The following is a 47,975-nucleotide window of genomic DNA, read 5'->3' as shown; positions in this document are numbered from 1 at the left end:
AGAGCCGTGGAAGGAGCCAAACGTATTGGTCCGAAATTCGGCCCGTTGCACGACCTGACCATTGACGTCGTGAAGCTCCACAGTTTCCTTGAAATTGGCGGTAGAGATGCTTCGGCAAGCTCAGCATGATGTTCTATTAGATTTGCGCGACTTTCTAAATAACTTCATTGGCTATGCCCCCTGTTCCGTCTTTTTCGTCTCTTCTCCTTTTCTGCTAAGTTTTTCTGCTGCCATGCGCTCTGCTGCCCGGTTACGTTTTTTTATTCCCCTCCTGAGCCTGTTGCTGGCGGCTGGGCTATGGTCGTTTCAGGGCAAGCCCGTGCCGTTTAACCGGTTGAAATCGGGCCTCGAATACCGTATTTACCGCCCTGATGCCAAGGGCCGCTACGTGTTGCGGCCGGCCCTGCCGCCCACCGGCGACCCCACCTACGCCGCCCGTCTCGGCCGCATCATGAGCCTGCACCTGCAGTTCCGAACGGCCCAGGATTCGGTGCTCATGCACTCGCGCCAGCAAAACCAGAACCAGCCCGTGCGCGTGCCCCTCGACACCATCCGGCCCCAGCAGCGCGGCGCGGTAGAGGAGGCTATGGCCCTGCTCCAGCCCGGCGATTCGGGCGTGTTCCGCCTCAATCTCGACACCGTATTCCGCAAATCGTTTCAGCAGCCCGTACCCGGTTTTATCCGCAAAGCAGGGCCCACGTTACTGGTGCTGGCCAAGGTGGACAAAATCCAGACCCCGGCCGAAGTAGAGGCTCAGATGCGGCAGGACGCCGCTCGCCAGCAGGCCCTGGCCCAGGAGCGGGAAGCCCGGCAAGCCAAACAGGATGAGGCGCTTATTCTGGCCTACGCCAAAGACCACCAGCTCAGCGCCCTGAAAACGCCTAAAGGTGTGTATTACGTGATTACCAGCCCCGGCTCCGGGGCCAAAGCCCAGCGGGGCCAGACGGTGGCCGTGCGCTACCGGGGCCAGCTGCTCAGCGGCCAGGAGTTCGACTCCTCGGCCAGCCACGGCAACGTGCCCATCGAGTTTCCGCTCGGCCAGGGCCGCGTTATTGCCGGCTGGGATGAGGGCATCGCCCAACTTTCCAAAGGGGCCAAAGCCACCCTGCTCATCCCCTCGGCCCTAGCCTACGGCCCCCGTAGCCCCGGCGAATCCATCCCCGCCAACAGCGTCCTGCTATTCGACGTGGAGTTGGTGGATGTGAAGTGAGAAACGGTACGCGGGTCGGACGCAAAAAGGACGTCCTTTTTCTTCCTTCTGACTTCTCACCTCTCCTTCCTACAGTTCCGCCAGCACTTCCGATAGCACGGCCAGGGAGCGGATATCACCGAGGCGCTCGACGTGGAGTTGGTAGTAGCGGATGAGCACGCCCAGTAGTTCGCGGCGGACGCGGCCGTTGGGCAGCACAGCCGTGTCCGGCGTACGCATCAGGGCATCGAAGTATGCATCGAACTCGCGGAAGCGCAGGACCGTGGGAGCCGAGGCGGCCCCGGGCACATCGGTAGCGAAGGCCACCTGCGAGGTAACCTCCGAGCCTTTTTCGGGTCCGAAACCCAGGTAGTGGCTTAGTTGGAGCAGAAACACCAGCGCGAAGTTCTCGAAGCCCGCGGCCTGCCGGTCGAAGGCCAGGATGGAGTCGTGCAGGAACGTGAACAGCGGCTCATTTTCCTCCTCCTCCAGCAGCACCCGACTCACAATTTCCGACAGCAGCAGCCCGATGCTGCTTTTGCGCACGTCGTAGGGCAGGGTGCGGAACGGTTCGGCGCAGCGGAACTCCGAGAGGCGGGTGAGCCCCCCGTTGCGGGAAGTGTAGGCCACCAGTTCGAGCAGCGTGAGGGGCTGAAACAGGGCAATCCGGCCGGGCGGCTTAGCCTTGCGCACCCCATTCACGAGGTAGCTCTGCAGACCCAGCCGCTCGGTGTACACCCGCGCGATAATGCTGGTTTCGCGGTAGCGGATGTGGCTGAGCACGATGCCCCGAGTTTTGATGAGCATGGGTGAGCGGTGAAGGGTGAGCGGTTAAACGGCTGTCATCCTGAGCCTGCAAAGGATCTGGCAGGAAGCTAACATCATGACTCTTTCTCAGTTTCCCATTACGGCAATCTTACTCACGCAGCCATTTTTGCCATCGGCGTCGGAGGAGAGGACCAGGTACACGCCTGAGCTGACCCGGCGGCCGTCGTAGTCGCGCAGGTTCCAAGTAACGGTGCCACCGTTGGCGCGGGTCTGATACACGAGCCGACCGGCGGCATCGGTGATTTTGACGTTGGCATTGTTAACAAGGCCGCCGATGCCCACCGGACCCGCGAAGTCGGGGCGCACGGGATTCGGGAACACCTTGGCGCAGCTGGGCTTAGCCTCCGTTACGGTGGCGTCGCCGCGGTAGCTCACTACGCCAGCATCGGTCACGACGAATACCTCGCCGGTTTTGTCGTTCACATCGATGTCCACGATGCGGTTGGAGGGTAGCGGGCTGTTGTCGGTGGTGAAGTGCAGCAGCTCCTCCGAGGCATCCTCGTTGAACAGCCACAGGCCCCGGTCGGTACCGAACCACTTGCGGTTGCCGCCGTCAATGGCAATGGCGCTTACCTTCTCGTCGCGGAGCGTAGCGAAACCCATACCGGCACCCCGGCGCACGTAGGGCACCCGGAAACTGAGGTCGAGGGTGGGTTCGAAGGCCCCGCTGGGGTCGGAGAAATAGGCCGGCCCCTTGATGGAAGCCACCCAGATGTCGCCCAGCCGGTCGCGCACCACGTCGTAAATCTCCCCGATATCGACCACAAGACCCTCGGCCCCGAGGGCCTGGGTGTAGTAGCGGGTCTGGCGGGTTTCGGGGTTGTGGGCCACCATGCCCCGGCCGCCCAGCCGGGCCTGCGACACCCACACGCCCCCGGCGTTATCGAGGGCGATGCGGTCGAGGTTTTCACTGCCCGCGAAATAATCGATAATACGCCAGCTGTTGTTGGTCGGGTCGAATACAAACAGGCCCGACTGCCCGGTAATCTGGTGGCGGTTCACGACCCAGACATGGCCCTCGGCGTCGGTGGCCAAGTCGGTTACGCGCACGAAGTCGGGGTTGTTGGGGGCACCGTTGGCGATGCGCAACGGGTTAGGCTGGTTGCTGGTGGCATTGAAGAGGCGGAACTCGCCGGGGCCCTTCCATTCCAGCAGCCCGTTGCCGTAGCTGCCCACGTAGAGCGTGCCATCGGGCGTACGCACGCCGTGGGTAAGATCTTTCGGGTTTGGGTACTGGGTGCGGTTGGGCACCGTAGTGGGCGTGATGTTGGTCCACTGGCCCTGGTCGTACTCGTAAAAGCCCCGGTAAAATTCGCGCTGGTTGTAGCGGTCAGAGTAACCACCGGTGAAAACATCTACTTTGTTGGTGCGGGCATCGGCCAGTACGCTAAAAGCCGGCGCCCCGGCGGGGGCGTTGGTCAGGAACTGCTCGGCCTGCTGGCCGTCGGCCGAAATCCGCAGCAGCCCGTTCGTAAAATCGGCCACGTAAAAAACGCCTTCCCGGCCCCGCAGCGCGGCGCGGGAATCGCGCAGCAGCGCCGGGCGTAACGTCTGGCGAACCGCCCCGGTACTCACATTGAGCACCGTTACCTGGGTGGGCGTGGTCACGAGCAGCCCCACCCGCGAAGTCGCCAGCTGGCGAAACTCGACGCCCGTGGGGGAGCCGGCCAGCGGCTGCCAACCACTGCCAGCCGCGTAGACGTAGAGCCGGTCGCCGTTGCGGCCAGCCACTACCCGGCCATCCTGCACGGCCAGCGTGCGGTAGGGGTCGTTGGACAGCGCGGGCAAGTCGGTAATCCAGTTGCGGTAGTCGAGGGGGTTGCCGGCCAGGGCCGTACGCATCAGGCCGTTGGAAGTCGCAGCGAAGAGCGTACCGTTGGCTACGGCCGTGGCATACACCTGCAATACCGAACCCCCGGGGCCGATGTTAATGTACGAATCGCGGATCTCCAGCTTGTCGAGGTCGAGGACCACGATGCCGAAGCTGGCGGCCAGGTAGGCCCGCCGCCCGCTGATCTGAATCTGATTAACGGTTTTGGTGCCGTTGATTTCCTTGCGGGCAATATCGTTGAGGTTGACAATGCGGCCGTCGCGGCCGCGCAGTACGTCGAGATTGGCGTTTTGGTAAACCACCACCAACTGCTGGCCCACCGAGTCGTAGGCCAGCGTGCTTACGCCCACATCGTTCAGGCCGTCGCGGCGGGAGAGCAGGCGCGTGGTACTGAGCTGCTTATCGAAGTAGAAGAAAGCATCCTGGGTAGCCACGTACACCCGGTCGCTGGTTTCAGCCAGGGCCTTGGCTTGGTTGGTGGGCAGGTGCAACTGCCAGTCGCCGTAGCCAACCGCCGATTGGGCCTGAACAGTGGCAGTAGTCGCCAAGAACAGTAAAAAAGTCAGCAGCGCAACCGTGGGCAGGCGTAATACTTGAATCATCGGCGAGGAATAAGGGCGCGGCGAATAGACTGGCAAGATAACGCCCCCGGCCGGGCTTTAGTGCTAACGGTGAATGAGTGAATGAGTGACTCGGTGAACCAATGAATGAGCCCCCTTTCCCTGATTCACGAAGTCACTCATTCACTCATTCCGCCCCGCTCCTTCTTGCCCTTTAGCCCTTCCTGGAAACAGACCCGGCAGCGGGCTTCGTAGGCATCGGTTTCGCCGAGCAGAATTTTGTCTTCGGCGGCCGTGACGCGGAACGAGTAGGAAGCCAGCTCGCCGCAACGCACGCAGATGGCGTGCACTTTGGTCACGAATTCGGCCACGGCCATCAGGGCGGGCATGGGGCCGAAGGGCTGGCCCAGGAAATCCATGTCGAGACCAGCCACGATAACGCGGGTGCCCCGGTTGGCGAGCTGCACGCACACCTCCACCAGCGACTCATCGAAGAACTGGGCCTCGTCGATGCCCACCACGTCGCAGTTGGTGGCCAGCAGCAGGATTTCCTGGGCCACCGGCACGGGCGTCGAGCGGATGCTGTTCTGGTTGTGCGATACCACGTCTTCGGCGTGGTAGCGGGTATCGAGGGCGGGCTTGAAAATTTCGACCCGCTGGCGGGCAATTTCGGCCCGCTTCAGCCGCCGGATCAGTTCCTCGGTCTTGCCCGAAAACATCGAGCCGCAGACGACTTCAATCCAGCCCCGGCGGGCAATGCCCGAAGGACCCGTACCAACGCGGGGTTCAATAAACACAAGCAGCGAATGAGGGAATGAGTGACTCGGTGAATGAGGGAGCCGGTAGGCTCAAAGATAACGGCTATCCCGACGTCTGTCATCCTGAGCTTGCGAAGGACCTGGTAAGAAGTGCATTTGCCGTCGAGTACCTCTTCCCAGGTCCTTCGCAAGCTCAGGATGACAGATGTTCCAATTCATTCACTGTAAGCCACGTGGGGGAGTTGGGTGGCGCGGGGGATGCGGGCGGTTACCTGGCCGGTGGGCAGGCGGGTCTGGCAGGTCAGGCGCTCGTCGGGGCGGAGGCGGCCGGCGGCGCGGTAGCGCAGTTCAGGGGCAGTAGGCGGCGAGAGGTGCTCGGGGCCGGCGCACACCCGCACCCGGCACGTTACGCACCGGCCCCGGCCCCCGCAGGCGTGGGGCCAGTCGTGGCCCGCGGCCTGGATGGCGGCCAGCAATGTGGCTCCGGCGGGTACTGTTATGGCCGTGCTGGCCAAATTTTCGATAATCAGAGTGGGCATCTTTCCTTAAATTGCTCCCTGAACCCAGGCTTTCGATGAATACCAAATATAGCCACGCCCAGCGTGAACAATACGGCCGCCTACTGGCGGCGCTGCTCTGCGACCAGCATTTCGGGGCCCGCCCCACGGCCACGCTCGACGGCCCGGCGGTGCTCCGCTTCACCCCCATCAGGCAGGTAAACCTGTTTGTGGTGCAGGCGCTGCTGGGCAAATGGACCGCCGAAATGGCCCAGTTGCGTAGTGCCTACTTCGATTTCGAAGATGCCGACGTGCGCCAAGCCCTCACGCAATTCATGAACGTGCTGTCGCGGCGCATCAAGCTCAGTAGGCCCACCTACGAACCCCTGCTGGCCCAGGCCATCACCGATACGCTGGCCGGCGCCCTCGACCCGACCGCCACCCTCACCGGCAAGCTCTTGGGCGAGGCCACCGTCCGTACGCCCGCCCAGCTGCGCGAGGGCCTGCGCTACCTCGACACCAATAAGGCCCTGTTCGAGAGTTTCGTTGACGCATTGCCCGCCGACCAGGAGCAAACCCGCGACTACCTGCTAAGCCGCTTCCGCCAGCACCAGGAAGCCGCTACCGTAGAACCCGTGGCTGCGCTGGTCGGGCAATTCGATGAGCTACTGGCTTTAAGCGAGGACGACCTCCGCGAGTCCGGTCCGGCTGCTGCTGCTGCTGCGCCCGCTCTGGCCCAGGCTCCAACCCCGCCGCCGGCTCCTCAGCCGGCCCCGGCCCCGCCAGCCGAAGCCCCGCAGCCAGTTGCTCAGCCAACTCCAACCGCGCCGGCCGAAGCTCCGCACCCGGCCCCCGTAACGGTAGCCAAGCAAGCCCCGGAGCCGGCCGCAGCTACTGCGCCGGCTGCCAGTGTGCCGCTATACGCCAAGCTGAAGGCCGAGCACGCCGGCACGCCGTCGCTGAGCGAAACCCTACGCCCCGACCGCGCCGCCACGCTGGGCGATAAGGCGCCGCAAGTAGAGTCGTTGCGAGAGGCCATTTCCATAAATCAGCGTTTCAGCTTCATCAACGAGCTGTTCGCGGGCGAAAACATGCAGTACCACGCCGCTATCCAGCACCTGGACGCGCTGCCCGACGCAGATACTGCCAAGCGCTACGTAACCGAAAACCTGGCCGCCGAGCAGCAGTGGGTCCGTAAAGACGAGCACGTGAGCAAGCTGCTCAAGCTCATCGACCGGAAATTCAGCGCCTGATTCTTCTGCTGGGCTACGGTACAGCCCAACGGCCCCAGTCCAGATTGAGCTTCTTACATGCCCGATACTTACGCCGTTTCGTTGCATTGGCCCCAATGGCTGCTGGTATACCTGCTGGCCCTGGGGCTGGTGGCGGGCCCGGCCTACCCGATGTACCGGCACTACGATTTCTCGCACTCCCGCGATACGCTCAGCTACCTGAGCGTAGCCAGGGGCGAGTTTGATGGCGTGAGCATCACGCGGCGCTACCGGGTGCTGGTGCCGGCCGCCGCCGCTGCTGTAGCCTGGCCCCTGGAGCAGGTGTACGCCCGCATCTGGCCCCAGCGGCCGGGAAGTGAGTGGCCGTTGCGGCTGGGCTTTTACGTGGTGAACTGCCTACTGCTGGCGGGCGCGGGCCTGGTTATGTTCCAGACCTGCCGCCTGTGCGGGGCCTCTCCGCTGGCGGCGGCGCTAGCTCTGGCGGCCGTGCTCACGAGCCGCTGGACCGTGTACCTGGCTGGCCTGCCCCTTGTCGATAGCCTATATCTGCTGGTATTCGCGCTGGCCTTCTACGCCGTGCGCGCGGGCTCGGCGGGGGCAGTGGTGGCGGTGCTACTGCTGGCGCTGCCAGCCAAAGAATCGGGGCTGCTGCTGGTGCCCTGGCTGCTCTGGTTCGGGCGGCGGGCGTTGGCCTGGCCGTATCAACTCGCTTGGCTGGCCCTGGGCGGAGCCGCTTGGCTGGCTTTGCGCCTCTGGATTGACCAGCGCGCGGGAGCTGCCCCGGCCGATAGCATGAACAACGCGCTGGGCCATCTCGAAAACATAAGCTACTCGCTTGGGCGGCTGTTTTCGGTGAAGGGCGCGGGCGAAATCTTCAGCATCTTCGGCTTCTTCAGCCTCGCCGTGTTAGTGGGTTTGCGCAACCAGATGGCCCGCTTAGTTTGGCTGCCCGCTGTGGGCTGGTCGGGCGCGTGGCTGCTGGTTATCATAGCCGGCCATATGCTACTCTCCGGCGACCTGGGCCGCATGGGCTACTTGTCGGCCCCGGTTTTCGCGGTGGCTTTTGCATTGATTATCAGCCGTAATCTTTTATTCAAATCAAGCGCTAGAATCCGACCGATATAAAACAGATATTTTCTTCTTTATATCAGCTTAAAAATAGCATATTCATGAAGTTTTTCTGGGCAGCAATCGCAATTTTTTCGTTTTCTATTGTGTATTCCAATATAATTGTTTTTTATATTTATAGTGACGAAAATTTAGGACCATTTAATCTGCCATATTTAAATAGATATTTACTTGCTTTTGCTTATATAAATTTTCCATGGATATTATTATTCGTGTTTTCTCTTCCCACTCGTTTAAGATATTCTACTTCTAAATACGTTCTTTTATTTATTGAATTGATATTGCTTCTAACACCATTATTCTCATTATTGTATCGCAACAATATGAACAGAAATATCTTGATCCTTAATATCATTCAAATAGGCTTTATGACACCTATCACTATATTGACTTATACGAGACTCATCAGAAAAAATAATAATAATATTAATTACCTAAAAATCACAAAATTAACCTGCATCATATCTATAGTATATATAGTGATTGGATTTTTATTATAAACAACGAATTACTATATATTTTTATCATGAATTCACAGATTAATCTATATACTTAATACCGCTCCAAATCCTGCTTGCGGGCGGCATCAATGGCCAGCAGAATGAAGAGCAGCGTGGTGAACGACCAGAGCGAGGAGCCGCCATAGCTGAAGAAGGGCAGCGGGATGCCTACGACCGGGGCTAGCCCGATGGTCATGCCGATGTTGACGCAGAAGTGGAAGAAGATGATACTGGCTACGCAGTAGCCGTAAGTGCGGCCGAACACCGATTTCTGCCGCTCGGCCACGTATACCACCCGCATCAGCAGCACCATAAACAGCACGATGGTAGCCAGGGTGCCGACCCAGCCCCACTCTTCGCCCACGGTGCAGAAAATGAAGTCGGTGCTCTGCTCCGGCACGAAATCGAACTTGGTTTGGGTGCCCTGCAAAAAGCCCTTGCCCGCCAACCCGCCCGAGCCAATGGCAATTTTCGACTGCGTAACGTTCCAGCCCACGCCCAGGGGGTCGGAAGAGGGATTGAGCAGGATTTCGATGCGCTTGCGCTGGTGATCCTGCAACACGCTGTTAAAGAAAAAATCCACCCCGAACACCATTCCAATCACCACCACCCACGTGCCAATGGCCAGCGGCAGGTGGTGCAGCAGCGCCCGGCGGTTAGCGAACAGCACGATGAGCAGGATAACCGTAAACGCGGCCACCAGCCACAGCTTGGGCACGAGCAGCGCCAGTAGCAGAATAACGCCACCGGCGGCCAGCAGCAGCAAAATCAGGGGCGACATGCCCTCCCGGAAGTAGGCCAGCAGAAATGCCCCGAACACCAGCGCCTGCCCCGTTTCGTTGGCCGCGATGATGAGCAGCGGGGGCAGCAGCGTAAGGCCGGCCAGCACCAGCTGGTCGCGGAAGCTCTGCTGACGCAGGTTGATAGAGGCCAAGTAGCGCGAGGCAGCCAGCGCGGTAATGAACTTGGCAAATTCGGCGGGCTGTAAGCGCACTGGCCCCAGCTCCAGCCAGGAGCGTGAGCCCGCAATAGGCCGGGCGATAAAGGGCGTGACAATCAGCAGCACGATCATCACCCCATAAAGCCCAAACGCAAACGTATCGTAGGCTTTTGGGTCGATGACGAGCAGCACCATGATAAGGATCAGGGCTGTGCCGATCCAGACAATTTGCTTGAACCAGTTGAAGTCCATGAGCTGGCCGAAGCTCAGCGTGCTCAGCGGATTTGCGGGCGCATCGGGCGAGTAGCTGGCCGCGTACACGTTCAGCCAGCCCACCCCCACCAGTAGCAGGTAGAGCAGGACCGTGACCCAGTCGATGCTGCGGTTATAGCGGGCGGGCGTGTTCAATTAAGAATTAAGAATTAAGAATTAAGAATTTTTGGCTGACATGCTCTAGCATCAAATCAGTTGTCTTAATTCGCGTGTACAGTTTTCAGGGCTTCCAAAGGATGTTCTTAATTCTTAATTCTTAATTCTTAATTCTTAATTCTTAATTCTTAATTCTTAATTCTTAATTCTTAATTCTTAATTCTTAATTCTTTTAATGTCTCCGGCGGACAATAAACCGGTCGGCGGAGCCGGGAAGCCACTCCTCCCAATGGTGGCGCCAGGGGGCTACCTGGCCGCGTAGGTATTTCTCCATGACGAGGGACGCCAGCGGAGCGGCCGAGCTGCCGCCAAAACCGCCATTTTCGATGAACACGACGATGGCGATTTTAGGGTCCTGGGCCGGGGCGAAAGCGGCGAAGGTAGCATGGTCTTCGCCGTGGGGGTTTTGCACGGTACCGGTTTTACCGGCTACCGAAATACCCATATCGAGCAGACTGGCGTTGGAGCCGGTGCCGCCTCTGCCATCCACCACGCTCTGCATGCCGGGAATAATCTCCTCGAAATGAATGGGGTCGACGCCCACCGTGTGCTGAATTTTGTACTCCGGCAGTGGCCCGCTCTGGCCCACGCTACGCACGAAATGGGGCGTGTAGTACCACCCGCGGTTGGCAATGGTGGCCATCACGTTGGCCATTTGCAGGCCCGTAATCCCGATTTCGCCCTGGCCAATGCTCAGCGAGTATACCGTGCGGAAGGTCCAGCGGTGGTGGCCGTTGCGCTTGTCGTAGAATTCGGGCGACGGAATCAGACCTTTTTTTTCCTGGCCCATATCCACGCCCAGCTTCTCGCCCAGCCCGAAATCCATCACCTTGCGCCGCCACTCGCCCAGGCCCAGGCGGGCATCCTCGAAGCGGTTGCTGGAGCGGCCCCGCAACACGGTGGCGCGCATCACCTGGTAAAAGTACGGGTTGCAGCTTTGCTTGATGGCAATGCCCACGTTGGTCGGGTTCTCGTGGCGGTGGGTGCAGCGCACCAGCTTCCAGTTACACGGAAATCCGGTCTGGGGTGTTACTACGCCCGCCTGTAAGGCCACCAGCTCGTTTATCAGCTTGAAGGTGGAGCCCGGCGGATACGTGGCCATCAGGGGACGGTTGAACAGCGGCTGCTCGGGGTTGTTGAGCAGTTCCATGTAGCGGTTGCCCATGCCATTGCCCGACAGCATTTCGGGGTCGAACATGGGGGCCGACACGAAGACCAGAATTTCGCCCGTTTTGGGGTCGAGGGCCACCACCGAGCCCCGCTTGCCGGCCATGAGCTTTTCGGCGTAGGCCTGCAGGTCCGAGTCGAGGCTCAGGTGCAGATCCTGGCCAGCCACCGAGAGCGTATCGTACTCGCCGCCCCGGAAGGCGCCCTTCTCGATGCCGCGGACGTTCACCATGCGGTACTGCACCCCGCGGCGGCCCATGAGCTGCTTTTCGTAGAACGACTCCAGGCCCGTAATACCCAGGAACTCGCCTGGCTGGTACTTGCTGTACTGGGGCCGTTCGAGCAGCTTGGGCGTAATCGAACCCACGTAGCCCAGGGCGTGGGCCATGTTATGGGTGCTATAGGAACGGGCCATGCGCGCCTTCACGCTGAAGCCCGGAAAGTCAATCAGGTTGTCTTGGATGGCGGCCAGCTCCCGGGTGCTCAGGTTTTGCACCAGCGGCGAGGCTTTCACGCGGCTGAAATTGCGGGCCGTCTGCAGGGCCTCGCGCACGTCGGCTAGGGGCAGCTGCAGCAGCTCACTGAAACGCAGCGTGTCGAGCTGCTTCACCTCGCGGGGCACCACCATCAGGTCGTACACCGGCGTATTCTGCACCAGAATCTGGCCCTTGCGGTCGTAAATCAGGCCCCGGTAGGGCGGCTGCACAATGCGCTGGAGCGTGTTGCGGTCGGCGGCCAGCTTGTAGCTGCCGTCCAGAACCTGGATGTAGAAGAGGCGCGTCGCAAAAACCAACGCCACGGCCAGGAAAATCGCCTGGACGATGTACTTGCGGCCTTCGAGGTATTGCAAAGCAGAAGAATCTGAAAGGAAAGAGGTTCCGCCGCAACCGGCGGAAGCGCAAAGATAACCCCGACAGTGGGGAAAAAGTGCATTTGAGTTTGAAGGAGTGTGGCGACCAGAGGAAAAGAGACGTCACCTCACCAACTTACCGCTTCCGCCGTTTCGTAGGGAAGAACACCAACTGAACGATGAGCAAAGCCAGCGCCGTATAAAGCGTACTGAGCACGATTTTGACCAGCGTGAGGCCCACGAAACGCAGGGAACCCAGCTCCAGCAGGAAAAAGGCGACATGGTGAACGGCCACCAGCAGCGTCAGATACACCACCATCCACTGCCAGCCCATCTGGTGGATGTTGACCGAATCCTGGGCGTCGTAGCCATCGCGGGGCGTGAGCAGGCGCAACACCCAGGGCCGCACGTACATGAGCAACACGGCGGCCACGGCGTACACGCCGCCGGTATCGAACACCAGATCCAGCGAAATGCCCGTAACGAAGCCCAGAATCAGCTGCACCACAATGGGCGTCCCGATGGGCAAAAACAGCAGAAAGCCCAGATAAATAAAGCACCAGGCCAGATCAAACAGTACGAAATCGGTGCCGCTGATCAGCAGCACGTACAGGGCCAGGTAAAACACCCCGCGCACCCCCTGCAAAAGGATTTCGAGTATGCCGCCCCTCATGGTCGTTTGGTTTCGGGTTTGATGCCGGCCTGCCGCTCCAGCGTGTCGCGCTCGGCCTGGGGCCGGCTCGTGACGAGGTACACGTAGGTAAGGCGCGAAAAATCGGTGGCCAATCGCACCCGCACGGTCCAGAAGTTCTTGTCGGGTTCCTTCACGAACGAATCGACGGTGCCCACCAGCACCCCTTCCGGGAACACGGCGTTGTAGCCCGACGTCACCACCGTGTCGCCCCTTACCAGCTGGTTCTGGCGCGGAATATTATCGAGCAGCACATGGCGGGGGTCGTCGCCGAGCCAGCGCACGGTGCCAATGGTACCGTCGCGCTGGATGCGGGCCGACACGCGGCTCTGCGAGTGTAGTACCGACGTGATGGTGGCGTAGTGCTCCGAAAATACCTTTACCCGGCCTACTACCCCGGCCGCCGATACCACGCCCATGCCGTCGCGCACGCCGTCGACGCGGCCCACGTTCAGGGTCAGGTAGTTATCCACGAGGCGCTGGGTGCTGCTCACGACCCGAGCCGGGATGAGCGGATAGTCGGGGTCGTGGGCGGCGAGGGGGCGCAGGCCCAGCAGCAGCGAGTCGGGGCGGCCCAGCACGGCCAGGCGGGCCCGGGTGGTGCTGTCCTGGCGCACTGGCAACGAATCGGCGGTTCGGTCGCTCAAATCGGGCTGGTAGAACTGCTGGCGCAAACGGGCGTTTTCGCGCATCAACTCCTGGTTGATATCGGCCAGCCGAAAGTAATCCTGCACCTGGTTGCGCCAATCGAGCACCTGCCCCGCGTACGTGTTGGCCGAATTAAAAAACGCGGCCCGCTGATAGGTACTGTTGCGCACCAGTAAAAACACGCTCAGCACTTCCAGTATCGCAAATACCAGGATGCCCCGGAAGCGAAACAGAAAGGCGAACAGGTTATTCATGGGTTGGTGAGATATGAGCTGGTGAGAAGTGAGAAGTGAGACTGACGGGCTTAACAGCAGTTCGTCAGTCTCACTTCTCACTTCTCACCAGTTCACTTCTAGGTAAGCAATACGCCCCGGAAGCCCTGGATATTCTTGATGGCCTTGCCGGTGCCGCGCACGACGGCCCGCAATGGGTCTTCGGCAATGTGGATGGGCAGCTTGGTTTTGGCGGCCAGGCGCTTGTCGAGGCCGCGCAGCAACGCGCCGCCGCCGGTCAGGTGAATGCCGTTCTCGTAAATGTCGGCCGACAGCTCGGGCGGGCTGATTTCCAGCGCCTTGAGCACGGCTTCCTCGATTTTAGCCACCGACTTATCGAGGGCAATGGCAATTTCCGACGACGTAACCTTGATCACCTTTGGAATACCGGTCATCAGGTCGCGGCCGCGCACCTCGAAATCGGGGGGCGTTACTTCCAGCTCCGTCAGGGCCGCGCCCACTTCAATTTTGATGCGCTCGGCGCTCCGCTCGCCAATCAGCAGGTTGTGCTGGCGGCGCATGTAATCCAGAATATCCTGGTTGAATACGTCGCCGGCCGTTTTGATGCTCTGGTCGCAGACGATGCCCGAAAGGGCAATCACGGCAATTTCGGTGGTGCCACCCCCAATGTCGATGATCATCGAACCGATGGGCTGCTCCACGTCGATGCCGATGCCAATGGCAGCAGCCATCGGCTCCTGAATCATCCAGACTTCCTTGGCCCCGGCGTGTTCGGCGGAGTCACGGACGGCGCGCTTCTCCACCTCCGTAATGCCCGACGGAATGCAGATCACCATGCGGTGGGAAGGTTGAAACAGGCGGTTGCGGGTATCAATCATCTTGATCAACCCCTTAATCATTTCCTCGGCGGCGTGGAAGTCGGCAATTACGCCGTCTTTGAGGGGCCGAATGGTTTTGATGTTGTCGTGGGTCTTTTCGTGCATCTGCTGCGCTTGCCGGCCCACGGCAATTACTTTATTGGTCGTGCGGTCTTTCGCGATGATGCTCGGCTCATCCACCACGATAACATCGTTGTGAATGATGAGCGTGTTGGCCGTGCCCAGGTCAATGGCAATGTCGCTGGTGAAGAAATTAAAGAAACCCATTGAGTAACGGCAAGTAGATGACAACGGGCAGCTTGTGCCCGTCAAAAGTGGGGGCAAAAGTACGCAGGATTTAAGTGGGGCCATAGCAGTCGGGTTGTCCGGTCCTACACCCTTCTTGCTGGCACTTATTGCTGCCAGTCAATCCAGCCGACGTGACCACACGCGAAACTTTCCGGTACGGGCCCTATGCTAGTCGCAAATTCTATAGCTTGCATCTATCTACCATCAATATGATTTTTTCATGAAGACCCACTTTACCCGGCTGTGCGCGGCCTTGCTCCTAAGCAGCTTATGGCTGACGAGTTGCAGCAAAAAACCCGAAGCCTGTTTCACCATTGAGAAAGGGATTCCCAGCTCTAAAGTCAACGACGAGGTAGAGGTAAATGCTGGCTGCAGTTCCGATGCGGACAGTTTTGTCTGGGAATGGGGTGATGGCGCCAGCGACACCGGCATCAAGGCCAAGCACAAGTACAACGCCGCCGGCAACTTCACGCTCAAGCTCATAGCTAAGGCCGATGGTAAGTCGACTAGCACGAGCAAGCCCGTTACCATTGTTCCGTAGCGCAGTAGGCATATTGTAGCCCCAGCCGCAGCCCGGACCATGCTCGTCGCATCGTGTTGACGAACATGGCTCGGGCCGCAGCTCTGAGCAACCAGCGAAAACTAGTGCTTGAAGTGGCGGACGCCGGTCAGCACCATGGCCACGCCCAAGCGGTTACAGGTATCGATGCTATCCTGGTCCTTGATGGAGCCCCCGGGCTGCACCACGGCCCGGATACCGGCCTCAGCGGCAATTTCCACGCAGTCGGGGAAGGGGAAGAAGGCATCGGAGGCCATAACGGCTCCGTTCAGATCGAAGCCGAAGGAGTTAGCCTTCTCAATGGCCTGGCGCAGCGCATCGACGCGGGAGGTCTGGCCGACGCCCGAGGCCAGCAATTGGCCGGCGCGAGCCAGTACAATGGTGTTACTCTTGGTGTGCTTGCAGATTTTGAGGGCGAATTCCAGGGCCGCTACCTCGTCAGGCGTTGGGGCCGATTCGGTGACGGTTTTGAAATCAGCCGCGCCTTCCATGGCCTGGTCAAAATCCTGCTCGATGGTGCCGTTGAGCAAGGTTTTCACCTGCTTGGTGGGAAAATCCACGGGCTTCTGGCGGAGCAGGATGCGGTTTTTCTTGCTTTGCAGAATGGGCAAGGCCTCGGCTTCAAATGCTGGGGCAATCAATACCTCAAAAAACAGCTTGTTCAGCTCTTGGGCGGTGGACGCGTCTACGGGCTTGTTCACGATGATTACGCCCCCGAAGGCCGAAACCGGGTCGCAGCTGAGGGCATTCAGGTAGGCCTGGTGCAACGTATCGGCCTGGGCCACGCCGCAGGCGTTGGTGTGCTTGAGAATAGCACAGGCCGCCGGCCCGGCGGCATCGAACTCGCGCATCAGCAGCACGGCCGCATCCACATCGACCAGGTTGTTGTAGCTGAGCTGCTTGCCGTGAAGCTGATCGAAGAGCGCATCCAGGTCGCCGGAGAACGTGCCGGCCTGGTGGGGGTTCTCGCCGTAGCGCAGGGGAGTTTGGGTGCTGGTTGCTGATTGTTGGTTGTTGGTTTGTTCTCCAGCAATGGCAATGCGGGCATTTTTGATTTTCGAATCTTCGTCTTTAATGGAAGAGTTCAGGTAGTTGAAGATATGGGTGTCGTAGTTCGACGTGGCCTCGAAGGCGGCGGCGGCGTAGTGGCGGCGGTCCTCCAGGTCGGTGGTGCAGCCTTTTTGGGTGAGCAGCTCCGTCACGGCCGCGTACTGGTCGCGGCTGCTGACCACGAGCACGTCGCGGAAATTTTTGGCGGCGGCCCGGAGCAGCGAAATGCCGCCGATGTCGATTTTCTCAATTGCATCGGCTTCGGGCGCGCCTGAAGCCACGGTTTCCTCGAACGGATACAGGTCCACGACCACCAGGTCGATGGGCGGAATCTGGTGCTGCGCGGCTTCGGCCAAGTCGCTGGCCTCGTGGCGGCGGTGCAGAATACCACCGAACACGGTGGGGTGCAGCGTTTTCACCCGCCCGCCAAACACGGCCGGAAAGCCGGTCAGTGTTTCCACGGCCGTTACGGCCGCGCCCTGCTCCTCAATGAACTGCTGGGTACCACCGGTCGAGTAAATCGTGACGCCGTGCTGCTTGAGCAGGGCCACGAGTGGTTCGAGGCGGTCCTTGTAATACACGGAAACGAGGGCGGAGCGAATGGGCTGCGACATGGCGACGGGGAGTTAGCGAAGGGGTGAAACGTGCCGCGAAGGTAGGCAGCCCGGCGCGGGCCGCCGTTACCAAATTGTTACCAAGACCAAAGCCGCACTTCACCTCCAGCTGATTTTAGAAGCACAAAGCGGCCATATTCCCCAACCGGGAGCAAGACAGCACTTCCGCCGCCAGCTCGACCGTGGCAGCCAAACCGGGCGCTTATTCGTAAACTCCTGAAACTCCCCACTGGCTCCGTTTCGCCTTCATGCCCGAACTCTTTACCATCTCCGCTCCGCCTACCCCGGCGCTGGCCGCCGCCGCTGCCGCCACGCTGGCCCCGCGCCTGCTGGCCCAGGCTGCCGCATCAGATGTCGAAGGCGGCTTTCCAACCCAGGAATTTGACTGGCTCCGCGAAGCCGGACTCCTGGCTGCTCCGCTACCCACTAAGTTAAACGGCAGCGGGCTCAACGAGCCGGCCCACACCCAGGAGCTGCTGAGTGCCCTGCGCCACATCGGGCGCGGCAACCTGGCCGTGGGGCGCGTGTATGAGGGCCACGCCAACGCCTTGCAGCTGATTACGCGCTTCGGCCGGCCCGAACAACTTGAGCGGTGGGCCGCCGATGCGGTGGCTGGCCACTTGTTCGGCGTCTGGAACACGGAGGCTCACGACGGGGTGAAACTGGCGCCGCTTCCCTCCGGCCGCTTCCGGCTCAGCGGCAGCAAAACCTTCGGCTCGGGGGCCGGCCACCTCACCCGCCCGCTGCTCACGGCCGCCCTGCCCGACGGTGGCTGGCAGATGCTGGTACTACCCGCCGACACCCAAATACCGGAGTACGACGCCCGGTTCTGGCGGCCCCTGGGCATGCGGGCCTCGGCCAGTTTTCGGGTTGATTTCACGGGCCTCGAAATTGGGTCCGAAGAGCTGTTGGGCGAACCCGGCGACTATTACCACCAGCCCGGGTTCAGCGGCGGAGCCATTCGGTTCGCGGCCGTGCAATTGGGCGGGGCCGAGGCCGTGTTCGACGAAACCCGCCGGTTTCTGCGGGCCCTGCACCGCACCGACGACCCCTACCAGCGCCAGCGCCTAGGCCAACTGAGCATTTTGGTGGCCAGCGGCCAGCACTGGCTACACGCCGCCGCCGAGCTGGCTGCTCGCCCTGGCCCCGACGCCGAAACCCTGGTGGCCCACGCAAACTTGGTGCGCTCGGCCATCGAGGACATCTGCCTACGAGTGTTGCCCCTGGCCGAGCGGTGCGTGGGCGCGCGCGGCCTGCTGCGCCCCGAGCCCTTCGAGCGCCTCCACCGCGACCTGACCCACTACCTGCGCCAGCCCGCCCCCGATGCCGCCCTGGCCGATGCCGGCCGCTACGCCCTCGACCACCCCCGCCCCGCCTACCGCCTCTGGCATGACTGAGCCCGCTACGTTTGATTTCAGCGCCCTGCCCCTCCGCCCAGCCAACTACGCGGCCACGCTGGGTCCCACAGTAGTAATAGCGCCCCACCCCGACGACGAAAGCCTGGGCTGCGGCGGGCTGCTGGCCCTATTGGCCCAAGCCGGGCAGCCAGTCTGGTGCGTGCTGGTGAGCGACGGGACGATGTCGCACCCGTCTTCGGCCAAGTACCCGCCCCCGGCCCGGCAGGCCCTGCGCGAAACCGAGTTGCGGCTGGCGCTAACCGAGCTAGGGCTCAACCCGCATAACCTCCTGGCGCTAAACCTACCCGACAGCCACGTGCCCGGCCCGGATACCGCTGCCGGCGCGGCGGCAGTGCAGCAACTCACGCAGTTGCTGCGCCAACAGCAGCCCGCCACCATCCTCTGCCCCTGGCGGCGCGACCCCCACCCCGACCACTGGGCCACCAGCCAGCTCGTGCAAGCTACTTTGGCCCAACTGCCCCACCCGCCCCACCTGCTCGAATACGTGGTTTGGGCCTGGGAGCGGGCTATTCCTGCCGACCTGCCCCGCCCCGGCGAAGTAACGGGCTGGCAACTCGATATCAGCTCCGTGCTCGATGCAAAGCAACGTGCCATTGCCGCGCACGCCTCCCAGCTCCCGGGCTCCTGCATCGACGACGACCCCGCCGGCTTTACGCTCGCTCCTTCCATGCTGGCCCACTTTGAGCGGCCGGTAGAGGTGTACCTGGAAGTTGCCGAGGAGCAGCGGCCCCGCAAAACAACTGGTTAACGCTCTTTCCCGATGGAACCCAACCCCAAGCAACCCCATACCCTGCCACCAACCTATTTCGATAAGGTGTACGAGGCCAACCAGGACCCCTGGAACTTCGAGACCAGCCCCTACGAGCGGGAAAAGTACGCGGCTACGTTGGCGGCCCTGCCTTGCACGCACTACAAGCGAGCCTTTGAAATCGGGTGTTCCCTGGGTATCCTCACGGCCCAGCTGGCCCCACATTGCGGCTATTTGCTGGCCGTAGATGTGGCCGAAGCCGCCCTTGCCCAGGCCCGTAAGCGCTGTGCTAACCTGCCGCAGGTTGACCTGCGCCAGTTGCGGGTCCCCGAGCAGTTTCCCCAAGGGCAGTTCGATTTGATTCTGGTATCGGAGGTGGGCTACTACTGGAGCCCCGCCGATTTGGCGCGGGCCGCCGATCAGCTCGTGGCCGCCCTGCAACCCGGCGGCCAGCTCGTGCTGGTGCACTGGACGCCCCCGGTCCACGACTACCCGCTCACTGGCGACGCCGTCCACGAATTCTTCTTGGAGAAAGCCCAGCCCGCTGGGCCCCTGCGCCATCTGCACGGCCAACGCCACGAAAACTACCGGCTCGATGTATTAGAACGACGCTAGCCCAACACGGTGGCAACCAGCGGCTGTAAGCGCCGTTGCTGTTGCGCCAGTTCGGTTCGTAGAGCAGTAATGGCCAGACTTAGCGGTACCGACGCAGTCGGCACGGCAGGCAGTACCAGCGGCCGGGCCCATTCCCAAAACTCCCCGAAAGTTGCGCAAGAGGCAAGGGCCTGAGCCACAGCGGGCAGCAAATCATTCACTAAACCGCCTCCACTTCTCAAAACTACGGTGGGGTTCTGGCTGGCGCGGGCCGCCTGCCACTGCTGCCGCAACTTGTTCCGCACCCGTAGTTCGGCTACCAGCGCGGCCGGATCGGGTACCAACGGCTGTTGCTGGCCCAGCAGCGCCCATTCGCGCAGCTGCCACGAGAGACCTACGGCCACCCGCCCCTGCTGCCGGCCCGAGGTAAACACGCGTACGGCCGGACTATGGCGTACCCGCAAATCGTGGCGCAGTAAGGCCTGGTACAGGGCTTCATCTTCCAGAAAGGGCACAACCGGCAAACCGCCTACCTGCCGGTAAGCGGCCACGGTAACGGCCAGGCTGGCCCCGAAATGCTGGTGGTGGCGGGGCCAGGGGTCGTGGGCTTGGGGGTCGAGGTGGGTTTCGAGCTGCACCCGGAGCAGGTGGTAGGCGGCATCCTGGAGCTGGCAGCGGCGCACCGGGCAGTTCCGGTCGGTTTCGTCCATCAGAATACGGCCGGCAATGGCGTCGGCACCAGTAGCCAGTTCGGCGAAGGTGGCGGCCAGCCAATCGGGAGCCACGCGGGTATCGGCGTCAGTACTGATAATAAGGGCTCCGGGGTGGCCAGCCAGTTCCAGGCGGCGGGCGGCTTCGTCCATGAGCAGGCGGCGGGCCTGACCTACGTGGGCCTCGGCGGGCGGCAGCGTCACTTCGGCCACGTGCAGGGCCAGGGCCGGATGCGACGCCGCGTAGGCCCGCACGGTAGCGGCCGTGCCATCGGTGCAGTTGTTGGCCAGCACTAGTACCTCGAAGGTGCCGGCCGGCAATGCGCGGCCAGCAGCATCGGTCTGGGCCGCCAGGGCCGCCAGGGTGGTAGGCAGGGCCGCCGCCTCATCTTTGGCCGGGATGATGACCGTGGCCCGCAACTTGGCTACGGGCGGCGGCAAATGGCTCCAGAGTGAAGCAGGTAGGGCGGCATTATGGGGGTGGGCCGACTGAAAGTGGTGCGGCGAGGGGTGTTCCATGCGCTGCTTTCTACGGCAGTCACCTTCACCAGTTGGCCTTAAAATCAATAAAAACCCTACTGATGAGCTTATGAAGCGCTTTTCAATGCCTAGCGAGGCGTTGTTTATACCAGCAGAAAGCCCCGTCGTCCTGAGTGGACGACGGGGCTTTCTGCTGGTATAAACAACTGTCTGTTAAAACGCTTCGCCCACGGCGAAAATGATACCCGAGTTGCCGCCCGACCCCACGCCGTAGTCGAGGCGAATGTTGAGCCGGTCGCGGCGGTTGAAACGGAAGCGGATTCCGCCGCCCCCGGCGTACCGCAGGCCGTCGAAGGTATAGTCGTCGATATTGGGAGCTACTTCGCCTACGGCGCCGAACAACGCGCCATCAATGCGCCAGAACAGTTTCTGGCGGATTTCGGCCTGAGCTGTGGTGAACTGACGGTCGCGGTAGCGGCCCTCATAGATGCCGCGCATCAGGTATGCGTTGTTGTAGAGCGAGCCGCCCAACGTGGCCCCCATACCGCCCCACTCACGGAACGGCACGTCGCCGGTGTGGTACTGGCCCAGAAACTGCAAAGCCAGAATGGTATTGTTGGAGCCGAAGAGCGGGTTGAAGTGCCGGGCATCCACCATGTAGCGGGTGAAGTTGTAGTCGCTACCCAGGCCCTTGCCGGCGAACAGCACGTGGGCATCCACGAAGTTTCCCCGGTAAGTAGCCAGTACGTTGTCGCGGCCGTCGTACAGAATGGCTGGACCAACGCCGGAGGTGGTATAACCCGCCCGCTGCTCGGCCGGAATGGATTCGTAAGAGCCAGGCGTACTATCCTCGTCGCCGTCCTTGAGCTTCACGGTCCCCAGATCGGTGAGGCGGTAGCGCAAACCAACGAACAGGTTGGGCTTCACCTTCACCAGCGCCTTTTCATCGAACACCCAGAGCGGGTACTGGATGTTGGAGTAAACGTCCTTGTCGGTGTCGTTACCCCGGCCGAAGTACTGGAATGCCAGATCGAAATAACTCAACTCACCCGAGAAAAAGAACTTCTCATCCTTGGTGAAGATGGTGTGCGTAAGCTGCACAGTGGTTTGCTTCTTCTGCGAAATCCAGGCAATCAGCCGGGCGTTCGACTTACGCACCGTGGTATCAGTACCAAAGCGCCAGACCGGCAGGATGGCTACGCCGCCGGCAAAGCCGGTTTCCTGCTGGTAAAAGGCAATGGGCACCGGAATAAAACTGGGTTTATCAGGGTCGTCGGGGGTGAGCTTGGCCTTGGCCGTGGTGGTCGGGGCCAAAGCCCGGTTCAGGCCCAAGGGGGCTCCGGTAGTCGGCTCGTCGGTGGCGGGTTGGGCGGGCAGCTCGGCCGAGGCCAGCAGCGGCGCGGCAGCTTCGGGAGTGGTCGACTGCGCCAGGGCAGCCGGAGTAGCCAGCACGCTTAGCGCCAGCAACGGGTAAATAAAGCGCATACTAGATGGCCAAGGTCAAAGTGAATAAACGAAGCGGGGTAACCCCAAACTGCGGTCGATAAAACTACTGCGCAGTTGCCGGGGTCATAGCTCCTGCTAACGCAACTATAACAGTGGCGGTTGCCGGGGGTTTCAGGCCAGCCAGAGCATCGAGAGCACGCCGCTCAACATAATGGCTTTGCACCAAGTGCTGAGCCGGGCAAAGTGCTGGCGCTGGTCGGCCCGGCGCAGCCCGGCGGCCAGCGCCAGCAGCGGCCCCAGCACCAGCACCAACAGCCAGCTCCCCAGCCCGTAGCGCTGGCTCAGGAGCAGGCAGTTGAACACCGCCCCAGCCACCAGCAACACCAGGCAAGCCAGGAAGAAACCCGTCACCCACTTGGTACGCCGCACGCCCCACACCAGCGGCAGCGTGTGGCAGTCGTGCTGGGCATCGCCGCGCATATCCTCCACGTCTTTCACTATTTCGCGCACAATAGTGAGCAGAAACGCCGCCAGCGCGTAGCCCCACACCGCCGAACGGCCAGTACTGGCCTGTAGCTCGGGCAGCAGCACCAGCGCCGCCGTGAGCGTGGCGATGCTCACGTTGCCCACCAGCGCCACCCGCTTAAACCGCACCGAGTACCCCCATAGCAGCAGCGCCGAACCCAGATTTACGAGCCCGAGTAAGGGCGAAAGCAGGCCGCTCAGGCCTACGCCCAGGCCCGAGAGCAGCAGGTGGGCCAGCATGGCGTGGCGGCGGTTTACGGCCCGGCCCACCACCAGCCGGCCCGGCCGGTTGATGGCATCAATCTTAACGTCGTAGTAGTCGTTGATGATGTAGCCCGCCGCCCCGATGCTGAGGGCGGCCAGGACCAGCAGCCCGAAACCGGGGGCCAGCACCTGCCGCCAGGGCGCCTCGGGCAGCAGCAGGCAGGCCCGCACCAGCAGCAGGCACAGGGCCATTATCAGCAGGTTGGGCAACCGGATGAGGCGGGCCAGGTGCCGGCCGGTGCCGGCTGTTGGCTCCGGACCAGCTTCGCCCCTGGGGGTAGGCACGGCAGACGGGGAGGAGCTAAAAAGCATGGGTTACGGTTGAGCTAACGGAAGATGTCTGCAAAGATGCACCACCCCTGGCGGACACCCACAAAAAAGCCTCTCCCAACTTGGGGAGAGGCTTTCCGGTGAAGCCGCCAGCCGGCGGCCGACATTGCTTACAACCGCTTAATATTTACGGCGTTAACCCCCTTACGGCCTTCCTGGGTATCGAACTCCACCCGGTCGTCTTGTTGCACCTGGCCGCCGTTCAGGCCGGTTACGTGCACGAAGAAATCTTCTTTCGTATCATCTTCTGTAATGAAGCCGTAGCCTTTCGACTCGTTATAGAATTTTACGGTTCCTGTTTTCATGGAAAAGGGAGAAGGGAGATGGTGGAGAATGGGGTAAATATAGAGGGATTTCCCCAAAGCCCTTCGCCTATTACGCACCTCCCCCGAACGGCCGCTTTGCCTGATGGCTAACGACTTACCGAACCGTTCCTAATCCGCTACCAGGTTTTCTGGGTTTTCATAACGGCTTCAATCAACTCGCGTACGGCTCCGTGGCCGCCGGGCAGTTGGGCCACGTAGTTGCTGATGGCCCGCACATCGGAGGCAGCATCGGCGGGGCAGGCGGCCACGGCGCAACGGCGCATCACCTCCAGGTCGGGCATATCGTCGCCCATGTAGGCAATATGCTCGGGCGAAAGGCGGTAGGTGTTGAGGTAGTTGTTGAAAATTTTCATCTTGTCATCTACTCCCAGGTACACATCGCGCACGTCGAGCGACTCCAGGCGCCTGCGCACTCCCTCCTCCTCGCGGCCCGAGATAACGGCCACCCGGTACCCCTGGCGCAGGGCGTGGCGCACGGCGTAACCGTCGCGGATGTGGAAGGCGCGGGCCTGCTCGCCCGAATTGAGCGCTAGCAGCGTACCGTCGGTCAGCACCCCGTCCACGTCAAGAATAAACACTTTAATGGCCGATAGGTCGGCGGCGGGTAGAGTAGTCATGAAAGCCGTTTGGACAAGTAAAGTAGGCAGGTTATCGAAGCAGAAAATGGGTTGCTGCTTATTGATTATCGCGCCATTCGTACACCCACTTGGCCTGCACCTGTTCGAGGTGGCCTTCATTTGCCTGCTCACGGGTTCCCTCAAAGTTGGGCAGGCTCATCACCCAATCGAGGAGCTCAGTGAAGCGAATGCGGTAGATTTTAGCCTCGGTGAATTCGGCACCGAATTTCTCGTAAAGTGCAATGGCAATGTCCTCGTGGTCGCTCCACTGAATCGGGGGCTCGAAATGGTTCATAGGGGAAATATGCTGAGTGTGAGAAATGTGGTGAATGTGAAAAGGGTGAGGCGGCTAACGATGTAGCGCATCACGCCCATTTTTCACGTTTTTCACATTAAAAAACTAGTGGCCCAGGAAGTGCTGCGTCGGGATGCGCACGACCAAATCGGCGTTGCCCTGCACCACGCACTGGCAGCCCAGACGGGAACTGATGCGCGGGTTTTCGGCCCGGTCGATGAAGTCTTCCTCGGCATCCGAAATTTCGGGCAGGTCGGCTTCGCCCTGTTCAATGTACACGTGGCAGGTGCTGCACCCGCACACGCCCCCACAGTTGTGCTGGAGCTGAATATCGTTGTTGAGGGCCACATCCAGCACCGATTCGCCCTCGGCGGCCACGTGCGTCTGGTCGGGCTGGCCGTCCTGAAATTTGAAGGTGATATTTACGGCTTTCACGGCGAAATGCTAGGGTAAGCGAGGCAAAAATGAAGGGGCAAAGGTACGGACGCCCCTTCCCGAATCAAAGCTGCGGGTCGGGCTGATTGTTTGCTGCCCCGGCCACGGCAGCAGTGCCCGCCCCCAACTCGTGGCGGGCGGTGGCCTGAATACTGGCCGTGAGCTCCCGGTACAGCATCTGCCAACGGGGGTGGGTAGCTAAAGCGGCGTCGTGGCGGGTTAGCGTGGCCGCATCGTGGCGCACAGCCGGGCCGGTCTGGGCCCCGAAGGGCGGCTGATTGAGGGCCTTGTCCACGGTTTCGCGGATAAGTGGGTGGAGCAGTTCCCAGGGCAGGCCGGCTTGTTCGAGCAGTTCGCGCCCGATGCCCAGCAGGTGATTGGGGAAGTTGCTGGCCCACACCGCCGCCACGTGCAGCTGCAGGCGTTGCGCCGAGCTAACCTCGCGCACATCGGAGCTAAGAGCAGCGGCCAGTGCGTGCAGCGTAACCAAACCAGCCGCGTCGGCCGCTTCCAGGCACAGCGGCACGGTCGCCCAATCGATAACGCGGCCCGGCCCGAAGGTCTGAAGCGGGTAGAAGACGCCGCCCCGAATCTGGTTACTATAAGGAGTGAATACCGACAGTGGCAGGGCGCCGGCCGTGTGGGCCACCAGGGCGCCGGCCGCGAACCGGGCTGCCGCCAGCACTTCGGGCACCACGGCATCGGGCAGCGCCAGCAAGTACACCTCGGCCGGCGGCAGCTCATGCAGGTTGGGGGCAATGGCGGTGCCGGCCGGTAGCCGGGCCGCCAGGGCTACCCCCGAGGCCGCTGTGCGGCTCCAGATTGCCACCGGCGGATGGCCGGCAGCTGCCAGCGCGGGCCCGAGGTGGGCGGCTACCCGCCCGGCTCCCAGCAGCACGATACGCGGGCGCACCAGTGGTTCAATATTCTGCACAGGTGAAGAAATAAACTTAGTAAGCTTTTTTGAGATTGAATGCGGAATTTATGAACTTATATGGCTAATATTGAACTGCTGACTGAATTTTGGCCTATTGTTCCCAAAATTGTCAGCCAGTCGAAACCCCTTTGCAGGTTCTGTTTCCCCATCTCCTTTCCCACTTTTATTTTCCTTTTGCATGACTCAAAACTACTCTAAAACCCGCGCCACCACTCCCTGGCGCAAGCTGGCGTTGGTTGGCTTGCTGGGACTGGTTACCGGCGGCGTGGCGCACGCGCAGGCGCTTAACTATAACGTATCGAATACGTTTAATGGCACCACCGCTTACACCGATTTAGGAGCCGCCGGCACAGCCATTACCACTCCCAACACGGATGACGCTAACTCGGCGGCTACTCCTATTGGCTTCACCTTCAATTTCAACGGGCAGGATTTCACGAATTTCGTCCTGAATACCAATGGCTACCTGGCATTGGGAACCACTGCCCCAGCGGCCCCTTATTTTCCGGCCGGGCCCCAGGATGGCACCGGCGGACCAGTAGCCGCTGCTGGCCAGAACAATTTACTGCTTCCTTTCAACTACGACCTGGAAAGTGGAACTGCTACGGCTGAGTACAGCTACTCTACAACCGGCGCTGCCGGTTCGCGGGTCTGCGTTATTCAGTGGAAAGGCGTCAGCGACAAAGCACTTGGCGGGCTGGCCAAGCAGTATGCTTCGTTTGATTTCCAAGTGAAGCTTTACGAAAATTCGAACGTTGTAGAGTTTGTGTACAACGCCCCGGTGGTCACTACGGTTGGCGCCGATGCTTTTCATGCTGCCGCTGTTGGTATTAAGGGTAGTGGCGCCGCCGCCGGTCAGGTTGTGCTGGGCACCAAAGGATCTACCCAAGCATGGTCGGGAACATCCTTCGTTAACAGCAACGCCGGTTACGGGACGACCGTTAACTCGCACAACTTCCGCCGGATAGCTCCGCCGGATGCTGGCCGCACGTATCAGTTTCAGCCCATCCAGGCTAATGACGCGGCCGTTGCTACTATTTATACGATGGGTAAGCTGGCGGTTCCTAACTCGTTGCCCCATACCGTTTCGGCCGTAGTGAGTAACAACGGATTCGCGGCGCTGGCCAACGTTCCCGTAACGCTCACGGTTGCCGGAGCCAACACCTTCACGAGTACCAAAACGGTAGAGACATTAGCTCCCGGCGCCACTCAGGTAGTTACGTTCGACGCCTACCCCACCACTTTTGTACTGGGTACCAATACGCTCACCGTTAGCGTACCCGCCGACAACAACAACTCCAACAACTCGCTGCCTTACACGCAGCAGATCACGGCTACCGATGTAGCCTACATTAACCCGGCCCAAGGCTTGGCAGGAGCTTTCAGTATCAACCCGGATGCTGCAGGCGGCGCGTTTGCCGTAAAGTATAAGAACAGCCAGCCAACCAGCATTTCCCAGGTAAAGGTTGGTTTTCCGGCTTCGGCCGGTAGTACCTCCACCTATATTCTGCAGGTGCTGAGAGCCGATGGTGCAAATGGAACGCCCGGTACGGTTGTTTACACATCCCCCGTTCAGAACCGCCTCGCGGCAGCAAGCACAGTAACCATCGCGTTGCCCTTGCCCATTGTTCAGGGAGACTTTTACCTGGCTATTCGGGAAACATCGGGCGGAGTTGCCCTGGGCTACCAGATCGAGGATCCAATCCGGAATAACACCTTCTACGTGCAGTTGTCTAGCGGAGCCACTTGGCGGTCGCTGACCACCTTTGCCGGCATCCCGACCCGCTTTGCCGTTGACGCCGTTCTGGCCCCCGTGCCTGCCTGCCCCGCTCCAACAGAACTGGCCGTGAGCGATATCAAGACCACTTCGGCCGTCATTACGTTTACCGGCCCCGCTAACGGCACCACTTACGCCGTCATTTACGGACCAAAGGGCTTCAACCCGGCCACGGGCGGTACGACTGTAACGGCCCCGGCTTCGCCCTTCACGCTTACGGGCCTGACCAACTTTACCGAATACGACGTGTATGTGCAGGCCAATTGCGGTGCCACCGACCGGAGCCTGCTAACGGGTCCGGTATCGTTCCGTGCGCTCTGTGAGCCGCCCATCGTCAATGCCTTCCCCTACGCCGAGAATTTTGACGGCATCGCGGCCTCCGCTAATCTTGCGCCCTGCGGTATTAAGCTGCTCAACGTGAACACCGATGCCAAGACTTGGCGCGTGGCTTCGTCGTTCAACAACAACGGCGTAGCTACTCCGGTGGCCAGTTCGGCTCCCAACGCCCTGATTTACGAGTTCAACAGCGCGGCTCCTGCCGACGACTGGTTCTTCACCCCCGCCCTGGCCCTGAAGGCCGGTAACAAATACCAGCTCTCGTTCAAGTACCGCACCTTCAACGCTGCTTACGCCGAGAAACTGGAGGTGAAGTTCGGTAGCACCGATACTCCCGCCGGCCAGACGACCACCATCTGGAACAACGACAACATCACCAATTCCACTGCTTACTTGACCACGGGCACGGGTACGTCGCCGGCCGTTATGGCTATCACGCCAACCGTTTCGGGCAACTACTACATTGGTTTCCACGCCTACAGCGACCGTGACAAGTACGTACTCGCCGTCGATGACCTGAACATCACCTCTTCGGTGGTTACCGGTACTTCCTCCGCCCTGCAGCAGGCCATCAACCTCTACCCTAACCCCACTGCCGGCAAGCTCACCCTTGAGGTACGCGGAGCCAACGCCAAGAACGGCCTGCAGGTAGAAGTAACCAACATGCTCGGCCAGCGCGTACACACCGCCACCGTGCGCGACAACGTGACCAGCCAGATCGACCTTTCCGGCCTCGCCAACGGCATGTACGTGGTGAAAGTGCGTAACGGCAACGACTACATGGTGCGCAACGTGTCGGTGCAGAAGTAATTCGGCCCACTTTGTTTTTCCTACCCGAAAAGGGGGCAGCCAATTGGCTGCCCCCTTTTTTTGGTTAAACTTGATGGCAGCAGCCAGCCGTCAGGCATACCTACCCCAGCCAGAGGCCGACGCACAAGGCATCTTGTCGCTCCGGTTACCAGTATCCGTTGCACGATATGCTTTCACTCCGCTAGTTTGCCGAAGCAGGTCTACACTGGCACAGGCCATCAATACGCCGGCTGGTGACAACTACCCCTACGTGTGGCCTCTTCGGTTTGCTGCCATGATTCGCTGCCCCTGCTACCGTCAGCCACTTTCCCTCTGTCACCAGCCGGCATATTGCTGGCCTGTGGCAGTTCCATCAACCCTGTATTTGCTATAAACGACAAAGCGCCCCCAACTCACATTGAGGGCGCTTTGATAGCAGGGAGTTGAACGACGCGTTTACGCCACCTGCCGCGGCTTGGGCCGGGTGACTACCGGGCGGGGCCGGGCACCAGTTTCGAGGGCAGGTACAGCCGGCGCTTCGGTTTCGCGGCGGCGCTTGTAGAGGGCCATGCCGAAGCCTACGGCCATGAGCAGCGTACCGCTCCAGAGCAGGTTGATGAAGGGCTTCTCGACGGCCTTGAGGATAATATAGTCCTTCTGAGTCGTACTCACGCCGAAGGTGAACTTGCCCTTTTGGGGGTCAACGTTCAGGAAGGACAGGCGCAGGCCCAGGTCCTCGATTTCGTCGGGCACGCGGCCGATAAGCTTGTTGCGGACCACGAACATCGGATGCACGTGGTACTGGCGCTTCTCACCGTACACCAGGAAGTCGCCCTGAATGGCTAGGTCGTCCTTGGTCAGGCCCAGGCCGGCGGTTTGATGGGCGGGCTCCACGGCCCGGAACACGGCGAAGTAGTCGTTGAGGAAGATGGTGTCGCCCACGCTCAGCACATGCTCTTTCACTTCGCTCCAATCCTTCTCCTTGTCAATCGGCGGCACGGCGCTGATGTGGGAGTAAATGTCGTGGTCGGCGAACTTCTTGATATCGGGCGAGGCCAGCAGGCCGCCCATCTGCTCGTTTACCTGTGCGCGCGGGTAGAGCACGAATTTCTCCTCGGTCTTGCGGTCCTTGTATTCAACGCGGTAATACGTGTTTTCGGGCAGGATTTCGAGCGTGTCGCCAGCCTTGTAGTACACCTGGGCGCCGCGCTTGATATCGGCGCGGGCCAAGGCCTTGTACTCGTCGGCGGTGCGGTAGAGCAGCTGCTTATCTACGTAGCCGGGCACGCCGGGCACGTCGAAATACTGGCCGGTGTAGCGCACGTCGTACTTGCCCATCGGGGCGGGGTCGTTGCGCCAGAGCAGCACGTTGTCCTGGTTGGTGGTCTGGTCGAACTCGCGGGAGTAGAGCAACCCGGAGGTGTTCTGGCTGATGATGTTGGAATAACCGGCTGAAGCCAATACGCCCAGCAGCATTAATGCAATGCCGATGTGGGCGATGCCACCACCCGACAGGCTAACCTTGCGCCGGATCAGCGTCAGGACCATGCTCAGGTTAGCTAACACCGCGAACAGGGCGGTGGTCAGGAGCACGATGTAGGCCAGGTCCATTTTGTGGCCGTAGTACTGCACGAGCAGAATTACGAGGGCCGCGCCCAGTAACGAGAGCAGCGCCGGTACCGTGAGGGTGTTAGTGAGGCTGGCCTTGTCGTTTTTCTGCCACCACATCACCTGGGCCAAACCCGAGCAGAAGGCTACGCCCACGCCCATCCAGAGCTGGAACTTGGTGTAGTGAGCAATCTGGTCGGCCGGCAAAGCCAGGTTCGACTTGATGCCCATAAAGCCCAGGAAGGCGTTGTACACCGGAATGCTGGTCGTGAATAGCACCTGGAATGCACCCAGGCACAACACGGTAGCCCCCACGAATACCCACAGCTCGGGGTTGTAGGTGGTCAGCTCCTTTTCAGAAACCGGGATATTCTTCCAGCGAACCACCAGCAATGCGATGCTCAGCACGGCAAAAACGGCCAGATAAATAATGAGCTGACCCGAGAGGCCCAAATCGGTGAACGAGTGGACAGACGCATTACCCAGCACACCCGAACGGGTGAGGAAGGTAGCGTAGAGAATGAGTAGGAAGGTGGCGATAACCAGTGCGAACGAGGTGCGCAACGCAATCCGGCTCCGCTGCCAGAGCACCAGCCCGTGCAGGGAGGCCACCAGTACCAGCCACGGAATGTACACCGCGTTTTCCACGGGGTCCCAGTTCCAGTAGCCGCCGAAGTTGAGCGTTTCGTAGGCCCAGTAGGCGCCCATCACGATGCCCACGCCCAAGATCATACCGCCCCAGAGGGTCCAGCGCATGGCTGGGCGCACCCACTTGGTATACTCACCCTTCCAGAGCCCGGCAATGGCATAGGCAAAGGGCACCAGCGTGAGGGCGAAGCCCAGAAACAGCGTGGGCGGATGAATCACCATCCAGTAGTTCTGGAGCAGGGCATTCAGGCCGGTGCCGTCGGCGGGCACGAAGTTGGGGTTGGTTTTCCAGACCGGCAGGTCGGGCATAAAGTCGCGCAGCAGGATGAAGGGCGAGGAGCCGATCTTGAGGTCGCCCAGCACTACACCCAAAATCATGGAGGTGAGGAAGAGCTGTACGCCGGCGAAAATGGTCATTACTGGGGCTTCCCAGCGTTTGGCCGAGCGCATCAGAATCAGGCCCAGACACACATGCCAGAAAATCCAGAGCAGAAAACTACCTTCCTGCCCTTCCCAGAAGCAGGAAATCATGTAGTATACCGGCAGGTGGTTGCTACTGTGGCTCCAGGCGTAGTAGTACTCGTAGCGGTGGCCGTGGATGATGCCGAACAGGCACACAATCACAGAAATCACGGCTAATGCATGCACCAGGAAGGCTCCCCGGCCCAGGCGCATCCAGCCGGCGTCGGTGTCGCCGAGGGCCCGGCCGCGGGCGGCCATATAGTAGGAGTACGCCGCCACCGTGGCCGCCACAAATGCCAGAATGACACTTATGTGCCCGGCATTGCCGATGAAAGGGTTCAGCATGGGTTACTGCGTTGAAAAAGCGAAGGAGCAAGCAGCCTGATCAGCAACGTGCCTGACTCCAGGTGATAGGTGCCAAGGACCAATAGCCTGCCCGACAAAGCGAACGAACTAGCGCGAAGCGGTGGCGCCCTCAATATCCTTCTCCACGTACTTGGAAGGACACTTGAGCAGGATTTTGTCCGCCACGAAGATGTCGTTGCGCATGGCCCCGGTAATTACCACCTGCTCCGACTTGTCGAAATCCTGGGGCTGGGGGTTGAAATAGACCACGCGCTGGGCGATACGGTTGGTATCAACCAGCGTGAAAGCGAAATAGTTAGGATCGAGGGTGGGGTTGTATTCCAGGCCCATGATGTTCTGGCCGCCGTCGCGGGGCAGGCGGCCTACCACGTGCACTTTGGTCAGGTTGCCATCGGCGGCCCGCTCCCGGGCTTCCTTAAACGACACGTACACGCTGGCGTCGCCGGCGGTGCTAGTGATGATGGCAATGGCCACGGCAATGATAGCCATGATGAAAATGTGCGTTTTTTTCATGTCAATGCAAGCAATAAGCGGCTCCGGCTGGAGTCAGAAATCGGAATCAGAACAGCAAAACAGGTTACAAAGGTCCGTAAAAAGGCGAGATAATGAGGTGATGCGATGGAAGCAGCATTGCCGGCAATCCAAACCGGGCTCTCCGCCCGACTAGCCTCAGCTCAGTGTCCTGCCAACTTACAGATTCACTTCTTTTTCCAGGCGGGAAAGTTTGCGGTCCAGGGAAATCAGGAAGAACAGCAACCCGGCCAGCACCACCACAATGACGGCCACCACCACGTAGATCTTGCCGCTCTGGCGCAGGGTATCGGCCATTTCGGGCTGCCCGGCGGCCGTTTGGGCCGCCGCGTGCAGCACCGGCAGCAGCAGGGCCAGCAGCAGCAAGCCCGCGCGACCAACGAATCCACGGCTCCGGGCTCCTAAACCCTTAACCCTCCAATCAGGCAATTTGCTTTTCATACAGTTTCAGTTTGAGCAGAGAAACGCGGCTGGCGAGCTGGGCCAGCCAAAAGGCCAGCAGCGTCCAGCCGATAACGGCCGGGTAGAACACGAGGCGCATGTTGCTATCCAGGTCGTACTTGGCGAAGGCCGGGTTGCACCCGCGCCGGGGTGGAGCGAATCCGTGAGGCGGGGCAGAATATAGAACAGCGGCATGGCCACGGCAAAGGCAAACACGTTGTAGATGGCCGAAATCCGGGCCCGCTGCTGGTCGTCGGTGAAGGAGGAACGCAACACCAGGTAGGCCCCGTAGATGAGCATGGCAATGGCCGCCCCGTTGAGCTTGGGGTCGTTGGTCCACCACTGGCCCCAGGTAAAGCGGGCCCAGATGCTGCCGGTAGCCAGCCCCACAAAGCCCATCAGAATGCCGGTGCGGGCGGCTTCGTGGGCTTTAATATCAAGTTCGGGCGTGGGGGTGCGTAGGTAGCGCACCGAGTAGTACACCGAGGCCGCCAGAATGAAGGTCATGCCAAACCACATCGGCACGTGGAAGTACAGGTTACGAATGGTTTCGTTGAGAATGGCCAGCCGCGGCACCGGCAGCAGCAGGCCCGCCGCCGCTACATACAGCAGCAACACCACACTCAGGGCTTTCCACCAGTTCTTTTTCATGAGCTGTTAGCTACTAGCTGTTGGCTGTTAGCTTTTTGAAGTTGTGAAATTATAACAGAAGAGGCTCTCGGAAGGTCAGCTGTTAGCTAACAGCTGACAGCTAAAAGCTTCTTTTTTAGCTTCTCCATAGAAAGGGGAACAGCAGGTACGATACGGCGCCCACAATCATGTTCAAGGCTACCAGCGTGAGCAGGGAGCTGCGACTGGCTTCGAATTCGAGACCATCGAGGGCATTTTTGGAAACTTTGATGAGCAGCAGCAGCATGGGCACCATCAGCGGGAAGCCGAGCACGGCCATCAGGGTGCTGCTGTTGGTGGCTTTGGCCGCAATGCCCGACACGAGCGTGAGTGTGCTGGCAAAGCCCACGGCTCCGAGCAGCACATTGCCCACGAACAGCGGTACGTTCTGGACCGGGTTGCCCAGCACTACCGCGTAGAGCCCGAACGCCACCAGCGCCAAGCCCAGTAGCAGCACGGCGTTGTAGGCCATTTTGGCCAGAATCACGGCCTGGGGCCGCACCACGGTGTAGTAGTAGAGCATCCGGCCCCGGCTTTCCTGCAGGAAGCCCTTGGCCACGGCATTCACGGCCGAAAACAGTAACACAATCCAGAACAGGGCATTCCAGGCCGGGGCGGGCAGTTGGCCACCGCGCGACGAGAAGCTCAGGTAGCAGACGAACACCGTGCTACTCACGTAGAGCAACATGCCGTTAAGGGCCGCCCGCTGGCGCCACTCCAGCCGGAAGTCCTTCTGCATCAATACCCAAATCTCGCTTAATAGCGTCACGGCAACCCGGCTGGTAAAAGGACCGCAAAGATACAACCCAACCCCCGGAATACCCGCCTGTCGCCCCACAATACCCCGGCCCGTAACCTCCAACCCAATTTAAACGACAATCGGCCGGTTTTCCCGCGAGGAAACGCGATTAGCAGGTTGGCAGCCCAGGCCGCGCCGGGCGTTAGAAGTCGTAGCCCAACGTAGCGTAGTTTTCGGGCCCTTGGTGTTGTACTGCTCCCGACCCCAAGCAACGTCGCCCTTCACATAAAAGCCGAGCATAGTGGTCCGGATACCGGTACCGTAGCCGTAGAGCAGTGGATTGGTGAAGTTGATGACCGTAGTCGTGAAAGCCCCCTCCGACACTACCCGCGTGTTGTTGGAGTTATTGACGCTGAACGGATTAGCGCCCGAATACGTGGTACCCACGTCGCCGAAGGCCGTGAGTTGGAGGTTGCGGAAGAAGCCCGACTCGATGGGGCGGTGCGAGAAATACTGCACGATGGGCAGGCGCAGCTCGGTGTTGAAGAGCACGTATTTCTGCCCTACCCGCTTGCTGTAGTCGAAGCCCCGCAGGTTGGTTACGAACTGCTGGTAGAACATCTGGGTGGGGTCGAGCTGGGTGGCATTGCTCACCGGGGCCCCGTTGCCGGCGATGTACTGGTCGTCGTTGTAACCGGAATTCAGCCAGTTATCCATGCCGCCGAGGCGGAAGAAGGGTTGGGCCGAGCCACCACCAATGTACTGGCCGAAGCTGGCCCGGTTGGCCCAGATCAGCTGGCGGTGCAGCTTCTGGTAATGGCGCAAATCGATGAACAGCTTGGTGAAGCTGGTATTGCGGCCGTCGAGATCCTGAAGCTTGGTAATGCCGGCCTTCATGCGGGTGCCCTGCAGCATATTGATACCCGTAACCACCGAGTTATCAAATACCAGTTCGCCCTCGCCGCCGAGGTAGTTGGTGTTCACATCGTTGGCGTTGGCCAGGTCGCTGTACTGGCGGCGGCTCACGTTCACGAATCGCGGGCCCAGGCGCACGCTCAGGTTGTGGGTGAGCGGGTAGGCGATGGTAGGCGCGATTTCGTGGCGGCCGTAGCGCACCCGGGTACCGTCCCCGATTTCGGGGAAGTAGGCCTGCTTCTGGTAGCGGATGCTCCAGTCGTAGCGGTGCTTGAGGTTGGTGTACTCAGCGAAGATATTGCTGGTGCGCAGGTCGGTGAGGGCGAAGATGCCGGCCTGAATCCGGTGGTCTTCCATCAGGTCCGACATATTCACCTGGGCCGAGAAGCCAATGCCCAGCAGGTTATCGGCCTGGAGCGTCGAAACAACATTATCGATGCTGAATTGGGTACCGTAGCGGAAGGGGCCGGCCAGCGTAGCCACTTCGGCCGGCGCGGCTTGGGGCAATGCTACCACCGTGGCTGCCCGCCGCCGTGGCGCCGGCTGCCCCCCCGACGAAGGCACCCGGGAAGCCGGAATGTCCTCGTCGAATTCGTAATTACTAGTGTTTACGCGGCTATCGGCCGGCTTAGCTGGCGTAGCGGGCACAGCGGCTGGTTCCGGATCGGTAGTGGTACCGGTGGGCGCGGCCGCCGGGCGTTGCGCGGCGTTGGCTACCGTAGGGCCGGGCCGGTTAGCAGCCGGCACGGCGGCTTTGGCTGGCCGGGAACGGTCTTCGAGAATTTCCTGGCGGGCCGTTTTGGCGAGCGTCAGGCTTTCGGGCAAGGCGTAGTTGGGGTAGAGGTACACGTTGCTGCGCCCATCGGCCGCCGCTACCAGCCCCAGCGTGTTGGTGGTGGCGCTGTAGTCGAAATCCTGAATTCCGGCGATGAAACTCGTGACGGGCTGGTAGCTGCGGGTAGTCAGCGAATAACGGTAGAGGCTGCGCACGCCGCTTTCCTCGCCCACGAATAGCACTTGGTCGTCGGAGATGGCCCGGGGCCGCCCCTCGTTGGAGATGGTGTTCACCAGCACTTCCACTGGCTGGGTCCGGCCATCGAGGTGGTAGAGGTAGAGGTCGTAGTTGTTCACAACTGCCCCAAAGCTGCCCTTGGCTGTGCCAGCCGAGTCGAGCCAGCGGTTGGAGCTAAACACAAGGCCCTGCCCGCCGGGCAGAAAAGTGGGCTCCACATCGTCGAACACGTCGTTGGTGAGCCGCTCGGGCGCCCGGTTACCGGCCCGCAGCAGGTACAGATCGTTCTGCCCATTGCGCACCCCGCTAAAGGCCAACGACTTGCCATCGGCCGAGTAGCTTAGGCTGGTTACCTGCGAGAAGGGTGAGAAAATAGATGTGCGTCGGCCGAATGTGGGCAGCAGCCCTTTCAGGCGGGCAGCCAAGCCGCCGAAGCCGCCATTGGCCGGGCGCAGCTCCAACGCCAGTTGGCCGCGCTGCTCTTCGGCTACCGCCACTTGGTCGTTGCCGCGCCAGGCCAGCACCGGCAGGCGGGTTTCTACCTCCTGGTCGGGCGTTTTGTAGCCGCCCCGATGAATCACGTCGCGGCCCTTGCCGTTCTTGTTCACCACCAGCACCCGGTAGCGGCCCTGGTCGTTCTGCACGTAGGCCAGGCGCTGGCCGTTGGGGCTGAGCACCGGCTGGCTGTAAATGGTGCCCCGGCGGTTAAGCCGGCCCAGGCTGTTCTTATCGTCCAGCTCCTGGAAAGCCGTGAGCGGGCGGGCGTTGAGCTGGCGGTAATAAGTCAGCCAATCCTTGAGAAACACCTTATAAGGCACGTTCAGCGAGGAGCTGATGCCTACTTCCACGTCGCGGGTGATGCGGGTGAGGTTGAGAATGTTCTGGATGCTGGTGTAGCCGTAGCGCTCGGCAATGTAGTTCCACACGCTCTGGCCGGCCAGCTCGGGGTTGCGCAGAAAGAACGGGGCGGCACGGTTGCCCTCGTTCTCGTGGGTCATGGTGCGCATGTAGTCGTCCATTTCCACGCTCCAGCCCTGGGCGGCGTAGGCCGAGGCCCCGCTGATAAACCAGTCGGGCAGCTGCAGCAGGTAGCTGCTCTGGATTACCTCCTTGAGCGAGCCGCCGTACATCATGTCGTTCAGCAGCACTTCCGTAATGCGGCTACTAAGCTCTTGCTTGAAACGGGTCTGCTCGCCCTGGAAGGCAATCTGGACCTTCGTGGAGCGGGTCAGCGCGGTTTCGCCGCCGGTAGTGTACTTTTCGGGCGAGAGGCCGACGTTGCTCTGGCGCAAGTCGCCGATGGAGTTGAAGAGCATGATTGTGGTTTTGGAGTACGGGTAGTATCCAATCAGCCCCGTGATGCGCTGCAACTCTTTTTCGGCGTACTCGGCCGCGTGGCGGGCGTTGGCCTCGCCCCCGGCGTAGTAGTAAATCGTGAAGTTCTGGGTGCTGAATTGCAACCAGTCAAATTCCTTGTATTGAAGACGGACCCGCCCAAAGGGTTCCTGGGCCGACTGCGCCCGGGCCGGATTACTTGCGGCCAGCAGTCCGAGTAGCAATAGGGCCGGGCCAGCCGGCTGCACCAGCGGCCGCAGAGAGAAGGATAAGTGCTTCATATCGAAAAACCAGGAGCTAGAAACTAGGAAGCGGAACCGGGCGCGGCGGTAGCCGGCGCGGCAGAATATAACGGAAGATACCGCCGGATATTGACTTCGGGCCAGGGCGCTACGTCATTTTCCAGCCAGTCGGCCATTACCTGAGCCAGCCGGGGGGCCATCATCACCCCCTTCGAGCCCAGGCCATTGAATACGTGCAGCCCCGGCGTTTCCGGGTGGGTACCCAGCAGCGGCTTCCGGTCGCGGACGGCCGGCCGCACCCCGGCCCGCTGCCCAACTACCCGGAAGGGTTGCGCGGTGATGTCGCGCAGGCGCTGGCTGAGCTCCTCACGGGCCTCGGGCGTGGTGCCCGCCGCGAAGGGTGGCCAGCGGTACGTGGCGCCCACCCGCAGCCGGTCGGCCCCGAGCGGCACCACGTAAGCGCCCTTGTTGAGCACCGTGCCTGCCGGCAAGCCGGGGCACTCCACCGTCAGCACCTCCCCCTGGTTGGGGGTGAGGGGCAGCCACTGGAAAAATGGATTCTGGCAGGTGGCCGCGCCTTCGCAGCTGATGACGTGCCGGGCCTCCACCCGGCCCGCGTAGCGGAAGCCGCCGGCCGGTTGGGCAACAAGCGCGGCCCAGTCAAAAGTTTCGTGTTGCAGCCAGCCTGCGGCTAGCCCTTCGGCCGTGAGGGCGGTAAGGAGTTCCTCGACCAGCACGAAGCCCCCGCGCCGGATCAGCAAGCCCCCAAATTCGGGCTCCACGCCCGGCAGTGCGGGTAGCTCGCCAGTGGGGTTTTCTACGAAATCGAGCCAGGCGGGCCGGTCGGCGCTGCGGGCCAGCAGCGTGTTCTGCTCGGCCACCGACGAGAAGAGCTTGACGATGGGCAGTTCCTGAAAAAACGGCCGGCCCAGCCGTTGTTCCTGAGCCCGGTAAAACGTGGCGGCGGCCGTCAGCAGTTCGTCGGCCCGCCAGGCCAAGGCGAATCGTTTGCCCGCTACCGGGTTCATCAGGCCCGCCGCCACCCGCGAGGCCGAATCGGGCCGGGGCGCGTCGAGCACCACCACGGTGCGGCCGCGGCCGCGCAGCTCGGCCGCCAGCGTGGCCCCGGCAATACCGTAGCCTATTATCAAATAATCAACCTGGGTCATGGCTGGCAAGGTAAGGTTTGTTGGGGTCTTGGGAGGTTGCCCGAACAGGAGCCGACAACGTGGCATCAGGCTCTATCTGGCGTCTGCGCAGCCGAAGTAACCCTACTACCGCGGAACCCTGTGGTTTGATTACAGTACTACAACTACCCGGAAGATATGCTTCGCCTCTGCCCCGTTGCACGGCCACCAGCTAAAGCATAGCCCTGTTCCGCCAGCTGATCATTCAATCCTCAACAAACCTTACCTTGCCAATTCAAATTCCGCCGCTTCGTTTTTCCTGCCCATGACCGTTTCTGGCTTCACGTTCAACCCGTTTTCCGAGAATACCTACCTGCTCCACGATGCCACCAACGAGTGCGTGATAGTAGACCCCGGCTGCTACGAGCCAGCCGAGCAGCAGGCCTTGCGCCAGTTCATCGAGGATGAGGGCCTGAAGGTGGTCCTGCTGGTTAACACCCACGCCCACATCGACCACGTGCTGGGCAACCAGTTCGTGCTCGACACTTATAAGGTGCCGTTTCTACTCCACGAGGCCGACCTGCCCACGCTACGGGCTGTGCCGACGTACGCCGCCAACTACGGATTTCCGCAGTACAACCCGGCCGAGCCTACCGGAACGCTGACGGCCGGCACGCCGGTAAAATTTGGCAATACGGAGCTGGAAGTGCGTTTCGCGCCCGGTCACGCGCCCGGCCACGTCGTGTTCTACCATGACCCCACCGCCACCGTTATCGGGGGCGACGTGCTGTTTCAGGGCAGCATCGGGCGCACCGACCTGCCCGGTGGCGACCACGCCACGCTCATCAGCAGCATCAAAAGCCAGCTCCTGACGCTGCCCGACGATACCACTGTATACCCCGGCCATGGCCCGGCGACTACCGTTGGGCAGGAGCGCCGCACCAACCCATTTCTGCAATAACGAAACGCAGGAGCGCAGGAACTTGGATGACGTTTGAAGCCAGAACAGCAGGTCGAACGTTGCATGAGTACCTAAGCCCGGCCCCGTCAATATTCAGGTTCTACGCTCTCCAAGTCCTTACTTTGAAAAAATCCATTCCCAACGCTATTACCTGCCTGAACCTGTTTTCGGGTTGCCTGGCGCTGTGCGCCGTATTTGCCGACAACCTGGTGCTGGCCGCCTACTTCGTGGCCTTATCGGCGGTATTCGACTTTTTCGATGGGTTGGTGGCCCGGGCCCTACACGTATCGTCGCCGATTGGCAAGGACCTCGATTCGCTGGCCGATGTGGTGTCGTTTGGGGTGGTGCCGGGGGCGATGCTCTTTGCGCTGCTGCGCCAGGCTGGCACCGATCTGCCCGACTGGTTGCCTTACGCGGGTTTCATTCTGACGGTGTTTTCGGCGCTGCGGCTGGCCAAATTCAACAACGACACCCGTCAGTCCGACTCCTTCATCGGCCTGCCTACGCCTGCCTGCACCTTGGTGGTGGCCTCGTTACCCCTGATTCTGGCCGACGACCGGTTTTCTCTCAGCCCCTTGCTGCTCAACCCCTGGGTTTTGCTCGGGCTTACGGTGGTGCTCTCGGGGCTACTGGTGGCCGAGCTACCGCTGTTCGCCCTCAAGTTTAAGAGCCTTCGCTGGCAGGATAACAAGTTGCGGATCGTATTTTTACTGTTGAGCATCATCCTGCTCGTGGCGTTGGGGCCAGTGGCCGTACCGCCCATTATCCTGCTCTACGTGCTACTTTCGGTTCTGAGCCCGTCCGAACCTACGTCGGTGGCAGCGTAGCCAGGGAGGTAAGGCAATCCGCCCCGGCAGGCAGTTGCGTTTACTTGGGTGGGAATTGGGGCGGATTTTGTCCGGTTAGCCGCAATAAAACCGGCTCCGCTGAGTTTACCTTCCGGGGCTGAACTGTGTTGCTCACCAGCCTGTTGCTGCTCGTAGTTTCTCTCTCCTATCGGCTTTTTTGAGTTTTTGCGTATGCGCTATTCTACGTTCTGGTTGTTGGCGGTGCTGTGGCTGTGCTTTGGTGGCGCAACGGCCCGGGCCCAATCGGGCGAGCGGACGGTTCGCCACCGCCTGAGCTGGGCGGGCACCGAACCCGTAGCAATCAAGGGCCAGAAACGGCTCGTGCCCTCGTTTCGGGGCGCGGCATTTGAAGCCGGCCAGCAAGTGGGCACCTTGCTCCTGAGTTTGCCGGGCCACGTAGCCGAGGGCCGCCTCAGCGAAACCCAGTACGAGCCTGTACCCGCCGCCGACGCCCGCCAGCTCGACCTGGGCACACTCCCCTCTACCCCGCCCCTGCGCCTGACTGCCGGCCTCGCTGCCCACCAACATGTAACCACGCTGGCCGTGCAGCCCGTGCGCCGCAACCCCCAGACCGGCCAGGCTGAGCGCCTCGTATCCTTCGCCTACACCTACACGACTGCCGCCAACCGCCCCCAGGCTACCCGCACCTACACCCGCACTTCGGTGCTGAGCCAGGGCGAGTGGTTTAAAATTGGGGTCCCCGCCAGCGGCATCTACAAGCTCAACAAAGCCACTCTGACAGCCCTGGGGCTACCGGCGGGCCTCGACCCCAGCCGCCTGCGCCTGTTTGGCAACGCCATGGGCACGCTGCCCCAGCCCAACAGCACCTACCGCCCCGACGACTTGGTGGAGAACAACCTGCAATTCGTAGGCGACGCCAATACCACGCTCGAAGACAGCGAGTATTTCCTTTTCTATGCCCCCGGCCCCCATACCTGGAGCCGCGAGGGCAACACCACCCGCTTCCGCCACCAGCTCAACCCCTACACCGATACGGCCTACTATTTCCTGACCGTGGGCCCCGCCGTGGGCCGCCGCGTAGCCGCCGCGCCCACCGTAACGGGCACGCCCGGAGCCCGCATCAGTACTTTTACTGACCGCCAGTTCTATGAGCACGATTTGCTCAACATCGCCAAATCGGGCCGGGTGTGGGTAGGAGAGGATTTTTCGAGCAGTAGCCAGCAGATGCGCACGTTCACGCTCCCCGTGACCGATTTGGTTGCGGGTTCGATTGCTCAGATTACGTCGTCGGTGGTGGCGGCCTCGGCTTCAGCTACCACGTTTCAGAGCGCCGTAAACGGGCAGAGCCTGGCCTCGCAGGTAGTGCCGGGCTTTAACTGCACCGGCGGCTTCGGCTGCTACCCCGAAGTGGCCAATACCAACTTGAGCGTGTTGCAGTTCCCGGTGCCGGCCACCGCACCCACGGAGCTCAAAATCAGCCTTAGCTACAATAGTGGGTCTGACCCCGGGGCCAAAGGCTACCTCGACTACCTCGAAGTGAATGCCCGCCGCCAGCTGCGCTTGAGCGGAAGCTTACTCCAGTTTCGGGCCCTCGATAATATTCTGCCCGGGGCCGTCAGCCAGTTTGAGCTGGCCAACGCCACTGGCGCTACCATCTGGGACGTAACCAACCCGCGCCGCCCGGCGGCCATAGCGGCCAGCAACGGCGTGTTTCTGGCTCGCACCGATACGCTCCGGGAGTTCGTGGCCTTCAGCGGCGCCGACTTCCCGGCCCCCCGCGGATTTGGCCGAGTCGGCAACCAGAACCTGCACGCCCTCAATCTCGATGGTAAGCTTGACTTGGTGATTGTGGCGCACCCGAGCTTCTTGGCCGCCGCCAACAAGCTGGCCGCCCACCGCACCACCCACGACGGGCTGAATGTGCAGGTGGTGAACGTGCTGCAGATCTACAACGAGTTCGGCTCCGGCGGGCAGGACGTGACGGCCATCCGCGACCTGATGAAAATGGTGTACGACCGCAACCCTAGCGGCCGCCGCCAGTACCTGCTGCTGTTCGGCGATGCTTCCTATGACTACAAGGCCGACCCGACCAACGACGTAAGCAAACTTCCCGACTGGTGGGCCAACCGCCTGCCTAGCAACGCCAATAAGATCAACCAGAACTTCGTGCCAGTGTACGAGTCGCAGGAGGCCTTCGACCTGGTGGAGGGCAGACGCCCCAACGGCCAGGGCCTAACCTACTCGTCCGACGATTACTACGGCCTGCTCGACGACTCGGAAGGCGCCTGGCTGCCCAACACCGGCTACGAGATGCTCGATATTGCCATTGGTCGCTTGCCGGTGCGCACCGTGGCCCAGGCCGAGCTGGTCACGCAGAAATTCATTGATTACGACAGCCCAGCGGCCTTCGGCAAGTGGCGCAACCGTCTCTCGTTTGTTTCCGACGACGGCGACGGCAACTTGTTCACTTATTATAGCGAGCAGCTCAATAACCCGCTCGATACGCTGGCCGCCACCCGGGGCTACAACGTGTACAAGCTCTACCTCGACCTGTTCCCACAAAATATCGTGGCAGCGGGCCAACGCTCCCCAGCCGCCGAGAAAGCCATTGATGAGGCCTTCGAGCAAGGGTCTTTACTGATCAACTACATTGGCCACGGCGGACCCAAATCGTGGGCCGACGAGCAGATTTTCACCAATGCCTCGGTCCTTAATCTGAAGAACGCTACCCGGCCAACCTTCCTGTTTACCGGCACCTGCGACTTTAGTACCTACGACAACCCCGAATTTACCTCGGCCGGCGAACAGTCGCTGACCGATGTCAGCGGGGGAGCTATCGGGCTGCTGACCACCACCCGCGTCGTGTACGCCGACCGTAACCAGGCGTTGGCTGTCGAGTTCTTCAACGACCTGTTCAAGCGCCGTCCCGACGGCACCATGCCCCGTATTGGCGACGTTTGCCAGACGGCCAAGAACTCCGCCATATTTGGCGACAACAACCGCAACTACGCCTTGCTCGGCGACCCCAGCATGCGGCTGGCTTATCCTGAGCAGGAAGTCGTAGTCACTCAAATCAACGGTAAAGCCGCCACGGCCATCCTCACCGACACGCTCAAGGCCCTGCAGCAGATTACGCTCAAGGGGGAGGTTCGCCGCAGTGGCCAGCTCAGCGCCGACTTCACGGGCACGGCCAACGTGCAGGTGTTCGAGAAAAAATCGACTGTAACCACCCTGGGCAACGAGCCTTCGGATAGCACGGTGCCGATTCAGCTGCGCGAAAACGTCCTCTACGATGGTCCGGCTAGTGTGCGAGCCGGCAAGTTCAGCCTGCAGTTCGTGGTGCCCAAGGATATCAACTACAGCGTGGGTCTGGGCAAAATCAGCCTCTACGCCGCCGACCTCACGCGCCGCACCGATGCGCAGGGCCAGCGCCTGGTGCCGGTTGGCGATGCCGCTCCCCTGGCCTCCCGCGACACCATCCCGCCCCGCATCCGGCTGTACATGGACAGCGAGCAGTTTGTGTTCGGGGGCCTGACGGGCCTGACCACGACGCTACTGGCCACCCTGCGCGACGCCAGCGGCATCAATACGGCCGGCACCGGTATTGGCCATGACCTCACGGCCACCCTCGATGGCGACGCCAGTAAAGTCACGGTGCTCAACTCGTTCTACACTGCCAAAACCGACAGCTTCCAGGTGGGCCGGGTTGAGTATAAGTTCAAGGACTTGACCGCCGGGCCCCACGAGTTGCGCCTTAAGGCCTGGGACACTTGGAACAACTCGGCCGAACAACGCATCGAGTTCATTGCCGCCCCTACCGAAAAACTGGCGCTCCAGCACGTACTCAACTACCCCAACCCATTCTCGAACACTACTACCTTCCACTTCGACCATAACCGCAACGGCCAGGACCTCGAAATTCAGGTGCAAATTTTCACGGTAGCTGGCCGCTTGGTCCGCACGCTCCAGGGTTCGGCCCTGGGCAGTGGCTCGCACGTGTCCGCCATCAGTTGGGACGGCCGCGACGAGTACCAGGATCAGCTGGCCCGGGGCGTGTACGTGTACCGCGTAGTGGTGCGCGCCCAATCGGGCGACAGTTCTGGCACATCTACAGCCTCCAAATACGAAAAGCTGGTTTTACTCAATTAAGCTGAAGTCCGGCCTTTTCGCCTAATTTTCGCCTTCACTCCCCCACCTCTTTTTTATGACACTGCCGAAAATATCCCTGCGTACCATGTTGTTGCCGGGTTTGTTGGGTCTTACTGCGGTCAGCGCCCAGGCCCAGCGGGTCAGCGCCATCACGACTGCCGTGCCCATCCTCACCATCAGCCCCGATTCGCGTTCTGCGGCTCTGGGCGAAGCGGGCGTAGCCATCAGTCCCGACGCCAACGCCGGTTTTTACAACCCCGGCAAGCTGGGCTTCGTGCGCTACCAGCACAGCGTTTCGCTCTCGTACACGCCCTGGCTGGCTAGCATTACCAACGACATGGGTTTGGCCTACGTGAGTGGCACGACCAAGCTCAACGACCGGGCAACGCTCTCGGCTAACCTGATGTACTTCGATTTGGGTAAGATTGAGTACCGCACGCCGACCGGCGCGTCTAACGGCGAGTTCAACCCCAAGGAATATGCCTTCACGGTAGGTTACGGCCAGAAACTGAGCGACAATTTCGGGGTAGGCCTGAACGTGCGCTACATCCGCTCCAACCTCACCGGTAGCACCATCACCGACTCGAAGCCTGGCAACGCCGTGGCCGTCGACTTGGGGGCCTACTACACCACCGACGTCAGCATTGGGGCCGGAGACTACAACCTAGCTTTCGGAGCCGACGTGTCGAACATCGGCAACAAAATCACTTACACCGACCCCCAAAACGCCGACTTCCTGCCCACCAACCTCAAGCTCGGCACGGCCATCACCAAGGAGCTCGACCCCTACAATAAGCTCACCTTCACGGTTGATGCCAACAAGTTACTAGTACCCAGCCCTTACTACGTTGAGGGTGCCGCTCCCAACGACCCAGCAGTAGCCGCTGAAAACCTCAAACGCCGGCGCTACGGCATCGTGCAAGGAATTACCAGCTCTTTCAGTGACGCGCCGGGGGGCTTCAGCGAGGAGATGAAAGAAATCAACCTTTCGGCCGGCCTCGAATACATGTACAACGACCTGCTGATGGTGCGGGCCGGCTACTTCTACGAAAACCCGATGAAGGGTGACCGGCAGTACTTGAGCTTCGGCGCGGGCGTACGCTACCAGGTCTTCGGAGTCGATGGCACGTACTTGGTACCCAACTCCAAGGCTAACCCGCTTTCCCAAACATTACGGGTATCGTTGCACTTTAACTTGAATGAACTCAGCGAGGCCTTCGGCCCCGCTAACTAATTTTTTGATCCGGTAGCTACCCGGAAAGTGAAAATGCAGTGTGTTGCGCTGATGCAGATTTGCTATCTGCCGGGCTGCTATATTTCCACTTCCCGCACGTTCCCCGCATTCACCACATTTCCCTTCGATGCTCGACCGTACCGTCGCTCCTCCTGTTCAGCCGCTGGCCCGCATAACGCTGCCAGCGGCTGACGTGTTTTCGCTCCCTAATGGTGCCCGCCTGCATGTACTGCACAACGCAGCTCAGCCGGTTGTGCGCCTGCAAGTAACTTTCAAAGCCGGCAAGTGGTACGACCCCTCAGCTGGCGTGTCGCTTCTCGCGGCCCGCATGCTGCTCGAAGGTACCCGTACCCGCACCGCCCGCCAGATTGCCGACGAAGTAGCCTTCTATGGGGCTTCGCTCGAATGCGAGCAGGGTTTCGACCGCACCACCCTCACGCTCTATTGCCTGAGCCGCCATCTGCCCGCGCTATTACCGCTGGTGCAGGATGTACTGACTGAACCTACCTTCCCCGAAACCGAATTGGCGTTGGTAAAAACCCGCACCATTCAGAACGTGCGGGTTGAGCGTCAGAAAACCAGCTACCTCGCCTCCGAAAGCTTCTCGCGCAACCTTTTCGGCCCCACTTACCCCTACGGCATAACGTTCGACGAAAGCATCTTTCAGGACATCACCTCGGAGCAGGTACGAAGCTTTTTCCAACAGCACTACCATTTTGCTGAAGCTGAAATCTTCCTCTGTGGTGATGTTGCCAGTGAGCACACTGCTCAACTGACCCAATTATTGGGCTCAATACCAAGCGGCCTCGTTACCAATTCAGGTAGTGATAATGTTTCAGCTACACTGGCTCCCCAAGATTACGTGACCGTCAATGGAAGTTTGCAGGCATCCCTACGTATCGGGCGCCTCTGGCCCAGTCTGAGTCATCCACAGACTCACGAACTCCAAGTACTGGTTAAGGTACTGGGTGGCTATTTCGGCTCCCGGCTCATGAAGAACATCCGTGAAGACAAAGGCTTAACCTACGGTATCTACGCCAGCGTGAGCCCCCGCGAACACGCCACTAGCTTCATCATCGGTTCCGATGTGAATGCCACCAATGCCCCCGCAGCCATCACGGAAATACACCGCGAACTGCGCCGTCTCCAAGAAGAGCCGATTCCGCTAACCGAACTGCAAACGGTGAAGAACTACATGAGCGGCAAATTTGCCAACGAGCTCAGTACTGTTTTTGAACAAGGTGATAAGTATAGGAACCTCATCTTCTATAACCTTACGCCTGATTATTATACTGACTTCGTAGCCCAAATACAGGCCGTTGATTCAACCACCCTCCAGCACCTTGCCCAAGAGTACCTCTCACCAGATGCAATGATTGAAGTAGTATCCGGCCCGAAACAGTAAAGCATCACTTATTATCATCAATCAAAAGCCCCGCCCACTCTATCAAGAGTAGACGGGGCTTTTTATTGAAGTGCCGTGGCCGGGTCCAAGGCAGCTCCCAAAGCGGCCGCCACCGGCGTTTAGGCGGCTTTTGCCACTGGTAGAGGCGTTTTGGGTCGATTTTGAGCGCCCGCGCTGACGCCTGGGTCGAGCAGCTTTGCTGGGCCAAGAGTAAGGCTTAGGCGCGGAAGGCCGCGTCGTACTTGCGGCGTTTGTCTGGTTTAGGTGTCTCGTTCACGATGAAGGAATGATACCACTCTATTCTGTCCAGCTGAACTAGCCCACCTCAAAGCGCCCCTTCCAGCTATGGGAGGGGCGCTTTTATGCGGGCCAGGTTGGCCCTGACTGGCTGCGGGCTTGCGTAAGCCAAACAGCGACCCGGCCGT

At 60.7% G+C, this 47,975-nt stretch carries 37 protein-coding genes and 1 pseudogene; 13 read left to right on the top strand and 25 right to left on the bottom strand.

Annotated features, from left to right (window positions below; genetic code table 11):
• Positions 1 to 232: 232 nt before the first annotated feature.
• On the top strand, positions 233 to 1,210 hold the full coding sequence (locus tag CDA63_RS15930; RefSeq protein ID WP_088465456.1) for an FKBP-type peptidyl-prolyl cis-trans isomerase: 978 nt from the start codon (positions 233 to 235) through the stop codon (positions 1,208 to 1,210).
• 69 nt (positions 1,211 to 1,279) lie between these two features.
• On the opposite strand, the gene recO is transcribed toward CDA63_RS15930, so the two are convergent.
• The 4 genes from recO to CDA63_RS15910 form a co-directional block, all read right to left on the bottom strand.
• Positions 1,280 to 1,996, bottom strand: coding sequence for a DNA repair protein RecO (gene recO, locus CDA63_RS15925; protein ID WP_088465455.1), 717 nt, complete (start codon positions 1,994 to 1,996; stop codon positions 1,280 to 1,282).
• A gap of 87 nt (positions 1,997 to 2,083) precedes the next feature.
• Complete coding sequence (gene porZ / locus CDA63_RS15920) at positions 2,084 to 4,450, bottom strand: type IX secretion system anionic LPS delivery protein PorZ (protein WP_088465454.1); 2,367 nt, start codon at positions 4,448 to 4,450, stop codon at positions 2,084 to 2,086.
• 137 nt (positions 4,451 to 4,587) lie between these two features.
• A complete protein-coding gene (locus CDA63_RS15915; protein ID WP_088465453.1) occupies positions 4,588 to 5,205 on the bottom strand; it encodes a thymidine kinase in 618 nt (205 codons plus the stop codon).
• A 176-nt stretch (positions 5,206 to 5,381) separates the two neighbouring features.
• Positions 5,382 to 5,705: a 2Fe-2S iron-sulfur cluster-binding protein gene (locus CDA63_RS15910; protein ID WP_088465452.1), complete on the bottom strand. Its 324-nt coding sequence runs from the start codon at positions 5,703 to 5,705 to the stop codon at positions 5,382 to 5,384.
• A gap of 35 nt (positions 5,706 to 5,740) precedes the next feature.
• Between CDA63_RS15910 and CDA63_RS15905 the strand changes: the two genes are divergently transcribed.
• Positions 5,741 to 6,916 carry a hypothetical protein gene (locus CDA63_RS15905; RefSeq protein WP_088465451.1) on the top strand — a complete coding sequence of 392 codons (1,176 nt, stop codon included), beginning with the start codon at positions 5,741 to 5,743 and terminating at the stop codon, positions 6,914 to 6,916.
• A 57-nt stretch (positions 6,917 to 6,973) separates the two neighbouring features.
• Positions 6,974 to 8,020, top strand: coding sequence for a hypothetical protein (locus tag CDA63_RS15900; RefSeq protein ID WP_088465450.1), 1,047 nt, complete (start codon positions 6,974 to 6,976; stop codon positions 8,018 to 8,020).
• Between the two features lie 555 nt (positions 8,021 to 8,575).
• Here the strand turns inward: CDA63_RS15900 and rodA are convergent.
• The 5 genes from rodA to CDA63_RS15875 form a co-directional block, all read right to left on the bottom strand.
• Positions 8,576 to 9,871 carry a rod shape-determining protein RodA gene (gene rodA / locus CDA63_RS15895; RefSeq protein WP_088465449.1) on the bottom strand — a complete coding sequence of 432 codons (1,296 nt, stop codon included), beginning with the start codon at positions 9,869 to 9,871 and terminating at the stop codon, positions 8,576 to 8,578.
• A 193-nt stretch (positions 9,872 to 10,064) separates the two neighbouring features.
• A complete protein-coding gene (gene mrdA, locus CDA63_RS15890) occupies positions 10,065 to 11,909 on the bottom strand; it encodes a penicillin-binding protein 2 (protein WP_088465448.1) in 1,845 nt (614 codons plus the stop codon).
• Positions 11,910 to 12,045: 136 nt separating this feature from the next.
• The gene (locus CDA63_RS15885) at positions 12,046 to 12,582 is read right to left on the bottom strand and encodes a hypothetical protein (protein ID WP_088465447.1); all 537 of its coding nucleotides are present in this window, start codon (positions 12,580 to 12,582) and stop codon (positions 12,046 to 12,048) included.
• Positions 12,579 to 13,502, bottom strand: coding sequence for a rod shape-determining protein MreC (mreC, locus tag CDA63_RS15880; RefSeq protein ID WP_088465446.1), 924 nt, complete (start codon positions 13,500 to 13,502; stop codon positions 12,579 to 12,581). Before mreC ends, CDA63_RS15885 begins: the two co-directional genes overlap by 4 nt.
• Positions 13,503 to 13,600: 98 nt before the next feature.
• Positions 13,601 to 14,626 (bottom strand): rod shape-determining protein, encoded by a 1,026-nt coding sequence (locus CDA63_RS15875; RefSeq protein WP_088465445.1) that lies wholly within the window; start codon positions 14,624 to 14,626, stop codon positions 13,601 to 13,603.
• A gap of 241 nt (positions 14,627 to 14,867) precedes the next feature.
• On the opposite strand from CDA63_RS15875, the gene CDA63_RS15870 reads away from it, so the two are divergent.
• Positions 14,868 to 15,188, top strand: a complete 321-nt coding sequence (locus CDA63_RS15870; RefSeq protein WP_088465444.1) for a PKD domain-containing protein — start codon at positions 14,868 to 14,870, stop codon at positions 15,186 to 15,188.
• Positions 15,189 to 15,289: 101 nt separating this feature from the next.
• Here CDA63_RS15870 and purH read toward each other — a convergent pair whose 3' ends face one another.
• Positions 15,290 to 16,870, bottom strand: coding sequence for a bifunctional phosphoribosylaminoimidazolecarboxamide formyltransferase/IMP cyclohydrolase (gene purH / locus CDA63_RS15865; protein ID WP_088465443.1), 1,581 nt, complete (start codon positions 16,868 to 16,870; stop codon positions 15,290 to 15,292).
• A gap of 248 nt (positions 16,871 to 17,118) precedes the next feature.
• Between purH and CDA63_RS15860 the strand changes: the two genes are divergently transcribed.
• The 3 genes from CDA63_RS15860 to CDA63_RS15850 are packed head-to-tail and all read left to right on the top strand — an operon-like array spanning position 17,119 to position 19,651.
• A complete protein-coding gene (locus CDA63_RS15860) occupies positions 17,119 to 18,267 on the top strand; it encodes an acyl-CoA dehydrogenase family protein (RefSeq protein ID WP_088465442.1) in 1,149 nt (382 codons plus the stop codon).
• The gene (locus CDA63_RS15855) at positions 18,260 to 19,036 is read left to right on the top strand and encodes a PIG-L deacetylase family protein (protein WP_088465441.1); all 777 of its coding nucleotides are present in this window, start codon (positions 18,260 to 18,262) and stop codon (positions 19,034 to 19,036) included. The genes CDA63_RS15860 and CDA63_RS15855 overlap by 8 nt, the downstream gene beginning before the upstream one ends.
• Before the next feature lie 12 nt (positions 19,037 to 19,048).
• Entirely contained in the window at positions 19,049 to 19,651 is a 603-nt protein-coding gene (locus CDA63_RS15850) for a class I SAM-dependent DNA methyltransferase (protein ID WP_088465440.1), read from the top strand.
• Here the strand turns inward: CDA63_RS15850 and CDA63_RS15845 are convergent.
• From CDA63_RS15845 to CDA63_RS15810, 8 genes are all read right to left on the bottom strand, one after another.
• Complete coding sequence (locus tag CDA63_RS15845) at positions 19,648 to 20,859, bottom strand: glycosyltransferase (RefSeq protein WP_088465439.1); 1,212 nt, start codon at positions 20,857 to 20,859, stop codon at positions 19,648 to 19,650. The two genes, CDA63_RS15850 and CDA63_RS15845, sit on opposite strands and share 4 nt — an antisense overlap.
• 174 nt (positions 20,860 to 21,033) lie before the next feature.
• Entirely contained in the window at positions 21,034 to 22,305 is a 1,272-nt protein-coding gene (locus CDA63_RS15840) for a BamA/TamA family outer membrane protein (RefSeq protein ID WP_088465438.1), read from the bottom strand.
• Between the two features lie 132 nt (positions 22,306 to 22,437).
• On the bottom strand, positions 22,438 to 23,340 hold the full coding sequence (locus tag CDA63_RS15835) for a geranylgeranylglycerol-phosphate geranylgeranyltransferase (RefSeq protein ID WP_165768338.1): 903 nt from the start codon (positions 23,338 to 23,340) through the stop codon (positions 22,438 to 22,440).
• 155 nt (positions 23,341 to 23,495) lie between these two features.
• Positions 23,496 to 23,690: a cold-shock protein gene (locus CDA63_RS15830; RefSeq protein WP_088465436.1), complete on the bottom strand. Its 195-nt coding sequence runs from the start codon at positions 23,688 to 23,690 to the stop codon at positions 23,496 to 23,498.
• Between the two features lie 137 nt (positions 23,691 to 23,827).
• Positions 23,828 to 24,328 (bottom strand): KdsC family phosphatase, encoded by a 501-nt coding sequence (locus tag CDA63_RS15825; protein WP_088465435.1) that lies wholly within the window; start codon positions 24,326 to 24,328, stop codon positions 23,828 to 23,830.
• A 58-nt stretch (positions 24,329 to 24,386) separates the two neighbouring features.
• The gene (gene iscX / locus CDA63_RS15820) at positions 24,387 to 24,623 is read right to left on the bottom strand and encodes a Fe-S cluster assembly protein IscX (protein ID WP_088465434.1); all 237 of its coding nucleotides are present in this window, start codon (positions 24,621 to 24,623) and stop codon (positions 24,387 to 24,389) included.
• A 105-nt stretch (positions 24,624 to 24,728) separates the two neighbouring features.
• Positions 24,729 to 25,058, bottom strand: a complete 330-nt coding sequence (locus tag CDA63_RS15815) for a 2Fe-2S iron-sulfur cluster-binding protein (protein WP_088465433.1) — start codon at positions 25,056 to 25,058, stop codon at positions 24,729 to 24,731.
• 64 nt (positions 25,059 to 25,122) lie between these two features.
• Complete coding sequence (locus CDA63_RS15810; protein WP_088465432.1) at positions 25,123 to 25,992, bottom strand: Rossmann-like and DUF2520 domain-containing protein; 870 nt, start codon at positions 25,990 to 25,992, stop codon at positions 25,123 to 25,125.
• A gap of 181 nt (positions 25,993 to 26,173) precedes the next feature.
• On the opposite strand from CDA63_RS15810, the gene CDA63_RS15805 reads away from it, so the two are divergent.
• Positions 26,174 to 28,918, top strand: coding sequence for a T9SS type A sorting domain-containing protein (locus CDA63_RS15805; RefSeq protein WP_088465431.1), 2,745 nt, complete (start codon positions 26,174 to 26,176; stop codon positions 28,916 to 28,918).
• Between the two features lie 435 nt (positions 28,919 to 29,353).
• Here the strand turns inward: CDA63_RS15805 and ccsA (CDA63_RS15800) are convergent, their stop codons facing one another.
• From ccsA (CDA63_RS15800) to CDA63_RS15770, 7 genes and pseudogenes are all read right to left on the bottom strand, one after another.
• Positions 29,354 to 31,960 carry a cytochrome c biogenesis protein CcsA gene (ccsA, locus tag CDA63_RS15800; RefSeq protein WP_088465430.1) on the bottom strand — a complete coding sequence of 869 codons (2,607 nt, stop codon included), beginning with the start codon at positions 31,958 to 31,960 and terminating at the stop codon, positions 29,354 to 29,356.
• Positions 31,961 to 32,068: 108 nt separating this feature from the next.
• Positions 32,069 to 32,494 (bottom strand): cytochrome c maturation protein CcmE domain-containing protein, encoded by a 426-nt coding sequence (locus CDA63_RS15795; RefSeq protein ID WP_088465429.1) that lies wholly within the window; start codon positions 32,492 to 32,494, stop codon positions 32,069 to 32,071.
• A gap of 177 nt (positions 32,495 to 32,671) precedes the next feature.
• Positions 32,672 to 32,953, bottom strand: coding sequence for a CcmD family protein (locus CDA63_RS15790; RefSeq protein ID WP_199797545.1), 282 nt, complete (start codon positions 32,951 to 32,953; stop codon positions 32,672 to 32,674).
• Positions 32,934 to 33,604 (bottom strand): annotated as a pseudogene (gene ccsA / locus CDA63_RS15785) (cytochrome c biogenesis protein CcsA). The gene CDA63_RS15790 and the pseudogene ccsA (CDA63_RS15785) overlap by 20 nt, the downstream one beginning before the upstream one ends.
• Before the next feature lie 115 nt (positions 33,605 to 33,719).
• On the bottom strand, positions 33,720 to 34,361 hold the full coding sequence (locus CDA63_RS15780; RefSeq protein ID WP_088465427.1) for a heme exporter protein CcmB: 642 nt from the start codon (positions 34,359 to 34,361) through the stop codon (positions 33,720 to 33,722).
• Between the two features lie 129 nt (positions 34,362 to 34,490).
• The gene (locus CDA63_RS15775; protein WP_088465426.1) at positions 34,491 to 37,904 is read right to left on the bottom strand and encodes a PD40 domain-containing protein; all 3,414 of its coding nucleotides are present in this window, start codon (positions 37,902 to 37,904) and stop codon (positions 34,491 to 34,493) included.
• Between the two features lie 23 nt (positions 37,905 to 37,927).
• On the bottom strand, positions 37,928 to 39,034 hold the full coding sequence (locus tag CDA63_RS15770; RefSeq protein ID WP_165768337.1) for an NAD(P)/FAD-dependent oxidoreductase: 1,107 nt from the start codon (positions 39,032 to 39,034) through the stop codon (positions 37,928 to 37,930).
• A gap of 283 nt (positions 39,035 to 39,317) precedes the next feature.
• On the opposite strand from CDA63_RS15770, the gene CDA63_RS15765 reads away from it, so the two are divergent.
• From CDA63_RS15765 to CDA63_RS15745, 5 genes are all read left to right on the top strand, one after another.
• Entirely contained in the window at positions 39,318 to 39,953 is a 636-nt protein-coding gene (locus CDA63_RS15765) for an MBL fold metallo-hydrolase (RefSeq protein ID WP_088465424.1), read from the top strand.
• A gap of 122 nt (positions 39,954 to 40,075) precedes the next feature.
• Positions 40,076 to 40,780: a CDP-diacylglycerol--serine O-phosphatidyltransferase gene (pssA, locus tag CDA63_RS15760; RefSeq protein ID WP_088465423.1), complete on the top strand. Its 705-nt coding sequence runs from the start codon at positions 40,076 to 40,078 to the stop codon at positions 40,778 to 40,780.
• Positions 40,781 to 40,972: 192 nt separating this feature from the next.
• Positions 40,973 to 44,911 (top strand): type IX secretion system sortase PorU, encoded by a 3,939-nt coding sequence (gene porU / locus CDA63_RS15755; RefSeq protein WP_088465422.1) that lies wholly within the window; start codon positions 40,973 to 40,975, stop codon positions 44,909 to 44,911.
• 55 nt (positions 44,912 to 44,966) lie between these two features.
• Positions 44,967 to 46,145, top strand: a complete 1,179-nt coding sequence (gene porV / locus CDA63_RS15750) for a type IX secretion system outer membrane channel protein PorV (RefSeq protein ID WP_088465421.1) — start codon at positions 44,967 to 44,969, stop codon at positions 46,143 to 46,145.
• A 127-nt stretch (positions 46,146 to 46,272) separates the two neighbouring features.
• Positions 46,273 to 47,550, top strand: a complete 1,278-nt coding sequence (locus tag CDA63_RS15745) for a M16 family metallopeptidase (protein ID WP_088465420.1) — start codon at positions 46,273 to 46,275, stop codon at positions 47,548 to 47,550.
• Positions 47,551 to 47,975 lie beyond the last annotated feature (425 nt).

The sequence above is a fragment of the Hymenobacter amundsenii genome, from assembly GCF_002204745.1.
In the GTDB taxonomy this organism is placed as follows: Bacteria; Bacteroidota; Bacteroidia; order Cytophagales; family Hymenobacteraceae; genus Hymenobacter; species Hymenobacter amundsenii.
This window is presented reverse-complemented; position numbering and strand designations above follow the sequence as displayed.

Coding starts and splice junctions, on each gene's coding strand:
- CDA63_RS15930 (WP_088465456.1), top strand. CDS start 233: ATGCGCTCTGCTGCCCGGTTACGTTTTTTTATTCCCCTCCTGAGCCTG.
- recO (WP_088465455.1), bottom strand. CDS start 1,996: ATGCTCATCAAAACTCGGGGCATCGTGCTCAGCCACATCCGCTACCGC.
- porZ (WP_088465454.1), bottom strand. CDS start 4,450: ATGATTCAAGTATTACGCCTGCCCACGGTTGCGCTGCTGACTTTTTTA.
- CDA63_RS15910 (WP_088465452.1), bottom strand. CDS start 5,705: ATGCCCACTCTGATTATCGAAAATTTGGCCAGCACGGCCATAACAGTA.
- CDA63_RS15905 (WP_088465451.1), top strand. CDS start 5,741: ATGAATACCAAATATAGCCACGCCCAGCGTGAACAATACGGCCGCCTA.
- CDA63_RS15900 (WP_088465450.1), top strand. CDS start 6,974: ATGCCCGATACTTACGCCGTTTCGTTGCATTGGCCCCAATGGCTGCTG.
- CDA63_RS15885 (WP_088465447.1), bottom strand. CDS start 12,582: ATGAGGGGCGGCATACTCGAAATCCTTTTGCAGGGGGTGCGCGGGGTG.
- mreC (WP_088465446.1), bottom strand. CDS start 13,502: ATGAATAACCTGTTCGCCTTTCTGTTTCGCTTCCGGGGCATCCTGGTA.
- CDA63_RS15875 (WP_088465445.1), bottom strand. CDS start 14,626: ATGGGTTTCTTTAATTTCTTCACCAGCGACATTGCCATTGACCTGGGC.
- CDA63_RS15870 (WP_088465444.1), top strand. CDS start 14,868: ATGAAGACCCACTTTACCCGGCTGTGCGCGGCCTTGCTCCTAAGCAGC.
- purH (WP_088465443.1), bottom strand. CDS start 16,870: ATGTCGCAGCCCATTCGCTCCGCCCTCGTTTCCGTGTATTACAAGGAC.
- CDA63_RS15860 (WP_088465442.1), top strand. CDS start 17,119: ATGCCCGAACTCTTTACCATCTCCGCTCCGCCTACCCCGGCGCTGGCC.
- CDA63_RS15855 (WP_088465441.1), top strand. CDS start 18,260: ATGACTGAGCCCGCTACGTTTGATTTCAGCGCCCTGCCCCTCCGCCCA.
- CDA63_RS15850 (WP_088465440.1), top strand. CDS start 19,049: ATGGAACCCAACCCCAAGCAACCCCATACCCTGCCACCAACCTATTTC.
- CDA63_RS15845 (WP_088465439.1), bottom strand. CDS start 20,859: ATGGAACACCCCTCGCCGCACCACTTTCAGTCGGCCCACCCCCATAAT.
- CDA63_RS15840 (WP_088465438.1), bottom strand. CDS start 22,305: ATGCGCTTTATTTACCCGTTGCTGGCGCTAAGCGTGCTGGCTACTCCG.
- CDA63_RS15830 (WP_088465436.1), bottom strand. CDS start 23,690: ATGAAAACAGGAACCGTAAAATTCTATAACGAGTCGAAAGGCTACGGC.
- CDA63_RS15825 (WP_088465435.1), bottom strand. CDS start 24,328: ATGACTACTCTACCCGCCGCCGACCTATCGGCCATTAAAGTGTTTATT.
- iscX (WP_088465434.1), bottom strand. CDS start 24,623: ATGAACCATTTCGAGCCCCCGATTCAGTGGAGCGACCACGAGGACATT.
- CDA63_RS15805 (WP_088465431.1), top strand. CDS start 26,174: ATGACTCAAAACTACTCTAAAACCCGCGCCACCACTCCCTGGCGCAAG.
- ccsA (WP_088465430.1), bottom strand. CDS start 31,960: ATGCTGAACCCTTTCATCGGCAATGCCGGGCACATAAGTGTCATTCTG.
- CDA63_RS15795 (WP_088465429.1), bottom strand. CDS start 32,494: ATGAAAAAAACGCACATTTTCATCATGGCTATCATTGCCGTGGCCATT.
- CDA63_RS15790 (WP_199797545.1), bottom strand. CDS start 32,953: ATGAAAAGCAAATTGCCTGATTGGAGGGTTAAGGGTTTAGGAGCCCGG.
- CDA63_RS15780 (WP_088465427.1), bottom strand. CDS start 34,361: ATGCAGAAGGACTTCCGGCTGGAGTGGCGCCAGCGGGCGGCCCTTAAC.
- CDA63_RS15775 (WP_088465426.1), bottom strand. CDS start 37,904: ATGAAGCACTTATCCTTCTCTCTGCGGCCGCTGGTGCAGCCGGCTGGC.
- CDA63_RS15770 (WP_165768337.1), bottom strand. CDS start 39,034: ATGACCCAGGTTGATTATTTGATAATAGGCTACGGTATTGCCGGGGCC.
- CDA63_RS15765 (WP_088465424.1), top strand. CDS start 39,318: ATGACCGTTTCTGGCTTCACGTTCAACCCGTTTTCCGAGAATACCTAC.
- porU (WP_088465422.1), top strand. CDS start 40,973: ATGCGCTATTCTACGTTCTGGTTGTTGGCGGTGCTGTGGCTGTGCTTT.
- porV (WP_088465421.1), top strand. CDS start 44,967: ATGACACTGCCGAAAATATCCCTGCGTACCATGTTGTTGCCGGGTTTG.
- CDA63_RS15745 (WP_088465420.1), top strand. CDS start 46,273: ATGCTCGACCGTACCGTCGCTCCTCCTGTTCAGCCGCTGGCCCGCATA.